Genomic DNA, 57,671 nt, shown 5'->3' with positions numbered 1-57,671 from the left:
CAACCGCTTCTACCGTTGTTCTTGCATCGGGTACTGGTCTTCCTATCTCAACCACGCAAACACTGGTGGGTGCGGTATTAGGGGTTGGCTTTGCTCGCGGTATTGCAGCTCTTAACCTTGGCGTAGTACGTAACATTGTTGCATCTTGGATTGTTACCTTGCCCGCGGGCGCGGTATTATCGATTGTATTCTTCTATGCAATCAAAGCAGCATTCGGCGCATAAGCTTGCAATTACCGACACTCTGTCAAAGCCGTGTCATAATTGATGCTTAGATGCACAAAGAGGGAGCTTTTGCTCCCTCTTTTGTTGCACGTTAAGTCGAAACTTCTTACTATTTCCTTAACAAATTTTATTTAATGCTTTTGCCGATGGGGATTTTTCCAAATCGTAAACACAGGCAAGCGCATATCACTAAAAAGGACAAAATGTGAAAAAGCTTTTTTGCTTAGTATTGCTAGCAACTTTTTTTGCTCCAATGACATACGCACGTGACTTCTATATCTCAGATAATCTTTTCACTTATCTGCATTCTGGCCCAGGTAATCAATACCGTATTATCGGTAGTGTTGATGCAGGTGAAGTGATCAAGATTTTAACCTCAAACAAATCAGCCGGATTCTCTCAGGTCGTCGATAGCAAAGGCCGTAAAGGTTGGGTTGAAAGTAAATACGTGACGGCGAATGTCAGTATGTCGATTCGCTTGCCACAACTTGAGAAAGAGCTTTCTAGCGTAAAAGATGCATTAGCTAATGCACGTAAAACATCGGATACAGAAAAAGCAGGTTTAGTCAGTTCACTAAAAGTGAGTAACAAACAGATTTCCGATCTTGAGACTAACTACCGTAACCTTAATCAACAGTTATCAGACTCTCAAGCTGAAGCTCGTGAACTGCGTGCAAAATTAGACACCCAAAAAGACGACTTATTGCTCCGTTACTTCATGTATGGCGGCGGTGTAGCTGGTTTAGGTTTACTATTTGGTTTATTGCTTCCTCATCTTATCCCACGTCGTAAAAAGAAAAACGGCGGCTGGGCATAAGTATACTTAGGTTAGAAGGTTTTGATTTAAGTTAAAATGCGTTATAAATAATAAAAGCCAGATTAAGGGAAACCTCAATCTGGCTTTTTTATCGCGTTGATAAAACTTAAATCAACTCATATATACCCTAGCCGAGAGTTGCTAATAGCTTTTCGACAATAGGTTGATTGGCTTCAGGAAATTGATAGTCCACTAGATCTTCAATCTTAACCCACTTACCCTCTTGCCCCTCCTTGCCATAAGGTTTGCCACTAAAAGCGGTGACACTAAAGAAATCAAATGTTAGTTTCTTTTCTGGGTAATCATGATCCAAGTGCTCAAACAAAGACAATGCTGTGACTTCAATGTCAATCTCTTCATACAGCTCTCGTATCAGCCCTTTTCCAGCCGTTTCACCAGATTCCACTTTACCACCTGGAAACTCCCAATAACCGCCTTTATGTAGCTTAGCAGGACGCTTAGTGATAAAAATCTGATCTTGTTGCTGGTTAAAAATAATCGCAGCCACAATATGTAACCGAGATGTTTGCGTTAAAGTCATGAGGCTCTCCTGTTGTGCTATTTTTGTATTCTTACGCTTTTAGGCTTTTAGGCTTTTAGGCTTTTAGGGATATTAAAAAAGGCCGCCGAAGCGACCTTTTGTTTTTATCTATAGCTCAAAAACACCTTACAATATCAATTAGGCAATTTTACCATGACATTGTTTATATTTTTTACCTGAACCACATGGGCAAGGTTCATTTCGACCCACTTTACGTTCTTCACGAACCATTGGTTGAGGTGCACCTTCTTGCTCATCATCGCTAATACCGTCAGCCGCTTGGTGTTGGTATTGTTGACGACGGGCAGCTTCTTCTGCTTGAATGCGGCGTTGCTCTTCCATACGGTCGACTTCTTCGCGCTCTTGCACGCGAACTCGACTTAAAGTTGAAATAACGTCAAATTTTAGGCTATCTAATAATTCACCAAACAATTCAAACGACTCACGTTTAAATTCTTGTTTTGGATCTTTTTGTGCATAGCCACGCAAGTGAATACCTTGACGAAGGTGATCCATTGCCGCTAAATGCTCTTTCCAAAGCGTATCCAACGTTTGCAGCATCACTTGACGTTCAAAGTTACGTAGAACCTCGGCGCCTACTACCTCTTCTTTTTCTTTATAGATAGTCGCCGCTTGTTCGATGATACGTTCGCATAACACTTCTTCGTACAATTTATCATCTTCATCTAACCAAGCTTGAATTGGGAATTCGAGATCAAAATCAGCCTGCAAGCGCGCTTCTAAGCCTGCCACATCCCACATATCATCAAGAGATTGCGGCGGAATATATTGGGCAAACATAGAGGTCAATACATCAACACGGTTTTGAGCTAGCATTTCGCTAATATCACCCGCGCCCATCAACTCATCACGTAATTCGTAAATCACTTTACGTTGGTCATTGGCGACATCATCGTAATCCAATAATTGTTTACGTACGTCAAAGTTACGACCTTCTACTTTACGCTGTGCTTTTTCAATTGAGCGAGACAAGACACGGCTTTCTATCGCTTCACCTTCATCCATACCACTTTGGATTAAACCAGCCATACGGTCGGAGGTAAAAATACGCAGCAATGAATCTTCCATTGATAGATAGAAACGAGAAGAACCCGCATCTCCTTGACGACCAGAACGACCACGTAACTGGTTATCGATACGGCGAGATTCGTGACGCTCAGTACCAATAATATGCAGACCACCAGAGGCGAGTACCGCATCATGTACTTGTTGCCATTTTGCTTTTATCTCAGCAACTTGCTCTTCAGTCGCAGCAGAGCCTTGTTTCGCAACCAGTTTTTCAACTTCGGCTTCCCAGCTACCGCCTAACTTAATATCAGTACCACGACCAGCCATGTTGGTTGCGATGGTCACCGCGCCAGGTGTACCGGCAAGTTCAACAATTTCAGCTTCTTTTTCGTGGAACTTCGCATTTAAGACGCTGTGCTTAATTTTAGCCGCTTTTAACGCATTCGATAACAATTCAGATTTTTCGATCGAAACCGTACCTACCAAGATAGGCTGGCCATTGCTGACACGTTCTTGGATATCATCTTTGATCGCGGCAAACTTGTCTTCTTCAGTGCGATAAACCACATCTGGCATATCATTACGGATCATTGGACGGTTAGTTGGAATAACCACGGTATCCAAACCGTAGATAGATTGGAATTCAAATGCCTCTGTATCAGCAGTACCTGTCATACCCGACAGTTTTTCATATAGACGGAAGTAGTTCTGGAAGGTGATTGATGCCAAGGTTTGGTTTTCGTTTTGAATCTTAACGCCTTCTTTGGCTTCTACTGCTTGATGCAAGCCTTCAGACCAACGACGACCAGGCATCGTACGGCCAGTATGCTCATCAACAATAATGACTTCATCATCTTTTACGATGTAATCGACGTCTTTTTCAAACAATACATGCGCGCGCAATGCCGCTGTCACATGGTGTAATAAGCTGATATTAGCGGGTGAATACAACGTATCCCCTTCTTCCATCATGCCCTTTTGGATCAGTAGCTCTTCCACAAACTCTTGACCGGTTTCCGTCATATGAACTTGTTTGGCTTTTTCATCAATAGTGTAGTGTTTGTCACCACGGTATTCTTCGGTATCTTCTTCGTCTTGACGCTCAAGAGAAGGGATAAGAAGGTTAATTTTGGTGTAAAGATCTGAGCTATCTTCAGCAGGGCCTGAGATGATAAGCGGTGTACGCGCTTCATCGATCAAGATTGAATCGACTTCATCGATCACGGCAAAGAAGCGTTCACGTTGTACACGGTCTTCCGGACGGAAAGCCATGTTGTCACGCAGATAATCAAAACCAAATTCGTTATTGGTTCCGTATAAAATATCGCATTGGTACGCCGCTTGTTTTTGTTGCGGCACCATATTAGGTACGTTGATACCAACGGTCATACCTAAAAATTCAAATAACGCACGGTTGGTTTCAGCATCACGCGCTGCTAAGTAATCATTGACGGTAACGATGTGAACACCTTTACCAGCTAAAGCATTAAGGTAGGCTGATAAGGTTGCGGTTAGGGTTTTACCTTCACCAGTACGCATCTCGGCAATTTTTCCGCCGTTTAATACCATGCCGCCAATAAGCTGCACGTCGAAGTGACGCATACCATAAATACGCTTTGAAGCTTCGCGCACAGTAGCAAACGCTTCCGGTAATAGCTGATCGATGGTCTCGCCATTTTGGTAGCGCTCACGGAATTCAACGGTTTTGTTTTGCAACTGCTCATCCGTCAAGGCATCAAAGTCAGGTTCAAAACTATTAATTTTATTTACGATTTTGTTTAGCTGTCGTAGAGTTCGATCATTACGACTACCAATGACACTGGTCAGTAACTTAGTTAACATTATTTATGAATCTCTCTTTCCGATCCTTGGGATCTCTGATTTCAGTCTCTTGCAGCCAATACTTCAACACTAAGAATACTGGTAAGGTTGTCTTATTATCATATGGTGCTGAAGTGCTGTATTTTCAAGGATAAATTTTAGTGGCTATATAGTATGGGATTCTGCCGCTATCTTCTATCTACAAACGCCTTTGTTTTAAGGGATTATCACTTTTTTTGATCACACATCGTTTTTTTTGAAATTCCTGACTTAAATTTATGCTCAATACGTTAAAATAAAGACTGTACCTGAGTCATATCAAGAGTTAACCCAGTATTATGCGTGACCATCGCCCAACATTGACCAAAGATTTATTCACTGATCCTCGTATGAATCAGTTTAATCAGCATGTCAGTGACATACTCGCCATCAATAAAACCTTGCAATCGATTTTAGCGCCCGCTTTTCGGCCTCATTGCCGTGCCGCCAATATCAAAAATAGTCAGTTATTAATCGAAGTGGCCAATGCCTCGCTGCAAATGAAATTAAATTATGACCGTATCCATATTCTGTCTCAATTGCGCGCCAATGGATTTTCTAAGTTAAGTGGGGTTGAGTTTAAAGTGAATCCCGATCTGTATCGAGCCGAACCTATCAACGAAAAATCGACGCCTCCATACCAGCCAACAGGATTAAGTGAAAGTGCAGCGCAATCTATATTAATGATTGCCGATCTGGCATCCCCAAAATTAAAGCGCCAAATTGAACGATTAGCTAAGCTTGGTAAAAAATAGCCGAGAAGCTTGATGTTAAATAACAGGCGAAAAAAAACCAGACTTGAGGTCTGGTTTTTTAAATTCTTAAATTAACTTAATTGATTAAGCTAACGCGGCATTGGTGATGTCACCAAATGCAACGGGAGATCCAGCAGCTTCTTCAAATGTTGCCCATTCCCAAGCTTCTTGGTTTGCAAGTAATGCGCGTAACAACTGATTATTCAGTGCGTGGCCGGTTTTATAAGCGCGGAGCTCACCGACAATGCTGTGGCCTGACATGTATAAGTCGCCAATCGCATCCAATACTTTATGGGTCACAAACTCATTACTAAAACGTAAACCATCTTCATTCAAGATGCGGTATTCATCTAAAACAATAGCGCAATCAAAACTGCCGCCTAAGCATAAGTTTTGTGATTGAAGATATTCAATATCACGCATAAAACCAAAGGTTCGTGCGCGAGAAATATCTCGAATAAACGCTTGCGAAGAAAAATCAAACAACATGTGCTGCTCATCTGATTCAATCGCTGGGTGGTTAAATTCGATCTCAAAATCCATGCGGAAACCGTCATAAGGAACTAATTCTGCCCACTTATCACCGTCTTCTACGCGTACGGGTTTTTTAATACGAATAAAACGTTTGGCTGCATTTAGTGTTTCAATACCTGCTGATTGCAGCAAGTAAACAAACGGACTGGCACTACCATCCATAATTGGAATTTCAGGTGCGTCAACTTCAATAATGATGTTGTCGATACCCATACCAGACAATGCTGCATTTAAATGCTCAACCGTTGAGATGCGTATACCATCGTCATTAACTAAAGCGGTACATAACACAGTGTCACGTACTGAGTTAGGATCAGATGGAAAATCCACTGGTGGATTCATATCTGTACGACGATAGATAATACCAGTATTTGCTGGCGCTGGACGTAGATTAAGCGTAACTTTACGCCCAGAGTGGAGACCCACACCAGTCGTTTTAACTTCTTGTTTTAAAGTACGTTGTCTAATCATCTAATCTGCCTTTTTCATGCTACACAAATACCAGCCATAAGAATGAGTGGTCAGATATGTTACCATATTTTCGATACGCATCAAGTTAATTGTTTGAATATCAATCAGCTTGATTGCGTAAAAATGCAGGAATATCTAGATAGCCACTGTCATTTTCATCTGGTTTTTTCGCTGTGTTTGTCTCTACACTCGACGAACTCGCTGGGCGACTTACTGGCGCTGAAGCCGTACGAACCATAGGTTCTGGTTTCTTTTCTTCTGGCGCTGGCGTTGTTGCTGCTGCTTGTGCCGGTTGCACATTCATGGCAGGTTGCTGTTGTACGCTACCGCCTTTGACTAAAGTGATCTCGGGTGGTTGAGATTTTCCAATGCCTGTCGCAACAACAGTAACACGGATTTCGTCAGTCATATCGGGATCAAGTGAAGTACCAATCACCACGGTTGCGTTATCAGATGCGAAAGCTTTTACTGTGTTACCCACAATTTCAAACTCTTCTAAACGCATATCGAAACCTGCGGTAATATTAACCAATACACCACGAGCACCCGCTAAGTCGATATCTTCTAATAATGGGCTAGAGATCGCCATTTCAGATGCTTCTTCAGCGCGGTCTTCGCCTTTCGCGTAACCACTACCCATCATCGCATGTCCCATTTCAGACATAACAGTACGAACATCGGCGAAATCGACGTTGATCATACCAGGGCGAGTAATCAGCTCGGCAATACCTTGAACCGCATTTTTCAATACATCGTTCGCTTTAGCAAAAGCTTCCAGCAAAGTGATACCACGACCGAGTACTTTCAGTAACTTTTCGTTTGGAATGGTAATTAATGAGTCAACGTGTTTAGACAGCTCTTCAATACCTTGATCAGCAAAAGCCATACGCTTCTTACCTTCAAAGCTAAATGGCTTAGTCACAACCGCAACCGTTAATATACCTAGTTCTTTCGCGATCTCAGCAATAACAGGTGCTGCACCAGTTCCTGTACCACCACCCATACCGGCAGCAATAAAGACCATATCCGCACCGGTTAATGAAGCTTTAATCGCTTCACGATCTTCTAATGCAGAATCACGCCCAACTTGTGGGTTAGCACCAGCCCCCAAACCTTTAGTGATATCACCACCGATTTGAATAACATTGCTAACACTGACTTTTCGTAGTGCTTGAGCATCGGTATTTACCGTAATGAATTCCACGCCTTCGATGGATTCACGGACCATATGCTCGACAGCGTTACCGCCGCCGCCACCTACTCCAACGACCTTAATTACTGCGTCATCAGACATTTCTACTGGTTCAAACATTGACATGTGTGCTCTCCGTCTCTCCCTGTTCGCCTCAGGTTAAAACTCTTTTTTTATCCAATTACGCAGCTTTTGAATGAGTTCAGCCAATGATGCACCGGAGCGTTGTTTCGGTGCAGACTGTTGATATTCATTCTCATCATAAAACTGGCTGTCTTTGGCGTAATGTAATAATCCAACCGCCGTTGAATGATGCGGCTCTTTAACATAGTCAGTTAACCCTCTGACCTCTAGGGGCTTACCAATTCTTACTTGGTTACGGAATACGCGCTCTGCGCACTCCACTAAACCTTCAATCTGTGAAGCGCCACCAGTTAATACTACACCAGCAGCTAAATGGTGCTTAAGACCATCTTCTCGTAATTTAGCTTGGGTCGAGTCAATGATTTGATTGGCCATACCCATTAATTCAGTATATCGGGGTTCTATCACTTCTGCCAAAGTTTGACGTTGCAAACTTCGCGAAGGACGACCACCAACGCTTGGAACGTTGACCGTATCGTCTTTGCTGACTAATTCACTCAATGCGCAACCGAATTTTATTTTGATTTCTTCCGCATCGCTGACCGGTGTACCAAAAGCAAAAGCAATATCACTGGTAACTGCATTACCTGCATAAGCAAAAACTTTAGTGTGACGCAGTGCACCACCGGTCCAGATAGAGACTTCCATAGTACCCGCACCGATATCGATCACACAAACACCAAGTTCTCTTTCGTCATCGGTGATCACAGCATTACTGGATGCTAGGCCAGAATAAATTAATTGTTCGACTTTTAAATTGCAGCGTTCAACCGCTTTAACGATATTTCGAGCCATATCATTATGACATGATATCAAATGAACGCTGGCTTCCATACGAACACCAGACAAACCAAGTGGATTTTTAATGTCTTTTTGGTAATCAATGGTAAATTCTTGTGGGATCACATGCAAAATACGTTGTTCTTCACCGATTTTAATCGATTTAGCGGTATGAATAACGCGATCTATATCTTCTTGTACCACTTCTTCATCAGAAATTGCGCCCATGCCTTTTTCTATTCGGCTGGCAATGTGTCGCCCAGACAATGAAAGATAAACATTGCTAATTTGGCATTCCGCCATTAATTCGGCTTGATTGATCGCGCGTTCAATCGATTTAACCACAGATTCAAGGTCATTAACGCCCCCTTTATCCATGCCACTCGACAGACCTTCACCCGAGCCAATAATATTAATTTGCCCGTCTGGTAGAACTTCGCCTACCAATGCCACGATATTTGAAGTGCCTACATCAAGACCAACGACAATATTTCCTTCTGACGCCTTCATTATTTATTACTCTCTTGTGCTGAATCATCATCTGAAATCCACCCAACGGCGGCACCAGTGTCGTATCGGAGATCGATGTAACTGACTTGATCGGCTTTGTCGCCTAAACGGCGGTATAATTGCACAAAGCGATGTAAGCGGTTATCACGAGCATCTTTGCCTAACTCTAATCGAATTCCATTATCTAAAATCATTTGCCATGCACGTCGGTCATTTAATACTACCGAAGTAATATTAAGCCCTAACGGTTTTAGCAATTTATTACTTTGTTTCCAAACCGATAATACTTTTTCGCTTTCTTCATCAGGACCATACAGATTAACGATATTTCCTTCAATATCTGCCGGTGTACCATTAAATACATGGCCTTCATCATTGAGTAATGAATTCCCATTCCATATGGCTTGAGCCTGGTATTCCACAATATAAACTTTAACCAAATCGGGCCATTGTTTACGAATCGAAACTTGTTTAACCCAAGGAATGGTTTTGACAGCAGCTTGTAGGGTATCAACATCTTGCGTCATAAATGTTCCCATATGAGGGATTTGAGATAACGCTTGTTGCACTTCACTGGGTTTAACGTGAGTTAATTTCCCTTCGACCATCACTTGAGATAATGGTAATCGCTCAGCATCAGTCATCCAACTGACAGTGGAATAGAGAACCGCAATAATAGACACCACCACCAACAATAAAAACACACCACCAAAGAAATGATCTTTAGTGGAAGTTGATGGGGTTGGTGGATTATCAAAATCCTCGACAGTCATGTTCACCATGCGCCGTAAAGCTTTATATTATTAATGCAAAACCTATCAATATTAATGCAACATTTATCAATTGAATGCTTATTGGTCATCATTGCCATTTAAAAAGCCTACTAGTCAGCGATTATACTGACCAATAGCTATTCGTCCACTACAACAATACAGTATTTTACGCACTCTTTACTTTCATTTTAGCAATATTCAACTTCAAGTCGGCTAATTTCTTGGCAACTTTACCCACATCACCGGCCCCTTGCGTAAGTACTAAGTCATTATCTTCAATTAAATTAGCTAATACTGACGGTAGAGTATCCACTTCAGATACAAAGATAGGATCAATTTTACCACGACTGCGAATGGTGCGACATAATGCACGACCATCTGCGCCTGCAATTGGTTTTTCACCAGCAGAATAAACGTCGAGCATAATGAGCACATCGACTTTTTCCAATACATTAGCAAAATCATCGTATAAATCACGGGTACGGCTATAACGATGCGGTTGGAAAATCATAACTAAACGTTTATCTTCCCAACCAGAGCGAGCCGCTTGAATGGTCACATCTACTTCACTTGGGTGATGACCATAATCATCAACTAACATAGCCTGACCATTACCGGTATCAAATTCGCCTAAATGATCAAAACGACGACCAGTCCCTTCTGTACTCACCAATGCGCGAACAATCGCTTCGTCACTGATTTCATCTTCAGTAGCAACCGCAATAGCCGCAGAAGCATTCAAGGCATTATGTTTACCTGGAATATTTAACGTAATATCTAGATCTTTACGACCTTGACGCAACACGGTAAATGTACCTTGTTGACCATTTTGACGATAATTGGTTAAGCGAACATCCGCATCTTCAGAGAAACCATAAGTGATCACTTGACGGCTAATACGCGGAATAAGTTCACGTACCACAGGATCGTCAATACACACTATCGCTTGGCCATAAAATGGCAGATTATGTAGAAAATCGATAAAGGTTTGCTTGAGCGTTTCAAAGTCACCGCCATAGGTTTCCATATGATCGGCTTCAATATTAGTAACGATACTCACCATCGGCTGCAAGTGTAGGAATGATGCATCACTTTCATCGGCTTCGGCAATCAAGTAACGGCTTGAACCTAAACGCGCATTAGTACCCGCGCTTTTCACCAAACCACCATTAACAAAAGTTGGATCGAGACCTGCTTCAAAATAAATCTGCGTTACTAAAGCGGTAGTGGTGGTTTTGCCATGGGTGCCAGACACCGCAATACCATGACGAAAACGCATCAGCTCCGCCAGCATTTCGGCGCGGCGCACCACTGGAATTCGCATTTCTTTAGCAGCAACTAATTCTGGATTCTCGGTTGAAATCGCAGTTGAGACCACTACCACACTGGCATGCTCAATATTACTGGCTTGATGACCAAAATAAATGGTGGCACCTTTTTCAGTTAAGCGTTGCGTGACTGGATTTTCGCCCAGATCTGAACCACTAATGTCGTAACCTTCGTTAAGTAATACTTCGGCAATACCACTCATACCAGCACCACCGATACCAACAAAGTGAATGCATTTTACTCGGCGCATTTCTGGCACCATGGCACGTAGTTCAGATAAATTTGTATTTTGTTTGGTTAACATGGCTTTAATCTCAATCTTTGCATACCGCGATAATGGCGGCAGCAACACGGGTATCGGCATCAAGGATCGCCGCTTGGCGGGCTTTTTGTGCCATGGTAAGTAACTGAGTCCGATCCAGTTGTTTTAATTGTTGTGCTAAGCCTTGTTCCGTAAGCTCAGGTTGTTCAATCATTAATGCTGCGCCACATTGTACTAGGTGATCAGCATTGAGTGCTTGTTGGCGGTCTTTATGCATAAAGGGAATAAAAATAGCCCCAACACCAGCAGCGGAAACCTCTGAAACGGTGAGAGCACCAGAGCGACACACTAACACATCCGCCCAACCATAAGCTTGCGCCACATCATCGATAAACTCGCTGACTTGATAGTCTTGTACTTGATTATCTTGATACAGTACTTCGACCATCTGTTGTTGGCCTTTGCCCGCTTGATGGCGAATCGTATAACCTTCACCAAGTGCTTTCATCACTGGTGGCAAGGTGGTATTTAAAATACGCGCCCCTTGGCTCCCTCCCATCACTAGAATGCGAATAGGACCCGTTCGTTCAGAAAAGCGGTCTTCAGGCGCAGATAAAGCAACCACATCTTGGCGCACCGGATTACCGACTACTTCGGCCTCAGGAAAGGCTCCAGGAAATGCTTGCATCACACGTTTGGCCAGTTTCGATAACCACTGGTTCGTCAGCCCTGCCACCGCGTTTTGTTCATGCAGCACCACAGGAATACCTGACATCCAAGCCGCAACACCGCCAGGACCACTCACATAGCCACCCATGCCAAGAACCACATCAGGTTGCCATGCTTTAATATGTTTACGCGCTTGGAAAATAGCATTGATAATTTGAAAAGGCGCTTTAATCAATTTAGCGACGCCTTGTCCACGTAAGCCTTTGACTTTTATAAAATCAATTTCAATACCATGTTGCGGAACTAAATCGGCTTCCATACGATCGGGAGTGCCTAACCAGCGAATTTCCCAACCTTGGCTTTGCAATTGTTTCGCCACTGCCAGCCCTGGGAATACATGCCCTCCAGTGCCACCAGCCATGACTAATAAGCGTTTATTCTTCTTCATGGTTATCAGATTCTTGTTGGTTATTCTTCGAAGATGGCATTTTTTTTGCCGGTTTATCACCACGTTGCAACGCCGCCACACGGCATTCGTAATCAATTCGCAGTAATAATGCTACCGCAACCGACATAATAATTAAACTGGAGCCACCATAACTGATCAAAGGTAAGGTTAAGCCTTTGGTTGGAACAATACCTGCCGCAGCACCAACATTAACCAAAGTTTGAAAGGCGAACCAAATACTAATACTCACCGCTAGGAATCCGCCAAAAATTTCGCCCGATTCTAATGCTTTACGTCCAATGTTTAACGCTTTATAGACTAGAGCAAAAATCATCAGCAACACACACACCACGCCAATAAAACCAAGCTCTTCACCAATAACGGCAAACACAAAATCGGTATGCGCTTCAGGTAGGTACTCTAACTTTTGAATTGAGTTACCCAAACCTTGACCAAACCAATCACCACGACCAAACGCCATTAACGATTGAGTGAGCTGATAACCATTACCAAACGGATCGGCAAATGGATGCCAGAACGAAGTCATGCGTCGCATACGGTAAGGCTCACTAATGATCAAACCAGCGACTGCAATAATGCCAGCCACCAATAGTGACAAAAATTGAGTTAGCTTGGCACCCGCTATAAATAGCATCGCAAACAAGGTGACCAGCATGACCACCACCGTCCCTAAGTCCGGTTGTAGCAATAATAAAAAGGCCAAACAGACAAACACGATAAGTGGCTTAATAAAACCACCAAAGAAGGAATCGCGTACTTCATCATTTTTACGTACCAAATAGCCTGACATAAAAATAAACAACGACAGTTTGGCCACTTCGGCCGGCTGTAAATTAAATAATCCTAATGGGATCCAGCGAGAGGCGCCGTTTACCGAGTGTCCAGCAACTAAAACAATTAATAATAAAAACATCGCTATTAGCAACAAATGCACACTGTGTCTCATCCAGCGAGCCAGAGGGATCTGTATCACCACAAAAGCAGCAATCAAAGATAAGCACAAAAAGATCGCGTGACGCACCATAAAATGAAATGGAGCACCAGTTAGGCGAGTACTGATCGGAAACGATGCCGAAGTCACCATCACTAAGCCAGTTAGCATTAAACCAAATGCCAACCAAACAATTTGTCGATCGTAAAGAACAGGTTGAGAAGGCTTACTAACCCAGCCTTTAACACCTTTACTTAAATTATGTACTTTGGTTTTAACCACAATGAGCCTTTGGAAAAATCGCTATAGGTTAACGCCATCAGCATTAACCAGAATCAAAATCAAAGCTTCGCGTAGTGCAAAGCTAACTGAGTAAAGGCATCGCCACGCGCCATAAAATTACGGTATTGATCAAAACTGGCACAAGCCGGAGATAACATAACCGCATCACCCGACTTTAAACTTGGCGCTATCGCCGCGATGGCTTGATCAATATTATCCCAGCGCAGAGCTGAAGGGTGAAGGGGCATAAACTGATCGCCATCTTGTCCAAAACAATGCAATTGAACATTAAGAGTCGCTAATACTGGCGCAAGGTCGGAGAAATCCGCCCCTTTTCCCACACCACCCACTAATAGATGTAAACAGCCATCAAGCTGTAAGCCAGACAAAGCGGCAAGCGTACTGGCAACATTAGTGGCTTTAGAATCATTGATCCATTTCACTCCGCCATTATCGGCAACTAACTGGCATCGATGTGTTAGCCCTGCGTAAGCTTTTAACACGGAAAATGTATCTTTTAATGTCACACCAACACAATCGAGCAACGCCAGTGCCACTAACGCATTACTGAGATTATGCCGACCGACTAAACTGAGTTCATCAACCGCCAATAATGCTTGGCCATTTTTAGCCAGAAATTCACAACTCTTTTCTTTTGATGAATCAATCATTTGGATTAAACCAAATTCAACATCATCAAAACCAAAGCTAATAGTGTCGATGTTTGGATTGACTGCAGATTCGGGATAAGTGGCTTTATCATCTCGATTCACAATCGCAGTTTGAGCATGCTTAAAAATACGTTGTTTGGCTAAGCCATAATCTGCCATGCCACCAGGATAGCGATCCATGTGATCTTCAGACAAGTTCAAATACGCTGCCGCTACTAACTCAAGGCTAGAGGTGGTTTCTAATTGAAAACTCGACAATTCGAGTACATACAGCTCGCAGTCTTGTTGCAACAGCTCTAATGCTGGCACGCCAATATTACCGCCCACACCGACATTGATACCGGCCGCTTTGGCTAATACACCGGTTAAATCGGTCACCGTGCTTTTACCATTGGAACCTGTGATCGCCACCACTGGGGCATTCACCGCCCAAGCAAATAGCTCAATATCACCTACCACCGGAATATCTTTGGCTAGCGCCGCTTGAATTTCAGCTGTGGCTAATGCGATACCAGGGTTAGTCACAATCAAATCAGCCTCAAGCAACCATTGTGCTTGCCAACTGCCAATATGAGTTGCAATCGAATCATCAAGCTCGTCTAAACCAGGAGGCGTAGTACGGGTATCAATCACTTTTATGGTGAGATTGTAAGGGAGTGCTTGTAGATGCTTAACCACCGATAAACCAGTGATACCAAGGCCAACCACAACCACTTGTTGTATACCTTGCCAGTGTGATGCTTGAGCATTCGACATCGCGCTTAATCCCTTAACTTAAAGTAATATAAAAATGATATTAACGAATTTTTAATGTCGCTAAACCAATCAATACCAAGATCATTGATATGATCCAAAAACGCACGATAACACGCGGCTCTGGCCAACCTTTTAATTCGTAGTGGTGATGGATCGGAGCCATACGGAAAATGCGTTGACCACGTAATTTATACGAACCCACTTGCAAAATAACCGACAAGGTTTCCATTACAAATACCCCGCCCATGATCACCAAGACAAATTCTTGACGAACCAAAACCGCAATCGTACCTAATGCGCCGCCTAATGCTAACGAACCAACATCGCCCATAAAGACTTGCGCAGGGTAAGTGTTAAACCATAAGAAACCTAAGCCCGCACCAACAATCGCAGTACACACCACCACGAGTTCACTGGCATGAGGAATATAAGGAATATGTAAATATTCAGAAAAGTTTACATTACCGGTCGCCCATGCAATAACCGCAAAGCCAGCCGCAACAAATACGGTTGGCATGATCGCAAGGCCATCTAAACCATCGGTTAAGTTCACCGCATTACTGGTTCCAACAATAACAAAATAGGTTAATACGATATACATTAAGCCAAGTTGTGGCATAACATCTTTAAAGAAAGGCACAACCAACAATGTCGCAGAGGTATCTTTACCAATGGCGTATAAAGCAAAGGCAACCCCAAGCGCGATCACTGACTGCCAAAAATATTTCCAACGGGCAATCAAACCATCAGTATTTTTATGTACTACTTTGCGATAATCATCAACAAAACCCACAATGCCATAACCAATCAACACAGCTAAAACCGCCCACACATAAGGGTTAGACAAGTCTGCCCATAATAATACCGTGATTGAAATGGATGCTAAGATCATCACCCCGCCCATGGTTGGGGTGCCGCGCTTACTAAAGTGAGATTCTGGCCCATCGTTACGCACCACTTGGCCAATCTGTAAAAGTTGTAAACGTCGGATAAGTTTAGGTCCCATCCATAGCGATAACACTAAGGCGGTAATAATGCTTAAAATTGCGCGAAATGAAAGATATTCAAATAAGCGAAAAAAAGAATAATATGGCTGCAATAACTCTGATAGCCAAATGATCATGCGTAGTTCTCCTTTAAAGCAGCGACAACCAAACTCATTTGAGAGCTATGTGCTCCCTTGATCAGTAAAGTATGTTTAGATTCTGCTTGTTCCTCTATTGATAGAGGGTTAGTTAATGGTTGTGTTGCTGCTGTTTGAATATCGCGTTTTTGAATATCCGTGTTTAAATGCTTAATAATAAACTCAATCATAGCGGTATGTGAGGTAAAATGCCGACTACAAGTGTACTCATTATGACAAACTTGGCTAATTATCGCGGTATCCTCTCCAAAAGTAAGGACATAGTCAAAATTAAATTGCGCCGCATGCTCGCCGACTTGACGATGCAGTGCAACACTTTCTTGCCCTAATTCCGCCATAAAACCCAAGATCAACCAGCGCTTACCAGAATAATTAGCCAGTAAGTCCACCGCCGCATTCATGGCTGGAACGCTGGCATTGTAGCTATCATCGATTAAGCGGATGTTATCAGTCAGTTCAATCGCTTCCACTCGTCCTGATACATTGGTTGAAGTTTGCAGACCCTGAACAATCTCATCTAAGCTCGCGCCAACTTGGGTCGCCATCGCTGCTGCGGCTAAGCCATTGGCAACATTATGCTGACCAATCATAGGTAATAAAACCTTGGCACGACCTTGTGGAGACACTAAAGTAAAGCTTGCTTGACCATTGTCTTGCATCTGAATATCTTGGGCAAAAAAGTCAGCTTGTGGGTTTTGTTCAGAAAAAGTCACCACGTTTTTATCGCTCAGCGTGGCTTGCCAATGTTCTAAACCATTGCTGTCGAGATTAATAATCGCAGTACCACCAGATGGCAAACCTTGGAAAATTTCACCTTTGGCTTTTGCCACCCCATCTATCGAGCCAAAGCCCTCCAAATGCGCCGCCGCAACATTATTGACTAACGCCACACTCGGTTTCACTAATTGGGTGGTGTAAGCAATTTCACCTAAATGATTCGCACCGAGCTCAATCACGGCATAATCGTCATTGGTTTGACTGCGTAATAAGGTTAATGGCACCCCAATTTCATTATTAAAATTACCATTGGTGGCCAGTACTTGCCCTTTTTGCTTTAAAATCGCCGCTAACATTTCTTTAACCGTGGTTTTACCGCAACTGCCCGTTAATGCCAGTGTTTGAGCGTGAGATTGCTGCTGCATCCAAGCGCCCAGTAAGCCCAGTGCGATTTGAGTATCTTCTACCACCACTTGTGCAATTGGCAGATCTAATGACTTTGAAGCCAATAGTCCAGCGGCTTGATTATCCAACGCTTGCTGACAGAAATCGTGTGCATCAAAACGCTCACCAATTAATGCCACAAATAAAGCACCAGCTTCCACCTGACGAGTATCGGTGGTGACAGAGGTAATTTGAATGCTCGCACTCGTTTGAGCATCATGCCCGATTAAGCGACCGCCAGTAATGTCTGCTAATTGTTGCAGAGAAAATGAAATCATAATGTCAGTCCTAATAACGCGCAGGCGGTTTCTCGGTCAGAATAATGAATGGTGTTATCACCAATGATTTGATAATCCTCATGCCCCTTGCCCGCCACTAAAATAATATCGCTATCACTTGCGTGTTGCAGCGCATATTCACACGCCTCAAAACGAGAATGGATAATGTTAATTACTTTAGGGTTAAGCGCACCTTGTAGCATATCACCCACAATAAGGCTTGGGGCTTCGCTGCGAGGGTTATCATCGGTAATAATCGAATGATCTGCTAAACGCTCAGCGATTTCAGTCATCATCGGGCGCTTGCCAGTATCACGATCGCCACCACAACCAAAAATACACCACAACTTACCAGTGCAATGTACTCGTAATGCCATTAAGGCTTTTTCAAGTGCATCCGGTGTATGAGCGTAATCAATCACGATTTTCGCTTTCGGTTTGCTCGGTGATACCGCTTGATCATGAGCGTCAGGCTGAGCTTGAAATAACTCCATTCGTCCCACTACAGGCACTAATCTTTCGGCAACTGAAACCAATTGATTAAGTTCAAAACCTAAGCTTAATAAAGTTGCCAATGCCACCATCACGTTGTTGGCATTAAAATCGCCAATCAAAGGGGTGTCGAGTTGCGCCTTACCCCAATGTCCATCGAGTTCGATATGAATACCGCGCTCAGAATAAGTTACACTATTGGCCCAAAGCGCACGATGAGATGTTTGTAGTTGCTCGATTGGTGATAAAGAAACCGCTACCGCATTGGGCAGTTGAGCCAACCATTGCTGGCCGACACTGTCATCGGCATTAATAATTTGATGTTGACAATCATGGCGGTCAAATAATTGAAATTTCGCACGCTCATATTCTTGCATGCTGCCATGGTAATCTAAGTGATCACGACTTAAATTGGTAAACACACCCGCCGCAAAGTTCAGTGCTTTGACTCGCCCTTGCACTAAGCCGTGCGATGACACTTCAAGTGCCGCGTAGTCTGCGCCTTGTTGTTGGAATTGTGCCAACATTTGTTGAATTTCAATCGCGTTGCCAGTGGTATTGATCACCGGTTGTAAATCATTTAAAAAACCATTACCAGTAGTGCCCATCACCGCCGCTTTTTTCCCAATTAAATCAACCCACTGGGCAATCAATTGAGAAATGGTGGTTTTGCCATTAGTACCGGTAATGCCGATCAATTGCATTGGCGCGTATTGATAAATTTGCGCCGCCAGAGCCGATAAACACTGACCAATATTGTCGAGGTAAATAACCGGAACTGTTTGTCGAAACTCAACCGTCGCATCAGGATATTGCTCGCTCGCATCGGCAATCACCGCCGCGCAGCCTAGTTCGATCGCTTTATCAATAAATCGACGTCCATCAACCGCATGGCCTTTGATCGCCACAAACACATCGCCATTAGTTACTTTTCGACTGTCTAATTGCAGTTGAGCTACCGCGACATCTTGCTCTGCGCTAAGTTCTAATTGCGCCCACGGTGCTAATAATGAGGTTAAAGTATGCGGCATGGTTATTCTCCTACCTCAGATTCGGGTGTAGCATCGGGGGTAACATTTAAGATCTGCAATGCGCCTTTCATAATTTCAGAGAATACAGGGCCGGCTACCGAACCGCCGTAGAATTGATCGCCTTGCGGTTCATTCACCACCACCACTAACGCCAAGCGTGGATTACTGATTGGGGCAATACCGGCGGTAAGCGCAACATATTGATCGCTATAACCACCTGCTTTCGCTTTACGAGAAGTACCAGTTTTAGCGCCCACACGATAACCTGGCACTTTGGCTTCAACTGCCGTACCGCCTTTATGCGTAACTTGCTCAAGCATATTGATCACGCGACGAGCCGCATCAGCATCGGCAGCGCGGAAAGATTTACCCGAACGATGACCGTCTTTTAAAATGTGCAATGGCATGTTGATACCCATATTGCCTAATGTGGCATAAGCATGCGCCAATTGCAGTGGCGTTACCGAGATACCATAACCAAACGCCAATGTGGCTTCTTCAAATGGTGACCAACGACGACGATCAGGGAAGATACCGGTCACTTCACCCGGCAATTGGGTGCCCGAAATATTACCAAAACCAACACCGCTATACATGCTGAGGACATCCCGTACATCCATGCGCAGCGCGATGGTCGCGATCCCGACGTTACTGGATTTTTTCAAAATAGTGGTGAGTGAGGCTTTACCGGCTTTTTCAGAATCTCGGACTCGGCTGCCACCAACTCGCATAATGCCATTACCAGTATCGATAATAGTATTTTTGTCGATAATGCCTTTATCCAAACCGGCCAGCATCACAAAAGGTTTCATGGTTGAGCCCGGTTCAATTGAATCGGTAATGGCGCGGTTTCTCATCCGAAAGCTTTGCAGTTGTTCTTTATTATTAGGGTTATAAGACGGTGCATTGACCATAGCAAGAATGTCGCCATTTTTGACATCGACTAATACCGCAGTTCCCGAAGTAGCACGGAAATCGGCTACTGCTTGTTTAATGGCGCGGTAAGCGATCGCTTGAACACGCTGATCTATCGTCAGTTGCAGCGGTTTACCCGGCTTTTGAGTTTGCAGTGAGATGTTTTCGACGACCCGACCAAAGCGGTCTTTACGAATAGTTCTTTTACCCGCTTCTCCAGTTAACCAATTATCATAACTTTTCTCTAAGCCTTCAAGACCGTGACCATCAATGCCAGTGACACCGATTATGTGTGCACTTACTTCGCCTGATGGGTAGAAACGGCGAGACTCATCTTTAAGCCCAATCCCCGGCAATTTTAGTTCACGCACATATTTAGACATCGCAGGGCTAACTTGGCGCTGTAAATAAATAAAGCGGCGGCGTTTGTTTTTTTCAATTTTGGCCACTAAACCTTTTTGATCTAGCCCTAAAACATTGGCTAACGCATACCAACGTTGTATTTCATCCAATCCATGCTCTTTAAAGATAGTGTAAGGATCTGCCCATACCGCTTGCACCGGAACACTTACCGCCAGCGGCTCACCATTGCGATCGGACACAATACCACGCGCAGTCGGGATCGCCTTAACTCGCACTGAGCGCATATTGGCCTGTTCAATTAATTGATCGGGTTGAATAACTTGAATATAAGCGGTACGGCCAATTAAAGTCAGTAGCGCTAAAACCACAAAACCCAGCACTAGGTTATAGCGCCAGGTAATCAGGATTGGAGTGTTTTTCTTCACAACACGTTTAGGTTGTTTTTTTTTCACTTTTTTGTTGGTTGGCTTTTTCATTTCAGGTTCACAATCACTTCTTTATCTGAATCCGGTCGTTTCATATCAAGATCTTTGATTGCGATCCGTTGAACTCGAGTATGCTCGGCAAGGGCGTTTTCTTCTAAGATCAGATTTCGCCATTGGCTGTCTAGTTTTTCTCGACTTTCGAGTAGGTTATCCCGTTGCGTAATTTGGCCTCGGGTTTGATAAGTAGTCAACACCACCCCAATTGACGTGGCAAAAATCAGCACCAACAACAATAATGGCAACTTACCGATCGACGATAAGTCATTCCATATTGCTCGAGGTAAACTAGGCGGAGTCTGAATAGTCATGTTTAATCTGTGCTGTCAGTGGCGGGTTTATCGAGCTTTTCAGCAATACGAAGCACTGAGCTGCGCGAGCGAGTATTCACATCGACTTCTGATTGAGTCGGTTTAATCGCTTTGCCTACGGTTTTCATATTGGCTGAGCCCAACAATTTAATTTGGTCTTCGGTCAGTGGTAGGCCATGCGGCACTTGTGGACCACGACTCTCACGGCGCATAAAGTGTTTTACCATGCGATCTTCTAACGAGTGAAAGCTGATCACCGATAAACGACCTTCTGGCGCTAGGATGGCCATCGCGCCTTTTAAGGCAAAATCAATTTCATCTAACTCACTATTAATAAAAATACGAATGGCTTGGAAACTGCGAGTGGCAGGGTGTTTCTTCTCTTTAAAATTCTTAGGCGCAACATCTGATATCAACTTAGCCAGTTGCCCAGTACGAGTTAATGGCGCTTTATCGGTATTTTCACGACATTCTTGTTGATAGGCCACAATCCCTTTAGCAATGCGACGCGCGTGTTTTTCTTCACCAAATTCACGAAGTACCCAAGTAATATCATCCAGATCGGCATCCGCTAACCATTGCGCAGCCGATTGTCCAGAGGTTGGATCCATACGCATATCAAGTGGGCCGTCTTTCATAAAGCTGAAACCGCGATCGGCATCATCAAGTTGCGGTGAAGACACACCAAGATCAAATAGCACACCATCAACCTTGCCGACTAAGTCATATTGCTCGGCGTAGCTTTCAATACCAGAAAATGGCCCATGCACAATGGTAAAACGAGGATCATCAATTTTGGCGGCTTCTGCAATCGCTTGTGGGTCGCGATCGATACTGTATAAGCGGCCGTTTTCACCCAAACGAGCTAAAATATTGCGGGTATGACCACCACGACCAAACGTACCATCAATGTAAATCCCATCTGGTTTAATGTTTAACCCATCGATGGATTCATTTAAAAGTACAGAAACGTGTTGAAAGGTATCGGTCATAGCAGTAATTAACTCAATTAATGATTAGTTGACTAGGATATTCATGTCACGCACTCAACGCAAGAAAAGAGCGGAGATATGACATGATTTACGCTAAGTTTATGTCAAATTAAATCAATTTGGTTAAACACAGGTAAAAACGGCCATTATTTTGGATGCAATATGCAATATTTCAATCAGGTAGAAAAGCCATTATATGACTTAGAAACTTAATTCAATTTAAGGTAAATGAACTTAATCAACAAAGCTGCGACTGCAATTTCGCAGGCTATATACCCAAAGTAATTGAAGTTGCAGTGAGGCGGCAAGCAAACGAAGCCCCATGAGCTTAGCTTGCCTAAGTGATTGGGGTGAGTTTGCGCAGCCAACAAAGCTGCAGCTTCAAGTAAGACGGCTATAGATAAAGAAAAACCCACCGCAGAGAGACTGCGGTGGGTTATCAATGAGTGGAGTTGACATCATAAGCCGGGTTCTGTTCCGCTTCCCTTCCTAAAAAGAAAAACGGTGATAGCCATTCGTCTAGGCCAGCAATCGCTCACTGGCTCGAGCAACCTACCCGCCCCCTTACGCGAGCAGCGCAATGTGAGGGCCTATTTGGTCTTGCTTCAGGTGGAGTTTACCCTGCTACGAACTGTTGCCAGACGCACGGTGCGCTCTTACCGCACCCTTTCACCCTTACCTGTGCTTATCTTCTCCCCGAAAGGATCGGAATTAAGCCATCGGCGGTCTTCTCTCTGCTGCACTTGTCGTGAGCTCACGCTCCCCAGGCGTTACCTGGCACCTTGCTCTATGAAGCCCGGACTTTCCTCCCCTCCGACAGTCTCCCTTGGTATTGCTACCAAAAAGGACATCAACGAAGCAGCGACTATCCAGTCAACTCCGCGGCGAATTATACGCAAACCACCTTCGAAGACAAGGCATTCCAGTATATTCTCATTACTATAATTTATTCTAGGTTCTCAAGCCCCCATTTATATAGAGCATTCTTCTTGAGATTATGGATTTCGGCCACTAATGCTGCTGCTTTTTTAAGCGGCAACTCTTTAACTAAAATGGTTAAAGTTCTTAATGCATCATCGGGGATCGCATCTTCTTGCTTCTCTTCACGGTAACCGTGAATAAGCAATACCATTTCGCCGCGCTTACGATTTGAGTCTTGCTCTATCCAGTCAATTAGCTCACCTAATGGCGCGCCATGAATAGTTTCAAAAGTCTTTGTTAACTCACGCGCAAGCACAACTTCACGCTCTGGACCTAAAATTTCGAGCATATCGGCCAAAGAATCAGTAATGCGATGTGGCGATTCATAGAAAATACAGGTACGTTCTGCTTTAATGATTTCTAATAATTTATCTTTTCGCCCTTTGCTTTTCGCTGGGAAAAAGCCTTCAAAACTAAAGCGATCAGACGGTAAACCCGAAGCACTTAACGCCGTGATCACTGCGCATGCGCCCGGTAATGGCACAACTTTAACCCCAGCTTGACGACATTTTGTCACTAAGTGATACCCTGGATCGCTGATCAAAGGGGTTCCCGCATCGGACACTAATGCGATAGAATCACCGGCGAGGACTTTTTCAACTAAAACTTGCGCTTTTTGCTGTTCGTTATGATCATGTAAAGCATAAGTTTTGGTTGCGATGCCAAAATGCGATAACAATCGACCTGTATGTCTTGTATCTTCTGCTGCAATCAGGTCAACTTGGTGTAAAATCTCTAATGACCGTTGGGTAATATCGCCAAGATTACCAATTGGCGTTGGGACAATGTATAAGGCAGGATGCTCTAAAAGAGCGGTTTTGTTATCTATCATTTGTTTACCATCACTTGAGCGATTAATATAGAGACTATCTTTCACATGACTATCTTACAAACTAAGAATAAGAACGCATGAAAATTATGAATCACAAGAGCTTCAGTGTATCACGCTTATTTACTTCAATTGTATTGATGTTCATTCTAGCGGCATGTTCTTCCAACCCGAACGAGGGAAAGGTTGATATCACCACAGCCCCAAGTCAGAGTTCAAAAGCCTACTTAACTCAAGCTCAATCGCTTGAAGTGGCGCAGCAAACCGACTGGTTGATCATGGCCTTAAAAGCCGATGTGATTGAACAAAACTACGACGCAGGTAAAGCCTTGGTAACTCGTTTAGGCAAACTGCCATTAAATGAAAGCCAACAAGCAGAATGGCAAATCGCCCGCGCACAAATGTTAGCGACCACCGATAGCTCTGATGCCGCATTGAAAATTTTAAATTTCAAACCACAGTGGAAACTGGCCGATAATCAATGGGCTCGCTACCATACTTTGCGTGCACAATGGCTTGAAGATGGCAAAGACTTCTTTAATGCCGATCGTGAATTAATTGCATTAAAAGCCTCTCAATCAATCGCCAGTCAAGCACCAGCTGATATCACTGCTATTAATCAACGTATTTGGGCCAACTTAAATCAATATTCTGCTGAAGAAGTTGTGCAACTTAACGCGCAAGATAACGAAGTTGAATTGCAAGGTTGGTTGTATGTTGCGGTTGAAATGAAAACCAAAATACACGATCCAATGAAACTGCAGAGTGACCTACAACAGTGGTTTGATGCCAACCCAAGCCAGGCAATTGTGTTAGATACGCCAGCTGATGTTCAAGCGATCCTTGATCTGAGTATTGTCGCGCCTAAAAATGTAGCACTATTACTACCATTAGGCGGAAAATATGAAAAGTCCGCTAAGCTTATTCGTGATGGTTTTATTCATGCGATGACGGATGATAGCAGCCGTGATCCTGCGTTTACTATGACGGTATATGATACGTCAAACACCGATATGGCGGCAATTTATCAACAAATGCAAACCGATAAAATTGATTTCATTGTCGGCCCATTAATTAAAGATAATGTTGAAAAACTACAAGATATCGATGATGGTGCGATTCCAATGCTGGCGCTTAACTTCCCTGATCAAGCGGAAGAAGGTATGCAAGTTTGTTACCTAACCTTATCGCCTGAACAAGAAGCTGCACAGGCAGCAAAACACTTATTTGAAAATGGTTTTAAATACCCATTAGTCCTTGCTCCGAAAGGAACATTAGGAACTCGTATCACCGATGCCTTTAATACCGCATGGGCGAAATACAGCAATACTCCAACCGCCACTCAAGCTTTTGGTGGCCGCGCTGAATTACAAGCCAATGTTAATAAAGCGTTTGGTTTAACTGAAAGCCAAGTGCGTATCAATCAAATCAAACAAATTGCTTATATGGACCTAGAGACGGAAGCTCGCAGCCGTCGTGATATCGACTCGGTTTACATTGCCGCGTCTCGTTCACAGTTAACGCTAATCAAACCATTTATTGAAGTGGCGATTAACCCCGATGCTAAACCGCCTAAATTGTTCTCCAATTCATTGAGCAACAACGGTAAAGTGCGTCAATATCAAGATATTTCTGGTATTGTTTACAGTGATATTCCAATGTTAATTAACAAAGACGATGCGGCCGCCAAACAATATGACCAATTATGGCCAAACAGCAGTAACACTGAAAAACGTTTGCATGCATTAGGCATGGATTCTTATAGCTTAATCAACGCTCTACCTAGCATGAAAGTGGTACCAGGTTACCAAGCTAACGGTGAAACGGGCAAATTGAGCATTGATAGCAACTGTGTGGTGCAACGTGAATTAAGCTGGTCTGAGCATGAAGCTTTTCAGTCAAAGCAAGACAACGACGACCAACAATAAGCGAGCCATTGGCTCACAATACGAAACCTTGGCGAAACAATATTTAACTCGCCAAGGTTATCGATTTATTGCTGCCAACTTCAACACTCGATTGGGCGAAATTGATCTCATCATGCAAGATGGTGATACTTTCGTGTTTATTGAAGTCAAATATCGCAAACACAGTCATTATGGTCACGCCGCTGAAATGGTGACCTATGCCAAAAGCCAAAAGCTGATCAAGACCGCCATGATTTGGTTAAAGCAACAACGTCTGTCAGCCGAAACCACCTCATTTCGTTTTGATGTCATCGCCATTCAGCAACAAGGGCAAGACATTAACTGGATCAAAAATGCCATTACTCAAGGATAAATGATGCTCGACAGCATTAGTGACAGTTTTAAAGAAAGCATTCAAATTCAAATCGCCGCCGCAGAATCACTGCCAGATGTGATCACTCATGCCGCACAAGCCATGGTGAGCAGTTTACTTAATGGCAATAAAATTCTTTGTTGTGGTAATGGTGGCTCAGCAGCCAATGCACAGCAATTTGTTTCTTGCCTGCTTAATCGCTTTGAAACGGAACGCCCTAGCCTACCAGCCATGGCTCTTACCGCCGATAACATCTCGCAAACCGCGATTGCGAATGACTACCAATATGAAGAAGTCTTCTCTAAGCAAGTACGAGCTTTTGGTCAAGTTGGTGATGTGTTAATTGCGATTTCGACCAGTGGTAACAGTGGCAATGTGATCAAAGCCGTTGAGGCCGCCGTCACCCGTGATATGACCATTATTGCCTTTACCGGTAAAGACGGTGGCGAACTGGCCGGCTTACTCGGTGAATCGGATGTTGAGATCCGTATTCCATCCCACCGCACCGCTCGTATTCATGAAGTCCACATGCTCACTCTGCATTGCTTGTGCGATTTAATTGATCAAGTGATTTTTCCTTCGCACGAAGGGTAAGTTTGACAATCTTACTAAACGAATAAAAAGCGATTGGCGTTCGAATCTTGTAAGCTCATTAGATAATTTCAAAAGGATATTGATATGTCTCATTCAGAATAAGTTCAAATACTTACGGTGCTATCTCGCTTGCATAGGGAAGTATTGAAACTCACAGATTATGATGAGATTTTACGCCAATCCTTAACGCTCATACTCGACGAATCTAAGTGGGATTTTGCTTGTGTGACCACCCTTTCAGAAGGAAAGGAAGTCGCAACGCCTTTGTGTTTTATCGGGCCTGACGGTGAAATCCCCGCAATTGAATTTGATGTATTTGGAACCCCTTGCCAGCGAGTCGTCAAGCAAGATGATGTGGTTTATTATTCCGATATGAGTGAGGTCTTTGTCGATGATAGCGCCATATTGTCACTCCAAGTGCAAAGCTATATTGGAATGGTTTATTACATCGGAGGTAAACCACTCGGTCATGTTTTTCTGATGTCAAAGAAGAATTATAACCGCCAAGCACAACAACAAATTGCGTGGATTTTACGTTGGCTAAGCCTGTTTATTGGCTCAAGAGTGGAACTCATCCAAAAAAGTTGTGAGTTAAGTGAAGAACGTCGAATGGCGACCACCGATCCCTATTGGGCTTGACCAGAATAGTTAAGTAAGGTTTACCGGAAAGAGAATATTGTTTGTTTGTCAGTAGCGTAGGCGAGGATGAACAAGTCATAGCTAATTACGTTAGACATCAGGGCGAAAAGGATTCAGGTCAACTCCGTATGGAGTTATAACAGTAAGTACCCCGTGCATGCACGGGGTACTTACGCTTGCGAGAAGTATGCTGAATTTGGGTGACTCAATTTGACTAAGTCACGACAAAGCATTCAAAGGTTGCGATGATCTCCATGCCATCTTCGTATTCAATTGTACGTAAATTTTCCGGAATACTTTCTTCTATACTTCGTAAGAACTGTTTTTCATGAGCGCAATAAAATTCCATATAACTCACTGGCGCATCCGGTGTGGTTCTTGCGATGACTAGTTGTCCTGATACTGGATTCTTATCCTTGTTAAAATAGATATGCCCTGAATGGTTTATTCTTCCCATTGGACGGTTTTGCCAAACAGTAAAAATGCCAGGCTCATTTCCCGATGGACACATCAACCGTGTAATTGAGTCACTTTCAGAAGCTTCGACAAGAAGCGGCTCAATACCACGTTCGGAAATATCGTTTAGAGAGAGCAATGGTGCACCTGACCGTTTCTGATTATCTACTTCATGCTCCCGATTTATGGGCCCCTTTCCAGTTAGAAGCCATTCCATACTGCAATCTAGGGTTTCGCTTAAAAGTAAAGCACTGTCCGACATTATCGATTTTTCTGGGTGCAACATAATATTAGTAATGACTGCTCGACTCACTCCTGACACCTTTGACAAAGCCAAATTTGATTTGATATTTAAGTCATTCATTCGTTGTTGAATGTTCTTTGCCAGAATTGACTGTTCCGACGTCATAAATTCCTCCAGAAGTATTTAGGTGTATTGAACGTTACACTTCACTGTTTATCTTACTCATTGTTTTAAAAAAAGTACTACAGTAATTGTAGTCCGCGGATCAAATTCTTATATCACGTTAAGATATAGATAAATAAGAATTCCTTTATAAAAGCGTATTTTTATTACCATGTCTAGGGCGTGTTGAACTTTGCTGTACATTTTGCGTTCAACAATACATCGGTAGCCACATCAACATGAATGTCAGCGATAACATGCTGGCATAATTCCTTTCTAACTTGTCATATCTGACTGAAATAGCTCGATAATGCTTAATTCTCCCAAAGGCATTTTCGACCAAGTGACGATACTTGTATAGACACTAATCCATACTGTCTTTGTCTATATCTTGTCCGTAATTACGTTTAGCAATGACCGTTTCTCCGCCACGTTCCTTAACAAGAGTACAGAAAGGTTCGCTGTCATATCCTTTATCACAAACGATGGTATTAACTTCATCGAGTTGTTCAACTAAGCTTTCGGCATGCACTATATCGTGGCGTTGGCCTTCTGATAAATTAAAGCAAATCGGCAGGCCACCACTATCCACAGCTAAGTGAACTTTGGTTGAGTTGTCCCCGCGACTTTTTCCTATTTGCTCTGAGCTTTCAGTAGCTGCACCTGTGCTATGCTGATGCGCTCGAGCTATAGAGCCATCAAGAAAGACCCATTCAAAATCAACCATGCTAGATAAGCTTCTGAAAAGATTATCTAAAACCCCTTTCTTTGACCAAAGATTAAATCGTCTGTAAACGGTACTCCACTCTCCGAACTCAGAGGGGAGATCTCGCCAAGGAATACCTGTTCTCATTCGATAAAGTATTCCTTCAAATGTCATTCGATGCTCAGCTTTATCGTAAATACGACTTGTACTTTTCATCACTTGGAGTAGCAGTTAGCATTGTTCTTGGCGTGGTATTGGTTATGGTTTTACTTTTGGCGAAGCAAATTATAACCCTTTACCATGCTGTTCAAAAAACACTCACGAAAGATCAACACGCCCTAGTCATAAATTTGTCTCTGCAATGTGTTTACCTGCATTTTAATAGGCTAACTATCTGTTTCTATGTTGGTAGCTGCAAAAAAATTAAATTTGGAAAATTAGTTTACAAACTTTATCTGATGAAAACTTACAATTAAATGATACATTCAAGTCAACTAGTGACCCAAAAGAGTCCAAATTGACTTTATTGAGCCACCCTTTAATTGGAACAGATGTTCTATATCGGTTATGTGAGGATTTATGAGAAAATTAACAATGATTGCTTCAGCAATCGCTATGGCAACTGTATTTACAGGTCAAGCAATGGCTCATCCAACAGCGTTGGTTGCACCGCAAAAAACACCGGAAGGCACATTGATACCAGTGTCTCATCCTCAACGTTTAGTTGCACCAGTAGCTTCTGGTAATGAAGTGCCGGTTGCTCATCCAACAGCGTTGGTTGCACCGCAAAAAACACCGGAAGGCACATTGATACCAGTGTCTCATCCTCAACGTTTAGTTGCACCAGTAGCTTCTGGTAATGAAGTGCCGGTTGCTCATCCAACAGCGTTGGTTGCACCGCAAAAAACACCGGAAGGAACATTGATACCAGTGGCTCATCCTCAACGTTTAGTTGCACCAGTAGCTTCTGGTAATGAAGTGCCGGTTGCTCATCCAACAGCGTTGGTTGCACCGCAAAAAACACCGGAAGGCACATTGATACCAGTGTCTCATCCTCAACGTTTAGTTGCACCAGTAGCTTCTGGTAATGAAGTGCCGGTTGCTCATCCAACAGCGTTGGTTGCACCGCAAAAAACACCGGAAGGCACATTGATACCAGTGGCTCATCCTCAACGTTTAGTTGCACCAGTAGCTTCTGGTAATGAAGTGCCGGTTGCTCATCCAACAGCGTTGGTTGCACCACAAAAAACACCGGAAGGCACATTGATACCAGTGGCTCATCCTCAACGTTTAGTTGCACCAGTAGCTTCTGGTAATGAAGTGCCGGTTGCTCATCCAACAGCGTTGGTTGCACCGCAAAAAACACCGGAAGGCACATTGATACCAGTGTCTCATCCTCAACGTTTAGTTGCACCAGTAGCTTCTGGTAATGAAGTGCCGGTTGCTCATCCAACAGCGTTGGTTGCACCGCAAAAAACACCGGAAGGCACATTGATACCAGTGGCTCATCCTCAACGTTTAGTTGCACCAGTAGCTTCTGGTAATGAAGTGCCGGTTGCTCATCCAACAGCGTTGGTTGCACCACAAAAAACACCGGAAGGCACATTGATACCAGTGGCTCATCCTCAACGTTTAGTTGCACCAGTAGCTTCTGGTAATGAAGTGCCGGTTGCTCATCCAACAGCGTTGGTTGCACCGCAAAAAACACCGGAAGGTACATTGATACCAGTGGCTCATCCTCAACGTTTAGTTGCACCAGTAGCTTCTGGTAATGAAGTGCCGGTTGCTCAGCATATAGTTACGGGTACGGAGGGGACGATTACAGGGCAGGCGTTACCACCTACTAAATTAGGGGAATACGCCATCGTTGTGAGAAAAGATGGTCAGCCAGATGTACGAGGTCCAGATCAACTTCAAAATGGTGACCGAATTCTTGGTCATGCGGATACTCGTAACAATGCAGATCTTCAAAAAGATGCTTTGACTAGTAAGTACAGCAAAGCTGATCTTTGGGCCATGTCTGGTGATGCCACTGATGATCAAAACGTGACTAGACAAAGTGCTCCAGCTCCAACATATGCACCTAGTACCGCACAAAACTATAGTTCAATTGAAACTATAACTTCTAGAGTTGCTAGTAATAGTGGTGCAATAGATAAAAATACTGCAAATATCGCTGACAACAAGAAAGAAATCGATGGTCTTAGATCTGACTTGGAAGCACAAGCGAAGAAAATTGATGGCTCAATGGCCCAAGCAGGTGCGTTCGCTGGTTTAGTTAGCCCATACGGTGTGGGTAAAATTAACATGACGGCTGCAGTAGGTCATTCTGGTGATGCAAATGCAATTGCAATCGGTTCTGGCTACCGTATCAATGAGTCACTAACAGTTAAATTAGGTGGCGCTTACGATACTGGTTCAGAGCAAGTAACTAGCTACGCCGGTGTAGGTTACGAGTTTTAAGACGAATTTTTGTTAGTCCTGCCACCATGGATGGTAGCTTTTTTGCCCCAAAAAAGTAACAGACCATAAGTAAATTGTTATTAGCTCTAAAGCGAGGTTGTCTGACGTTTTGCTATTAAGGAGTACGTCTGAACCAATGTATCCGCCCCATGAACCCACGGGGCGATATTATTAATGTTTGAAATTCCATGGCAGAATTGCATCGATATCTGGCTCAGCTTTCGCCAGTTCCTGCATGCATTTGACCAAGTAGTCATAGAGGATTAAACCGTTGGCTTTCGCTGTCTCGACGATGCTGTAAAGCATCGCACTTGCTTCCGCCCCGTTGGGATTAGTAGAGAAGAGCCAGTTTTTTCTGCCAATAACCAGCGATTTAATTGCCCGTTCAGCGCGATTATTGTCTATAGATAAGTGACCATCATCGATATAACGACTGAGTTTTGGCCATTGCCTAAGCGTGTATTTTATCGCTTTACCCAATGTGCTAGATTCGACTACTTTCTGAGTGGTCATCCATTCGTAAAACTCATCTAGTATGGGCTTGGCGACCGTTTGACGTTCTGCTTTTCGTTTTTCGGCATTCGCGCCTTTTAGGCGAGATTCAATCCCATAGAGCTTTTGGATTTTTGCCAGTGCTATATCCGCTTTGCCCGACTTACCTTTGCCTTGAAGCTTTTTCGCGTCCATGAATTTACGTCTGGCATGAGCCAGACAGCCCACATTCGTTACGCGATGAAGACCATCATAAGCCCTATATCCATCCGTTTGTAGATAACCATCATAGTGACCTAAAAAATTCATAGGGCATGCTTTCGCGCGACTATTTTGATAGTCGTATAAGGCAATATTGTTAACATGTGGGAGTGCCGCCTCTGGTGAGTCTGCCCCTGAACAGTAGAGCCACATATAACATTTTTTATCTTCTTTGAGCACGTTGAGCGGCGTTTCATCTGCCTGCACCACGACTTGTTTGAGTAAGTACAGTTTTAAGGCTTCATAAAGAGGGCTGAACTTCTCACTGACTTGGATAACCCACCTGCCATAGTTGTGCGCGATAACTCGATACCCGATTGGCTAAACAGTGATTCTTGGCGATAAAGTGGCATCGCATATCGGTATTTACCAAGGATAATATTGGCCAGCAAGCTTTCTGTGGCGAAGCTCTTAGGAATAATGCTCACCGGTGCCGGTTTTTGAATGATGTGGCAGTTGTCTTTCGTTTTTTCGCACTCGCGACAAGCATACTTAGGACGAACATATTCTAGCACTTTGAGTACCGCTGGCGTGAACTCCAGCTTTTCGCTGCGGTCTTCACCGATTTTATGCAGGCTATGCTGACAACATGGGCATTCTTTTTCATCATCGTCTAAATCGAGTTCGATAATATCTCGAGGTAGCGTTTTCGGTAGTGGTTTGCGTTTACCACGTTTTTTAGTCGTTGTGGTCGTTGTCGTTATTTCAACTTCTTCTTCCGCCGCCGCTTCACATTCCACTTCGTTGAAGAGATCGCCTTGAGCATCATCGTAAGGTTTTAATGCTTCTGAGCGTTTGGCGAACTGACGGTCGAAGGCAAGCTTGAGTTGTTCAAGCAACGATTGGCGTTCTTGTTTCCACTCACTTTTCTCAGATATCAGTGTTTTTACCATCGCTTGTAGCTCGGCAATATTTTGACTTTCCGGGTTGATATCTGGCGTCTTTTTCATGATATTTATTATACTAAATATCATGCCATTAATGCTTGGTGGATACGTCTTTATTATCGTTTAAGTCATTGTAAAGTCGTTCATTTCAATGGGTTTGCGGCCGATAATCGTGAAACCAGAAAGCAGTCTACCAAGCTCGAATTGAGTAAGCGTAAATACCGGATTTTTCTCTTTGTAAGGCCATTTGTATTTGGCTTTTTCGAGACGCTTATACCAAAGTGCAAAGCCTGTTTTATCCCAGTACAGCACTTTGATTTTATCGCGTTGTTTATTGGTAAATAGGAACAATGCACCGCTGCCAAGAGGCAAACTGGTATCACTTTCGATAATCGCGGCAAGGCCGTTAATGGACTTTCTAAAATCGATGCTTTCACGATATAAATAAATCTCAGGGGCGCAGAGCATGTGTTTCATGATAGTGCACCGATAAGTTCTGCAAGATAGGTTGCTGGTGTTCCTTGTGGGATGCTCAGCTCAACATTTTTTACCAGTAATGTCATGTTGGCAACGGCAGTGTGAGTGGCTTGATACTTTGTGGTCTTTTCAACGACTTCGGCTTTAACAAAACCTTGAGGCATGAGCGTTTCTGTGAATTGCTTGCGCTTAGCATAATACGTTGATGGGTTGAGGTCATTAAGCTTGCAAAATGCAAGCTTTGACAATGAACTTGATTGTGATTGTTCAATAAATATTTGCCATTCTTGATCAGTGTGTCGCTGTGCTATTTCAAATCTCCTTTGGGTTGGAGGTTTGATCTTATTATTCAGGCTAGACGATTAGAATGCGGGTTTTATGATGCGCTTACGAATTAACAGTTAAACAAGATATATTCAAGCGTTTAGACTTTGTTCAAGCAGAAGATGGGTTTCAAAAATCGCTCAATGAGCGAGTGCTTTACGATTACCAACTGAAATTAAATTACATTATGAGTGGCTATTATTCAAAATTATACAGTTGCAAGCGAACCAATAACGATCTGCAGGAGTATCGAATGAAGATCATCGAGAGTCATCATACCAAAGATGTGCCAATGTCGGTGTTCTACATTATGTTCATAAAATACGGCGCAAAATTGTTTGATGATATAGTTTTAAGCGAAGAAGAAAAAACCATAAACAATCGGTTATTGGCGTATGAATTAAACTTTATCGCAGGTATCAACAATCGTTAAATGCCATCAAACATAAAAAAACCGCTGAAATTTCAGCGGTTTTTGTTTTTAACATCTATAAGCCTTGTTGTATAAACATCGCGCTATAAACCTTGACCTCTAAGCGCCTTATGCTGGCTCTTGGAAAATCACAGTGTCGGCTTTTTTAGTGTAGCTTGCCATTTTATGGAAGTTCAAATAGCGATAAGTATCGGCTGCGGTGGCGTTAATTTGCTCGGCATATTGCATGTATTCCGCCATAGTAGGAATACGCCCTAAAATAGCACCAACGGCAGATAATTCAGCCGAGGCCAAATACACGTTGGCACCAGTACCCAAACGGTTCGGGAAGTTACGGGTTGAGGTCGACATCACCGTTGCGCTGTCTTCAACTCGAGCTTGGTTACCCATACACAATGAACAGCCCGGAGTTTCAATACGTACTCCAGCACGACCAAAGATGCCGTAATAGCCTTCTTCGGTGAGTTGGTCGCGGTCCATTTTCGTTGGCGGAGCAACCCAAAGACGCGTATCAAGCGAACCTTTGTGCTTCTCTAGCAGTTTACCTGCGGCGCGGAAATGACCGATGTTAGTCATGCAAGAACCAATAAACACTTCATCAATTTGAGTGCCCTGCACTTCCGACAATAACGCGCATCATCTGGATCGTTTGGCGCACAAAGAACCGGCTCTTTAATATCGGCCAGATCAATCTCAATCACATGAGCATATTCAGCGTCTTTATCTGCGCTCATTAGCTCAGGGTTGGCTAGCCACTCTCTTCCATTGCTTTAATACGGCGCTCGATAGTACGACGATCGCCGTAACCTTCCGAGATCATCCATTTAAGCATTACAACGTTCGAGTTTAAGTATTCAGCAATCGACTCTTCCGATAACTTAACCGTACAACCTGCTGCTGAACGCTCAGCCGATGCATCGGATAATTCAAACGCTTGCTCAATGGTTAAATGCTCAAGACCTTCGATCTCAAGAATACGACCAGAGAACTCATTCACTTTGCCCGCTTTAGCAACGGTTAATAGCCCTTTTTGGATCGCCACATAAGGAATGGCATGTACCAAATCACGCAAGGTGATACCCGGTTGCATGTCGCCTTTAAAGCGCACCAAAATAGATTCCGGCATATCCAATGGCATAACGCCAGTCGCAGCAGCAAAGGCTACTAAACCAGAACCAGCGGGGAATGAAATCCCTAATGGGAAACGTGTATGCGAATCCCCCCCCGTACCAACGGTATCAGGCAGAAGCATACGGTTTAACCAAGAGTGAATGATACCATCGCCAGGGCGCAGTGCGACGCCGCCACGGTTCATAATGAAATCAGGTAGCGTATGGTGAGTATTCACATCAATAGGTTTTGGGTAAGCCGAAGTATGACAGAACGACTGCATGGTTAAATCAGCTGAGAAACCAAGACAAGCTAAGTCTTTAAGTTCATCACGCGTCATAGGGCCAGTAGTATCTTGCGAGCCCACCGTCGTCATTTTCGGTTCACAGTAAGTACCTGGGCGAACACCGGCTACGCCACATGCTTTACCCACCATTTTTTGCGCTAAGGTAAAGCCTTTGCCTGAATCGGCTACTGGTACTGGGCGACGGAAGACTTTAGAAGGCTCTAGATCTAATGCGGTACGCGCACGATCGGTTAAGCCGCGGCCAATGATCAACGGAATACGTCCACCGGCACGCACTTCATCATAAAGCACATCGGTTTTTAGTTTAAAGGTTGAAATCACTTCATCAGTGCCATGTTTGCATACTTTTCCGTCGTGCGGATAAATATCAATCACATCACCCATGTCCATTTTAGACACATCAAGCTCAATCGGCAGCGCGCCAGCATCTTCCATGGTATTAAAGAAGATCGGTGCAATTTTACCGCCAAGACAGAAACCACCCGCACGTTTATTTGGCACATAAGGAATATCATCCCCCATTAACCAAAGCACTGAGTTAGTCGCCGATTTACGCGAAGAACCGGTACCGACAACATCACCAACGTAAACTAATTGGTGGCCTTTTTCTTTTAGCGCTTCAATTTGTTTGATTGGGCCAATTTCGCCCGCTTGATCAGGTTCGATACCTTCGCGGGCATTTTTCAGCATCGCAAGAGCATGTAATGGAATGTCTGGACGAGACCATGCATCCGGTGCAGGAGACAGATCATCGGTATTGGTTTCGCCAGTCACTTTAAATACGGTTAATGTCACTTTGTCAGCAGTTTGTGGTTTTTTCAAGAACCAATCTGCATCTGCCCAAGCTTGAAGAACTTGTTGCGCAGAAGCGTTACCCGCTTTGGCTTTTTCTTCAACATCATGGAAAGAATCGAACATCAGCAAAGTATGAGACAGGGCTTCAACCGCGATCGGCGCAAGCAAATCATCGTCTAAAAAGCTGATTAAGGGTTCAATGTTATAACCGCCTTGCATGGTGCCAAGCAGTTCGGCCGCTTTTTCACGGCTAATTAATGGCGATTGCGCTTCATCTTTGGCGACAGCGGTTAGAAAACCAGCTTTAACATAAGCCGCTTCATCTACCCCTGGTGGGATGCGGTTTTCAAGTAAATCGATAAGAACGCTTTCTTCACCTTGAGGTGGATTTTTTAGCAATTCTACCAGAGCAGCAACCTGCTCTGCGTCTAAAGGTTTTGCGACAATTCCTTCAGCAGCACGCTCTTCGACGTGTTTACGGTAAGCTTCAAGCACGACTTCTTCCTCTCATTGCGGTTCGCCCTTTCTCTAGAGTGTATTGAAGGGGAACATCCTTGGAAATTGACTTCCTATCGACTTAGTATGAATAAAATAAGATTAATTATGCATACTCAAATACGACATAGAGCCCATATTTTGTACAATATAATAACAAATTTAACGAAGCATTAAAATCCAGCGAGTTTGACCACGCTTGCAAAATCGGAACTAATTTACTGAAATTTAGCCAATATCGACTATGGCGATCTTAGTTGCCTATGTATACCCTTATGTATCCGCATGCATTCGCCTTTATCAAAAAGAAGAACCAACAATTAGATATACGGACTCGAACCCTTGCTCTGTTTGTCCATAAGCTAACATTATTGGCCCTACAGGCGAATCAATGCCAGTAAAGAGCGAGCCGGAAAAATACATAGAATCGGTATCAAGTTTTTTATTAGGATCGACCCAAACACCACCATATTCTAATGAAGCACCTAAATAAACTGGCGATTGGAATAAACCAAAATCATTCTCAAACCATTTATAGCGATAAACCAAACTGCTAAAGGCTTTATTGCTGCCCGTTAAACTGTCTTTAGGCAGGCCAGATAAATTAAGAAAACCACCGAGTTCACGCGGCGCAATAGGAACTATCGCATGACGGCTATCAATGGTCTCATATTCCACCTGAGCGACTAATGAATGCTTTTTATAATGTTCAGCCACCATCAATTTGGCTGAAATTTCTGATACGATATCTTTACTGGTATTCCCACTATCTTCGGTTTCATCTTGCGACAACAAATACTGCAAATCCGCGTAATAGCCTTTAGTTGGAAAATTGACATCATTTAAGGTGTCAAAACGATAACGTACATACGCGCCTTGGCGAGTATAATCAAAATCTCCAGCAGCAGGCAGGCCGGTAATCGATGTGTTGCCATCGGTGTAGCGGATCCCAACTCGAAACTCTTGCCATAAGGTTGGTTGAAAACCGAGTGCAATGTCCCCAACCCAACGAATGTAATCCACTGGTAATGAGTTTTCAGTATCAGACAAACTGGTCGACGTATCGATAGAATTAGAGTTGAGGGAGTTTTGAGGTATAAATATACTCGATTTTTCATCGAGATAACTGCCAGAAAACGAGGTGAAGAAATTCTGGTTATAAGACATCGGGACATACAACTCAAACACGATAAGCTTATCCGTTCCTATTTCAAAGTTGGTTCTGAGTTCCGCACCATCATCGGTAAGATCGGTAAAGTTGCTGGTTAAACCAATCGAATATTTACTCGAGTTTTTAAAGTTATCTTCTAATGAGAAACGAAAGTCTAAATAATTAGGCCCCCATTCTTTTTCATTAACATCAATCGTGAGGTCCGCTTTACCATCTTCCGTTTCGGTATATTGATACGAGATACGTTCAAACCGGTCTAAAGCATATAAATCCCGCACTTTGGTCTCTATCTCATCACTGGTATAGGTTTCACCTGCTTCAATATCTAAACGATGACGCAGTAATTTTTCATTATAGTGGCTGTTATTGATGATATTCACTTTCGCCAGTTGTAAATCCGAACCGCTATGGATTTTTTCTCGAATGGCATTTTTTTTATTTTGATAAGCAAGATAATCTAACTCTGGAATTGAGTAGGCTTGTAAGATTTTTTTATTTTGTTCGGCTACTTGATAGCCCTGCTTTAACGCCTCTGGCATTTCAGCAAAATCGGTGGTCGACATGTTACCCACATGAGGTTTAAGTAAAACATCCGTATCATGCAGTTTTTCACTTTGCTCTTGAGTGCTGCGACGGACCAAATAATTAGAAAGTTGATTGCCGACAGTCAAAAAAGTGGTTAATTGGTCGCCGGTGAGATAATCGGTACTAATATCGACCGCAATAATAATATCAGCGCCCATTTCTCGCGCAATATCGACTGGCATATTATTGGTCACACCGCCATCCACCAGCAGCATACCTCGATATTTATACGGAGGGAGTGCGCCTGGCACCGACATACTGGCCATCATGGCATCCACGATTTCACCATCTTTTAGTACCACAGGTTTAAGGGCGAGGATATCGGTGGCGACCGCTCGATAGTGAATAGGAAGATCGTCAAAAGATTGAAATGCAGGAATATTTTTGGTGCTTTGACGCAGGATGTGCAGCATATTTTGCCCTTGCACTACCCCTTTAGGCACTTGAACCCCAATCCAGCGCAAACCAAGATCGGTGTGCAGTTGGTAACGATCATCATACACTTTATCACGTATGCGCCGCTCACTACGCTCAACTCGGTCGTGGTAACCGGAGTTCCAGTCAATTTCATATAAGGTTTTTTCTATTTCATCCGCATCCATGCCTAGCGCATAAAGACCGCCTACATACGACCCCATACTGGTACCGGTAACAATATCAACCGGAATACGCATTTCCTCTAAGGCTTTCAACACCCCAATATGCGCTGCGCCTTTAGCTCCGCCTCCCGCCAACACCACTGCAATAGTAGGGCGAGACTGTCCATCTGCCATTATTTCTTCGGCATTCGATGCTGTGCTTATGCTAAATAACAACATAGGCAATAAACACCAGGCATAGTCAATAAGACGCTGTTTCAATCGATAATCCTTATCTTTGTAATTCAACCTTGAACATCTCATTAAATCATAACCGGATGTTTTTGCCTCTATTTAACTGACTTTAATTTGCTTTTTTTAGAGGCTAAACAAATCTTTAATCCAACGTTTCGGACTATTGTTACACTTATCTTTTATCTCACCATTTTTATCCCACATCGGCAAATCAATATTACCAGAACAATCTTGCTCATAACCCCCAGCGGAAGTGGCATCAAAGTGATCAGTGGCAATGTTTTTAGGCCACGGCAAGGTCAGTTTTTCTGGGGCACGTTGTGATAAGTAATCGGCATAAATACGCAGTGAACCACTGGCACCGGTTAATTTAGTCGGCTTGTTATCATCACGCCCGGTCCAAATGGTCACCACTTCTCGCCCATCAACCCCGACAAACCAACTGTCACGTAGATCGTTACTGGTGCCGGTTTTGGCCGCCAGCGTTGCCCAACCATATTTCGATTGCAGGTAACGACTGGTGCCTTCACTCACCACTCGCTTCATAATGTAGGTAGTGAGCCAAGCGGCTTGTTGCGGCACTTGTTGCGAGGCTTTAGGCACGCTTTGATACAACACATTGCCATCCACATCGGTCACATTACGCAACGCGGTTAAGCGCGCACGCTTGCCTGAGTTGGTAATGGTCTGGAACATTTGCGCCACTTGATATGGCGTAAGTGAATATGAACCTAAAAACATAGATGGAACCGGACGGATCTCTTGTCTATCTACGCCGAGTTTTTCTAAAGTATCCATCACAGCAGGAATACCAACTTGCATGCCTAAGTTCACGGTTGGCACATTTAACGATTTGGCCATCGCTTGATACAAAGGCACTTCACCACGGAATTTTCGGTCGTAGTTTTTCGGTGACCATTTTTTGCCTTGTTTATTGGTCAGCGTGATCGGCCTATCAGGCAAGGTGGTGGCTAAATTGTACTTATCGCTTTGCTCTAATGCGGTGAGGTAAACAGACGGTTTTGCCAACGAGCCAATTTGTCGGCTGGCACTTAATGCGCGGTTAAAGCCATCGTAACCCGCTTGACGTCCACCCACCATGGCGCGGATCTCTCCGGTTTGACGATCCACCGCGACTACGGCGGTTTCTAAACCTTTACCTGAACGTTTTTCCAGTTTTGGCAATGTGCGCTTCACCGACGCTTCTAGGTAGCTTTGCGAAACAGGATCAAGAGTGGTGAATAAACGCAAACCAGTATCAGCTTTAAATTTATCACCCACTTTATCTTTTAGCTCAATTTGCAGTTGCTCAAAATAGGCTGGCTGACGACGACCAAGATGCGGATTTTTTTGCAGATCCAACGGACGAGTGGCGGCGTCATTATATTGAGTTGGGCTTAAAATATTTTGACGCATCATCAATTCAAGCACCAAATCACGGCGTTCTTGAGTCAGTTCAGGGCGACGAACAGGATTGTAATACGATGGTCCTTTCACCATACCAACTAACATCGCCAGCTGATCGATGCGCAATTCTTGCAACGGTTGGCCAAAGTAATAGCGCGATGCTAACGCAAAACCGTGGATCGCTTCGCCGCCATTTTGCCCTAAATACACCTCATTCAAATAGGCTTCTAAAATGCGATCTTTGCTAAAACGATGATCTAAGATCATCGCAATATAGGCTTCTTTAAATTTACGCCAGAAGGTTTTTTCACTGCTGAGGAATAAGTTTTTAGCCAACTGTTGAGTTAAAGTACTTCCTCCTTGTACTGCGCGACCGGCTTTAAGATTCACCACAAACGCACGCGCAATCGCCACGGGTGAAACACCGCCGTGATGGTAAAAATTCCGGTCCTCAGTCGAAAGCAGTGCTTGCACCATCGCTTCAGGGAATTGCTCTCGCTTTAAAAATAAGCGTGTTTCAGATTTTTTTGCTTCGAGCATGCCCAGCATCTTAGGCTCGATACGTAAAAATCCTAGATCAGCTTTAGAGTCTAATGATTGAATACGGCTCAGTTCATTGCCTTTGAAATACAGCATCACATGACGCGCCGGCTCTGGGCCATTTTCAAAATCAAACGGACGGCGGATCAACTCAATTTTGGTTGATGAGGCCGAATACTCCCCTTCCCGCATTGGGTTGGCGACTTTGCGGTAATTCAATACATCCAATTCTTGGCGTAATTTGGCTACCGAAATTTCAGTGCCGGGCGCTAAATTTAAGACTCGCGCGTACACGACGGTAGGCAGTTCAAATAGCTGACCAGAAAAGCGTTGGGTCACCACATTATTAAAATAAAAACCGGCTGCCACCATAAATGCAATAAACACCAAACCGAGCTTCCAACCAATACTCCATAACTTTTTGAGTAAGGTTTTTTTCGGCTTCTTCGGCTTGGTTTTACGCCCACGCGCCGGCCCCGCTTTACGCGTTGAAGTCGTGGTTTTGCTTTTTCGCTTAGCGGTTGTGGTGGTGCTTTTTTTTGGAGTCGTCAATCTAATGCCTTTATTTTATTTGTTAAAATTGCGCTTGGTTTTCGCTGTCGCCTCATGTGTTGCAGGGTTATCTGGCCACACATGCTTTGGGTATCGACCTTTCATTTCTCTTTGCACTTCTTTGTAGGAGCCTTGCCAAAAACCGGCTAAATCTTGCGTGATTTGTAATGGCCTTTGCGCCGGTGAGAGTAACTCTAACACCAACTTTTTTTGCCCTTGGGCGATCAACGGTGAATCCGACTCACCAAACATTTCTTGCATTCGCACCGACAACACCGGCTGCGACTTATCTTGATAGCGGATCGCTTTACGATTTCCGGTTGGCAAAGTGTAATGGGTCGGCAACCATTCATCGATAGATTTATTTAATGGCCACGCTAAATAGGCCAACAAGGCTTGGGTTAGATTGACCTTTTTTAATTGCGCGACCGTTTCTATGTTTAGCATGTACGGTGCCAGCCAATGTTCGAGTTGTGCTAAAAGATCGCTATCGTCTAATAATGGCCATGCTTCATTGGGTAACCAATCTCGCCCATTGCGCATGCGGTGTAATAAATTATTACTGCTGTCATTCCAAGGCAGCGCCGACAACCCTTTGCGGCGAATATAATCCAATAATGCCGAGGTGATAAGTTCTGGCTCCGGTTTTGGCAAGCGGCGACGTTCTAATACCAGTTGACCGATCCGTTGCTGCTGTTCGGCAATGATTTTACCTTTACTATCATCCCATTGCACTTGAGTTTTCGCTTGAATCAAATGCGGTAACTCGTTTTGTATTTCGCGCACATCAATGCTAACCGCAGTAAAAATTTGGCTGTTAACCGCGCTGGCAGGCGAAAATTTATTTGCCACGGTACGCATCACATCTATCGCGACAATCATCGCTTCTGCTGCTAATCCATCATGCTCTGGCATGGAGGCGCCATGACCATTTGCCAGAATATACTCACCTAACGAGCCGGCGCGTTGCATCGCAATTCTATCGGGAAACGCGATGGCTGCACAGACGCCAAATAATCCTGCATCGACCGATGACACTGAAAACTGACTATTGAATGCACTTATGTTTAATTGCTTGATTTTATTCGCCAGTTGTTGGCTACGTTGGTTTAGACGCGCCGTTTTAGGGTGCGATTTTTGCTGCCAACGATGCAAACTGTGGCTGATATCAAGTACCGATTTTTCAGGCTCTTCTAATAACGCCACCAGCGCAATCGCTGCCGACACCGTTTTAGCGCCTAAAGCTTGCGCCTTTAATATCATCGCGGCAAGTCTTGGTTCAACACCTAACCCTTGGCTAAGTTTGGCCATTGAGGTCAACTGCCCGTTAACATCGAGTAAACCTAAGGTTTGCAGTAAATCTTTGGCTTGAGATAAATTGGATTGCGGCGGATTATCCAACCACATCAGCTCATCGGCTTGCAAGGCACCCCATTGAATAAGCTCCATTTGTAATGAGGTTAAGTCACTGCGCAGAATTTCGGGTAACGGCACTTTCACTTGTTGTTGCAACATTTCTTGGCTGTATAAGCGAATGCAGATCCCCGCTTCTAAACGCCCTGCTCGTCCGGCGCGCTGCTCGGCCGAAGATTGCGCGATCATGTGTTGATCGAGCTTGGTAATACCGGTTTTAGGATCAAACTTAGCACTGCGCTCAAGACCAGAGTCGATAACCATACGGATCCCTTCAATGGTTAAGCTGGTTTCGGCAATATTGGTGGCCAAACAGATCTTCCGTCGTCCTGTCATGCTCGGTTGGATCGCCATTTGCTGCGCTTGATGATCAAGTTGACCGTATAAAGGACAAATATCGATATTATTTAAATTGGCATGGTGTTGTTTTTGCTGCACTAAGGCTTGTTGCAACCGCACAATATCGCCCACACCGGGCAGAAATACCAACATAGAGCCCGATTGTTGCGCCATCCAACGCGGGATCAACTGAGCTAAACGTGGCACTAGGTATTCATTGGGTTTTAATGGCGAATAGTGGTATTCAATCGGGTAACCACGCCCTTGTGATTCAATATATTGCGCATCGGGCAATAAGGTACACAAAGCTTGTTGGTCGAGCGTGGCGGACATCACCAAGATCTTAAGATCGTCGCGCAATGCCTGTTGCACTTCCAAGCCAAAGGCCAAAGCGGTATCGGCGTGAATGCTACGCTCATGGAATTCATCAAAAATAATCAGATCAATGCCGCTTAGCTCGGGATCGGATTGGATCATCTTGGTCATCACCCCTTCGGTGACAATCTCAAGCCGAGTCTTGGCGCTGACTTTAGAATCGCCTTTAATGCGGTAACCGACCGTTTCACCAACACTTTCGCCAAGCTGTTTAGCCAAATAATGCGCAATATTACGCGCTGCTAATCGTCGCGGCTCCATCATAATGATTTTACCACTCAAGTGCGCCACATCACCGACTTGTTGCTGCAATAAGCACAGTGGCAGGTGAGTCGACTTCCCCGCTCCTGGCGCCGCTTTTAAGATCACTTGCTCGCTTGAACCGATCGCTTGTAATAGCGCAGGCATTACTTCAATGATCGGTAATGAAGCGCTCGGCAAGGTGGCATTTGATGGCGGATTAGCAGACAGCTGTGACAATGTAAAACCCTTATGTCATGATAAATCGCAGTGATTCTACCCAAATAATACTCTGGATGCCCGATGAAGTTTACTCCGCCGCTACAACCTGCGACATTAATTCAGCGTTATAAGCGTTTTTTAACCGATGTCACCTTACCCAATGGTGAACAAAGAACCATACATTGTGCCAATACCGGCGCCATGACCGGATGCGCAGAACCCGGCAATCAAGTTTGGTATTCAACCTCAAGTAACCTCAAACGCAAATATCCCAATAGTTGGGAGATCTCGGTCGATCCACAAGATCATCATATTTGTGTCAACACCATTCGCGCCAATGCATTAGTAGTTGAAGCGATAGAAAATGGCGTTATTGACGAGCTAAGCGGTTATAACGAACTCAAAACCGAAGTGAAATATGGCACAGAAAACAGCAGAATTGATGTGATGCTAACCGCTAGCGATCGGCCTAATTGCTATATTGAAGTCAAAAGCGTCACGCTATTAGATCAAACGGATACCGATTCAGGCCAAGGGTATTTTCCTGATGCAGTCACCACTCGCGGACAAAAACATTTACGCGAATTAATCCAAGTAGTGGGATCGGGTCAGCGAGCCATTCTGTTATTTGCGGTTTTGCATACTGGCATTGAAAAAGTCTCAGCCGCCTACCATATTGATGCCGACTATTCACAATTATTAACCCAAGCGAAAGCGTTAGGCGTTGAAGTACTGTGCTATAAAGCAGATATATCAGCCAATGCGATGAATTTAACATCTAAGATTGAATTCATTGATGTTTGATGAATATTGCATCAAACGGCTGCATTTCACTTAACACAATTCACATTCAATTAAAGATATGTTTGCCAAGCCGATCGCTTTCTGCTATATGTACCGCCCTAAATTAGTCAGCCATTGATTAATGAAGAGCAAGTAGGAGCGCTGTATGCCAGAATCAACTATTAAAAAATCGCTAGGCATTCTAGCTATTGCGGGTGTTGGACCATATCAAGAGCAAGCTGGTGAAGAGTACATGTCACCAGAGCAAATGGACCACTTCAGAAAAATTTTACGAGCATGGCGTGACCAACTTCATACCGAAGTGAACCGCACTATGACTCACATGAAAGATGAAGCTTCAAACTTTCCAGATCCTGTTGATCGTGCTTCTCAAGAAGAAGAGTTTAGCTTAGAACTTCGTAACCGAGATCGTGAACGTCGCCTAATCAAAAAAATCGAAAAAACTTTAATGAAAATTGAAGATGACGATTTTGGCTTCTGTGATTCTTGTGGCATCGAGATTGGTATTCGCCGTCTTGAAGCTCGTCCAACTGCCGATCTTTGTATCGACTGTAAGACACTCGCAGAGCTAAAAGAAAAGCAAATGCAAGGCTAATACCTGTTACTTTGATTGGTATAAGCTCACGCTGCATTTCGAGAACCGAGGGTTGAATTTATTCCCTCTCGGCTCTCGAAGCGTTTTAAGCTTTCGCCAATCAATCGTCACCCTTTAATAAGCCTCATCAAATAATCCTTAGACCAAATATCATCTCTATGACTCAGTATATCGGTCGCTTTGCCCCTTCCCCTTCTGGACCACTGCATTTTGGTTCTATGGTTGCCGCTCTTGGTAGCTATTTTCAAGCGAAATCACAACATGGCCAATGGTTGGTTCGTATCGAAGATCTCGATCCTCCACGTGAAATGGCGGGCGCAGCAAGTTTGATCTTAAAAACCTTGGAGAGTTATGGCCTGCATTGGGATCAAGATGTCATCTATCAAAGTCAACGCCACCCTATTTATCAGCAACAAATTGATGATTGGCTCGACAGCGGCTTAGGTTATTATTGCCAATGCAGTCGCAAACAAATTAAACAAGATGGCGGTTTCTATTTAGGTCATTGCCGAGATAAAAACTTACCCGCTACGGATTGCTCAGTGCGATTAGTGATTGATACCCCAGTCACTCAATTTGTCGATCAAAAACACGGCATCATTGATATTCCAACCGATCTGGCGCAAGAAGACTTTATTATTAAACGCCGAGATGGTTTGTTTGCTTATAATCTTGCGGTGGTGTTAGACGATATCGCGCAAGGGATCACTGAAGTGGTGCGTGGCGCTGATTTAATTGAGCCCACCGGACGCCAAATTAATCTGTATCGTTACCTCAATCACCCCGAAGTGAAATACTTACATTTACCGTTAGCAATCAATGCCCATGGCGATAAATTATCCAAACAAAATCATGCCCCTGCGGTGGATTTAGCCAACCCGAAACCTGTCATTATATTGGCAATGCAATTTCTTGGGTTTTCCCTGCCAGATGACTTTCAATCGGCTAATATAGAACAGATGTTAGCTTGGGGTTGCCAGCATTGGGCGTTAAGCCAGTTGCCAAGCACACTGTCTGCACCTTGCCCATTCTAAAATCATCCAAGCTGAGCTATTATATGGCAAAATTTTATCCTTAAATCGAAGCAAGAGTTTCAGCTTTAAGGGTTGTTGAATAGAATTGGTATCACAACAAATACAACCGAGGTGAGTTATCTTTACTCAAGCAGTTAAGTTATGTCGTAAGCTTTTTGCGTCAACCGAACACAACGAACATGACTCTAATGGAGAAATTAAGCTGAACATTATTACTCGCCCAGAGCACCCAATTTCTCGCTCACATATTAGCGACAGTGCACTTAAAGTACTGTATCGACTCAGTAATCATGGCTACGATGCCTTCTTGGTCGGCGGTGGTGTGCGTGATATTTTATTAGGCAAAGAGCCAAAAGATTTTGATATCGCCACCAATGCCACTCCAGAACAAATTAAAGACTTATTTCGCAACTGTCGCTTGATTGGTCGCCGCTTTCGTTTGGCTCATATCATGTTTGGTCGTGAGATCATTGAGGTTGCGACCTTCCGTGGCCACCATCAAGAGCCAGAAAAAAATCAATCTGCCCAATCAAAAGAAGGCATGTTGTTGCGCGATAACGTATACGGCACAGTGGTAGAAGACGCCGAACGTCGTGATTTCACCATTAATGCCATGTATTACAACATTGCCGATTTCAGTATTCACGATCACGCTAACGGCATCCAAGATTTAAACGACGGCATTATTCGTATGATTGGCGATCCGGAAACTCGTTATCGCGAAGATCCAGTTCGTATGATCCGCGCCATTCGCTTTGCGGCAAAACTGGATATGACCATTGCCGATAAAACCGCGCAACCTATTACCGAGTTAGCGCCGCTATTATCGGAAGTGCCTTCCGCGCGCTTATTTGAAGAGTCCTTAAAGCTGCTGCAAGCCGGACAAGGTTTAGCCACTTATAAACTGCTGCGTGAATATCAACTGTTTGGCACCTTATTCCCAAGTGTCGCGCGTCACTTTACTGACGATAATTCCTCGAAAGTAGAGCAAATGGTTGAAACCGTATTACGCTCGACCGATAAACGCATCAATAGTGGTAAACGGATCAATCCTGCTTTCATGTTTGCCGCTTTCTTATGGTATCCATTGCAAGCTGAAGCTGAAAAGCTGATGCATGAAAAATCGCTGAGCTATTACGATGCGATCATGGCCGCTGGCAATCATATTATGGATGAGCAAGTAAAAAGCTTAGCCATTCCACGTCGCCACACCGCAACGGTACGCGATATTTGGCAACTGCAATTACGCTTAACTCGTCGTACTGGTAAGCGTGCATTCCAGATGCTTGAGCTAAATAAGTTCCGCGCCGGCTTTGATATGCTAGAAATGCGTGGCGCGGTCGAAGGTGGTCAAGTCGAGGAACTCGCCCAATGGTGGCACGAATTCCAAGACGCGCCAGTGGTGCATCGCCAAAATATGGTGCAATCACTGGGTCATTCACAACCTTCTGGTCGTCGTAAAAAGCGCACTTACGCTAAGCGTAAACCAAGCGCCAAACCGGCTGCATCAGAATGATAACGTCAGGATCGGATGTTACGGTTTATATTGCCATTGGCAGCAACCTTGCCGATCCTGTCGCGCAAGCCAAACTGGCCATTGAAGCGCTAAAACAACACCCAGATCTCGAGTTAGTGGCCTGTTCATCGTTATATTCCAGCACGCCGATGGGGCCACAAAACCAACCAGACTACATTAACGCCGTCGCGCAAGTTCGTACTAGATTGTCGCCATTAGACTTGCTCGATTGCACCCAAGCTATCGAGCAACAACAAGGCCGAGTGCGTAAAGAAGAACGTTGGGGGCCTCGTAGTCTCGATCTCGATATACTCCTGTATGCTAATCAAACCATTGATACCCCACGTCTCACCGTGCCGCATTACGGTATAAAAATACGCGAGTTTGTACTTTATCCATTATTTGAAATTGCGCCCGACTTACACCTTCCTGATGGCACAGAGTTAGCAAAATTATTGCCACAAGTGGATCGTAATGGCTTGAATATTTGGCAAGGCTAACTATTTGAAAAGCGGATCTTTGATGCGACGAAATCTTGGATCAGGTTTGCGCTTGGTAAAACAAGAATAATTTGATAAAGCTTATATTGAGCTCAGGTAAACGGCTCAGCCAACTTCATGTAAGGATACAATAATGAAAAAAGTCTCCATTCATACTCTGATTAAGTGGAAGCAAGAAGGGATTAAATTTGCCACTTCAACCGCTTATGACGCCAGTTTTGCTCAACTTTTTGAACAACAACAAATGCCGTTATTATTAGTGGGTGATTCACTGGGAATGGTTTTACAAGGTGAAGATTCTACTTTGCCCGTCACCGTGGATGAGATTGCTTACCACACCCGCTGCGTGCGCGCCGGAAACAAACAAAGCTTACTGGTGGCGGATATGCCATTTATGAGTTACGCCACCCCAGAGCAAGCTTGCCAAGAAGCAGCCAAATTAATGCGCGCCGGTGCCAACATGGTCAAATTGGAAGGCGGTGAATGGTTGATTGATACCGTAAAACAGTTAACGGAACGTTCGGTTCCGGTGTGTGCTCACTTAGGGCTAACACCACAATCGGTCAATATTTTTGGTGGTTTCCGTATTCAAGGTCGCGATCACGATCAAGCTGAACAAATCGTAAAAGACGCATTATCATTACAAAATTCCGGTGCGCAGTTACTTGTGTTAGAATGCGTACCAACCGCCCTTGCTGAGCGTATCACTGCCGCATTACACATCCCCGTGATCGGTATTGGCGCTGGCAATAAAACCGATGGGCAAATCTTAGTCATGCACGATATGTTTGGTATTTCAGCCAACTATATGCCGAAATTCTCCAAGAATTTTTTAGCAGAAACCGGCAGCATGGCATTAGCGATTGATAAATATATTCAAGATGTTGCAGCAGGAACCTTTCCCGCTCAAGAACACAGTTTTGAATAAATCTCTATTTTAATAAATTTATTTTTAATCGTCGGATTTTAAATACGTATTTTTCATTAAGATATTGAGAATTAAGGAATTAACATGCAAACTTTTGCTGATGTAGCCTCGCTAAGAGACCAGCTAAAAAGTGCGCGCCGTGATGGCCGCCGTATCGCTTTCGTACCGACTATGGGCAACCTGCATGAAGGTCACCTGACTTTAGTGCGCAAGGCTCGCGAGCATGCAGACCTCGTTGTGGTCAGTATTTTTGTTAATCCAATGCAATTTGAACGTGAAGATGATCTCACCAATTATCCGCGTACTCTAGAAAACGATCTCAGTAAACTCAATACAGAGGCTGTGGACTTTGTCTTCACCCCAACACCAGACATCATGTACCCACAAGGATTAGATAAACAAACCTTTGTCGAAGTTCCTGGTTTGTCTCACATGTTAGAAGGCGCAGCGCGTCCGGGCCACTTTCGTGGTGTCAGCACTATCGTGACTAAGTTGTTCAATATTGTGCAACCGGATGTGGCGTGTTTTGGTGAGAAAGATTTTCAGCAACTCGCCATGATCCGAAAAATGGTGATTGATTTAGCGTTAGACATTGACATCGTTGGCGTGCCGACAGTGCGTGAATTAGATGGCTTAGCGATGAGTTCACGTAATTCTCGTCTAACATTAAGTGAGCGTCAGCGTGCCCCCGTATTAGCCCGTACTATGCGTTGGATTGGCAGCCAAATGCGCGGTGGTCGTAAAGATTATCCATCACTGGTGGAAGATGCGGTCGATCAACTGCGCGCCGCCGATCTAGAACCCGATGAAATATTTATTCGTGATGCCAGTACCTTACAACTGGCGACAGAGGAAACGACACAAGCAGTCGTATTGATGTCGGCACATTTAGGTAATGTGCGTTTGATTGACAACATCAGTGTTGAACTATCAAGCACCGCCCCAAGCGATAGCGAAGAAGAATAACCTCCTGATACACTCAACTCCCTCTAAAAGCTGCCAATTTGGCAGCTTTTTTACTATCCAACCTTCCAACAAAACATCACTCAAACTAATCAATCGCTGTTATCTTGGTCTTTTTTATTATAAATTGATCTAGATCAATAAAATGAACCTAAAAATGAGACATTATTCACACAACAAATAAAACAGTGTTTTTTACGCCATATTGAACTGCGTCACGTAGTATCTGACCATGATCTGGCTTGTGCCCAAGTAGAAATGGGTATCACTTATTAATTAATTGAGAGACTTATTATGAAAAAATTACTTGTCGCAACAGCCGTTATCGCCCTTTTAGCCGGTTGTGATTCTGAAGATGTAGAAAAAGCATTTGATAAAACAACTGACTTTTCAGTACTAGAAGCAAAACAAGAAGCTAACATCATAAAAAATGCTACAGGCTATGTGTCTGAATATATTATAGATAATTGCGCCGCTGCCGGTACAACAGAGTGTGATATTGATAAAGCTAATAACGGTATTTCTAGTGATGAAAAATTAGAAATTAAAATCGTTGGCAGCATGATCACTGCAACATTTAAAGATTCTGGTGATTACATTAATTATAAAAATAGTGGCGATGAAATTCAGATGAACTTCTCTAGTAATGAAAGTCATTACTTAAAAATTGATACTTCTTTCACTAACCCTCGCGTTAGTTTTGACGGTCACTATATTAGTGGTCATGATTCATACTCAGCTGTTAGTGATGGTTTAGATCTGGTTAATTCAGATCAACTCGAAAATGGTAAGATAAAAATTGAAGCAAAAGATGACTATTCTTTTGATTATTAATTATTAAAAAAACCCCGCAACTTCACAGTGAAGTTGCGGGGTTTTGTCGTTTAAACTAGGCGAACATTAAAAGCGAGATCCCGTATCTTCTTCGCTTAGGGTCATGGTCGAGATGACGAGACTGTAGCGCTCTTGGTAGTCTGCCACCGATTTTCAGCTCTCAAGCGTAACGTCCTCGTTTCTCAGCTACTCCCCCTTAAAGCTTTAGCTTCTCAGACCAATTCCTTTCGAAATCAAACCGTAGGCTACTGCATATAAAGCGGCAATAAATACAAACAGTACGCTAAATGAGGTCACGATACCCACATCCGATACGCCCAAAAAACCATAACGGAAGGCATTCACCATATAGACAATCGGATTAATTTTAGACACATGCTGCCAAAATTCCGGCAGTAAATTAATCGAGTAAAACACCCCACCTAAATAAGTTAATGGCGTTAATACAAACGTTGGAATAATCGAAATATCATCAAAGGTAGTCGCAAATACCGCATTAATTAAGCCACCAAGAGAAAACACAATCGAGGTCAAAAACACGGTTGAAATAATGATAAACCAATGGTGAATTTGCAAATCAACGAAGAATAACGACACACAGGTCACCAATGCGCCAACCAATAAACCGCGAACCACGCCGCCCATCACAAAGCCTAAGATCAAAATATGATGAGGCACCGGCGCGACCAACAACTCTTCAATATTTTTTTGAAATTTTGAGCTGAAAAATGATGAAGCAACATTGGAATAAGAGTTAGTGATCACCGACATCATAATCAAACCCGGTACGATATATTCCATATAAGAAAAACCGTTCATCTGACCAATACGCGAACCAATCAAATTACCAAAGATAATAAAGTACAACGTCATGGTGATCGCTGGCGGGACAATAGTTTGCACCCAAATACGCATAAAGCGACGGATCTCTTTGGTGACTAAACTTTTAAATGCGGTCCAATATAATTCAGCCATTATTTATTACCTCTTTGCGCTGCTTGTTTTTTATTTTCACTGATATTTTTACCGTTACGTACGATCGTAACAAACAGCTCTTCTAAGCGGTTCGCTTTATTGCGCATCGATAACACTTCAATCCCCTGCGCACTTAACTGTTGAAACACCTGACTTAACCCTTGTTGCTTATCAATTTCGACTTCCAAACTGGTTGAATCAAAGTTGGTGATCTTGGCTTGCTCAAGTTGTGGTTGCTGATTGGTCGGTGCGATATCCAAAATAAAAGTTTCAACCGTCAACTTATTCAGTAATGCTTTCATTGAAGTATCTTCAATCACTTCACCACTATTGATGATGCCGATATTGCGACACAACATCTCAGCTTCTTCCAAGTAGTGAGTGGTCAGAATGATCGTCACCCCTTCTTCTTGGTTAATTTGCTTTAGAAACTCCCACATTGAACGACGTAATTCAATATCAACGCCTGCGGTCGGTTCATCTAAAATCAGCAATTTTGGTTGATGCATTAATGCGCGTGCAATCATCAGGCGACGCTTCATCCCCCCCGATAAATTACGCGCACGTTCATCTCGTTTCTCCCACAAATCGAGTTGAGTAAGGTATTTTTGCGCGCGAACTTTCGCTTGTGCGACCGAAACGCCATAATAACCCGCTTGCTGCATCACAATTTGTTGTACCGTTTCAAATGGGTTGAAGTTAAATTCTTGCGGTACTAAACCAAGTTCGAGTTTCGCTTTAACCAAATCAGTGTCAATATCATGACCAAAGACTTTTACTGAGCCTGAAGTTTTATTGACCAGTGAGCTTATAACACCAATAGTTGTCGATTTGCCTGCGCCATTTGGCCCAAGCAAAGCGTAAAAATCACCTTGCTCTACATTGAGTGATACCCCTTTCAAGGCTTCGACGCCACCGGCATAAACTTTGCGTAAATTTTTTATCTCTAATGCGAACATAATTATCTTTTTTATCCATTTGGTAAATTGATCACAGATCGGATTTGATTTTTGGTGATTTTGTGTATAGTAAAGCAGGTTAACGAGGAATGTAACATGCCAGATATTAAACAGTTATTCAAAAATAACTCGACATGGGCTGAGTCTATCAAATCAGAACGCCCTGAATTCTTCACAAAACTTGAAGAATCACAGGAACCTGAATACCTATGGATAGGTTGTTCAGATAGTCGAGTCCCTGCTGAGCGCCTTACTGGCCTGTATTCAGGGGAGTTATTTGTTCACCGCAACGTGGCTAACCAAGTCATTCATACCGACTTAAATTGTCTTTCTGTTGTGCAATATGCGGTTGACGTTTTAAAGGTCAAGCACATTATTATTTGTGGTCACTACGGCTGTGGTGGGGTCAATGCGGCAATTGATAATCCAAATCTTGGACTGATCAATAACTGGTTGCTCCACATTCGCGACCTGTATCTTAAACACCGAAATTGGCTTTCTCAATTTCCCAAAGATCAATGGGCTGATAAGCTGTGCGAAATAAACGTCGCAGAGCAAACCTATAACTTAGGTAATTCAACCATTCTTCAGCAAGCTTGGGAACGTGGCCAAAAAGTACAAATTCATGGCTGGTGCTACGGTATTGGCGACGGTGTATTGAAAGATTTAGGTGTTCGCTGCCATAGTAACGAAAGCTTAGAGATTTCCCACCAAGCTTCAATTGCGAAGATTTTAAATGAAGAAACCCCTGAGAAAATTATTGGGTAATCTGCATTATTGTAATAGAACACTATCAAATACACAGCCAAAGTCATTGACGTTACAGTAAGGCGACAAGTAAACGAAACCCCATAGGCTTAGCTTGCCTAAGTGATTAGGGTGAGTGAACGTAGTCAACAAAGCTGTAGCTTCAAGTACGACGGGTATAAAAAGAGCGATAATCATATCGCTCTTTTTTATTCCTTCAGCTCAATAATCATACTGAATAGACCACTGTGATTCTAATGATCATCAGTCATATTGAGTATCACAAGTAAGAATACCGTATTCGGCATACTGACCGCTTCATGAGGAAGCTTACTCTTGTGGTACCACTTTACCGATGTATGGTAAATGACGGTAGTTCTGAGCGTAGTCAATACCCACACCAACCACGAACTCATCTGGAATTTCAAAACCAATCCACTTCGCATCTACTTCAATTTCACGACGTGATGGCTTATCAAGTAGCGTACAGATCTCAATTGAGTTTGGTTCGCGGATTTTTAAAATATCGCATACTTTGCTTAGAGTATTACCGGTATCGATAATATCTTCTACCAGCAACACATCCATACCTTTAATATCATCATCAAGGTCTTTTAAGATACGTACATCACGGGTGCTGGTCATGCTGTTACCGTAGCTTGAAGCTGTCATAAAATCGATCTTATGATTCATGCCAATCGCGCGTGATAAGTCAGCCATAAACACGAAAGATCCACGTAATAGACCTACTACAACAAGCTTTTCAGATCCTTGATAATGTTCGGCAATTGCTTTACCTAAAACTTTTACTCGATCTTGTACATCCTGTTCCGAGATCATTACTTCAACTGTATGTTTCATATCTTTCTCAATAGTTAGATTTTTTTGTTATTAACCATAACTGAAATAATATCAGCTATCGTGTCATAGCACGCATTCTACCACCACTGCACGTATTCGTTAACTTTTTCCAAGCACTCGACTTAAGTTGTATGTTTTTTATTCAGATTGACACTAAACTAGGCATAGGTAGACTTATTCACATAATAACTATAACAGTGATTTACTATTTTGTTTTTTTATCATTCTTAAATAATTGAAGCCATTACGCTATGAATTTCAAGCATAAAAGAATATAAGCTAGGATTATGATATGGATATATTAACTCGACGCCCAAGGACTCGGCTGTCCCCTGAAAAGCGAAAATTACAGCTTTTAGAAATCGCCATCGAAGTATTTGCTAAGCGCGGCATTGGCCGTGGTGGCCACGCAGATATCGCGGATATCGCTCAAGTCTCGGTTGCCACTGTGTTTAATTACTTTCCAACCCGTGAGGATTTAGTTGATGAAGTGCTCACCAATGTAGAACAACATTTCTCCGCCTTTTTATTGGAAAATATAAATTTAGATCTGCCGGTTAAACAAAATTTATCTACCCTTTCTAACCAGCTAGTCGATTTAGTTTTAGACGATATTCAGTGGACTAAGATTTGGTTTGAATGGAGCACCTCAACTCGCGAAGAAGTATGGCCATTATTTGTTTCAACTCACAGTCAGCATCAAAAGTATTTCCGTGAGATGTTTGTGAAAGGCATTGAAAATGGTGAGATTTGTGACGAACAAAACCCAAGTAATATAGCTAAGTTATTCCATGGTATTTGTTATTCAATATTCGTGCAGGCTAATCGTCGTCCAGATAAAGAAAGCCTCACTAAGTTAGTTGCCAGCTTTTTAGATATGTTGTGTATTTATAAAGAAAAGGATTAACAGCCGATTTTAACGTGCAACACCCACGATTTTAATACTAAAAAGGCCGTATGATCTTTTAATCATACGGCCTTTTAATGCAGATTCGTCACCAATACTGCCAGTGACGAAATCGCTTTATTACTTCTTACGTTTTACTGCTTTTGGATTTGGAAGATCGGTAATCGACCCTTCAAAAATCTCAGCGGCCATACCAACAGACTCATGCAACGTTGGGTGAGCGTGAATGGTTAGAGCGATATCTTCTGCATCACAACCCATTTCGATTGCAAGACCGATTTCACCCAGCAATTCACCACCGTTAGTCCCGACAATCGCGCCACCAATAACACGGTGAGTTTCTTTATCGAAGATAAGCTTAGTCATGCCTTCTGCACAATCAGATGCGATTGCACGGCCAGATGCAGCCCAAGGGAAAGTCGCCGTTTCGTATTTAATGCCTTCGGCTTTCGCTTCTTTCTCTGTTTTACCTACCCACGCCACTTCTGGCTCCGTGTAGGCAATTGAAGGGATAACTTTAGGATCGAAGTAGTGCTTCTTACCAGAAATAACTTCTGCTGCAACGTGGCCTTCATGCACACCTTTGTGAGCCAACATAGGTTGACCAACGATATCACCGATAGCGTGGATGTGTGGAACGTTGGTGCGCATTTGCTTATCAACGTTGATAAAGCCACGCTCGTCAACTTCAATACCTGCTTTTTCTGCATCCATCAATGAACCGTTTGGCACACGACCGATCGCCACAAGAACCGCATCATAACGTTCAGCTTCTGCTGGCGCTTTTTTGCCTTCCATTGAAACGTAGATACCATCTTCTTTCGCTTCAACTGCGGTTACTTTAGTTTCAAGCATTAGGTTGAATTTGTTTTTAATTTGCTTAGTGAATACCTTAACAACGTCTTTATCTGCTGCTGGGATCACTTGGTCAAACATTTCAACTACATCGATTTGAGACCCTAGAGAGTGATACACAGTACCCATCTCAAGACCGATGATACCGCCACCCATCACGAGCATTTTCTTCGGCACTTCTTTGAGCTCTAGTGCGTCAGTTGAATCCCAAATACGTGGATCTTCATGTGGAATGAAAGGCAGTTTGATTGGGCGAGAGCCCGCAGCAATAATGGCGTTGTCGAAGGTTACTGTAGTGCTTTCTTCGCCTTCAACTTGCAATGTGTTAGGGCCAGTAAATTTACCGAAACCATTCACTACCGTCACTTTACGCATTTTTGCCATACCAGCTAGACCGCCAGTAAGTTGAGTAA

Annotated in this window: 47 protein-coding genes, 1 other RNA gene and 3 pseudogenes (2 of these 51 running past the window's edge); 19 read left to right on the top strand and 32 right to left on the bottom strand. The window is 43.4% G+C overall.

Features of this window, described 5'->3' with window-relative positions; genetic code table 11:
- Both GFB47_RS01775 and GFB47_RS01770 read left to right on the top strand, forming a co-directional pair.
- Nucleotides 1-224 carry the 3' end of an inorganic phosphate transporter gene (locus GFB47_RS01775; protein WP_153446093.1) on the top strand. The gene continues 1,039 nt to the left of window position 1, outside the view, so only the last 224 of its 1,263 coding nucleotides appear in the window; its start codon lies off the left edge, out of view; it ends in the stop codon at nt 222-224.
- A 205-nt stretch (nt 225-429) separates the two neighbouring features.
- On the top strand, nt 430-1,041 hold the full coding sequence (locus GFB47_RS01770; protein WP_153446092.1) for a TIGR04211 family SH3 domain-containing protein: 612 nt from the start codon (nt 430-432) through the stop codon (nt 1,039-1,041).
- Between the two features lie 127 nt (nt 1,042-1,168).
- Here GFB47_RS01770 and mutT read toward each other — a convergent pair whose 3' ends face one another.
- Together mutT and secA are read right to left on the bottom strand one after the other, a co-directional pair.
- On the bottom strand, nt 1,169-1,582 hold the full coding sequence (gene mutT, locus GFB47_RS01765) for an 8-oxo-dGTP diphosphatase MutT (protein WP_153446090.1): 414 nt from the start codon (nt 1,580-1,582) through the stop codon (nt 1,169-1,171).
- 138 nt (nt 1,583-1,720) lie between these two features.
- Nucleotides 1,721-4,453 (bottom strand): preprotein translocase subunit SecA, encoded by a 2,733-nt coding sequence (secA, locus tag GFB47_RS01760; protein WP_153446088.1) that lies wholly within the window; start codon nt 4,451-4,453, stop codon nt 1,721-1,723.
- Nucleotides 4,454-4,821: 368 nt separating this feature from the next.
- On the opposite strand from secA, the gene GFB47_RS01755 reads away from it, so the two are divergent.
- A complete protein-coding gene (locus GFB47_RS01755) occupies nt 4,822-5,226 on the top strand; it encodes a DUF721 domain-containing protein (RefSeq protein ID WP_225874279.1) in 405 nt (134 codons plus the stop codon).
- A gap of 84 nt (nt 5,227-5,310) precedes the next feature.
- On the opposite strand, the gene lpxC is transcribed toward GFB47_RS01755, so the two are convergent.
- The 16 genes from lpxC to rsmI form a co-directional block, all read right to left on the bottom strand.
- Complete coding sequence (gene lpxC / locus GFB47_RS01750) at nt 5,311-6,231, bottom strand: UDP-3-O-acyl-N-acetylglucosamine deacetylase (protein WP_153446084.1); 921 nt, start codon at nt 6,229-6,231, stop codon at nt 5,311-5,313.
- Between the two features lie 100 nt (nt 6,232-6,331).
- Entirely contained in the window at nt 6,332-7,543 is a 1,212-nt protein-coding gene (gene ftsZ, locus GFB47_RS01745; protein WP_153448105.1) for a cell division protein FtsZ, read from the bottom strand.
- Between the two features lie 39 nt (nt 7,544-7,582).
- Nucleotides 7,583-8,857 carry a cell division protein FtsA gene (gene ftsA, locus GFB47_RS01740; protein WP_194704536.1) on the bottom strand — a complete coding sequence of 425 codons (1,275 nt, stop codon included), beginning with the start codon at nt 8,855-8,857 and terminating at the stop codon, nt 7,583-7,585.
- Nucleotides 8,857-9,630 carry a cell division protein FtsQ/DivIB gene (locus tag GFB47_RS01735; protein ID WP_153446080.1) on the bottom strand — a complete coding sequence of 258 codons (774 nt, stop codon included), beginning with the start codon at nt 9,628-9,630 and terminating at the stop codon, nt 8,857-8,859. Before GFB47_RS01735 ends, ftsA begins: the two co-directional genes overlap by 1 nt.
- 166 nt (nt 9,631-9,796) lie before the next feature.
- Nucleotides 9,797-11,263 (bottom strand): UDP-N-acetylmuramate--L-alanine ligase, encoded by a 1,467-nt coding sequence (murC, locus tag GFB47_RS01730; RefSeq protein ID WP_153446078.1) that lies wholly within the window; start codon nt 11,261-11,263, stop codon nt 9,797-9,799.
- Nucleotides 11,264-11,273: 10 nt separating this feature from the next.
- Nucleotides 11,274-12,338 (bottom strand): undecaprenyldiphospho-muramoylpentapeptide beta-N-acetylglucosaminyltransferase, encoded by a 1,065-nt coding sequence (gene murG, locus GFB47_RS01725; RefSeq protein ID WP_153446076.1) that lies wholly within the window; start codon nt 12,336-12,338, stop codon nt 11,274-11,276.
- A complete protein-coding gene (ftsW, locus tag GFB47_RS01720; RefSeq protein WP_153446074.1) occupies nt 12,325-13,572 on the bottom strand; it encodes a cell division protein FtsW in 1,248 nt (415 codons plus the stop codon). Before ftsW ends, murG begins: the two co-directional genes overlap by 14 nt.
- A gap of 59 nt (nt 13,573-13,631) precedes the next feature.
- Nucleotides 13,632-14,999 (bottom strand): UDP-N-acetylmuramoyl-L-alanine--D-glutamate ligase, encoded by a 1,368-nt coding sequence (murD, locus tag GFB47_RS01715; RefSeq protein ID WP_153446072.1) that lies wholly within the window; start codon nt 14,997-14,999, stop codon nt 13,632-13,634.
- A 40-nt stretch (nt 15,000-15,039) separates the two neighbouring features.
- Nucleotides 15,040-16,122, bottom strand: a complete 1,083-nt coding sequence (mraY, locus tag GFB47_RS01710) for a phospho-N-acetylmuramoyl-pentapeptide-transferase (protein WP_153446071.1) — start codon at nt 16,120-16,122, stop codon at nt 15,040-15,042.
- Nucleotides 16,119-17,582, bottom strand: a complete 1,464-nt coding sequence (locus GFB47_RS01705; RefSeq protein ID WP_153446069.1) for a UDP-N-acetylmuramoyl-tripeptide--D-alanyl-D-alanine ligase — start codon at nt 17,580-17,582, stop codon at nt 16,119-16,121. Before GFB47_RS01705 ends, mraY begins: the two co-directional genes overlap by 4 nt.
- Entirely contained in the window at nt 17,579-19,105 is a 1,527-nt protein-coding gene (gene murE / locus GFB47_RS01700) for a UDP-N-acetylmuramoyl-L-alanyl-D-glutamate--2,6-diaminopimelate ligase (protein ID WP_407701682.1), read from the bottom strand. Before murE ends, GFB47_RS01705 begins: the two co-directional genes overlap by 4 nt.
- A gap of 2 nt (nt 19,106-19,107) precedes the next feature.
- Nucleotides 19,108-20,859, bottom strand: coding sequence for a penicillin-binding transpeptidase domain-containing protein (locus tag GFB47_RS01695; protein WP_153446066.1), 1,752 nt, complete (start codon nt 20,857-20,859; stop codon nt 19,108-19,110).
- Nucleotides 20,856-21,176, bottom strand: a complete 321-nt coding sequence (ftsL, locus tag GFB47_RS01690; protein WP_153446064.1) for a cell division protein FtsL — start codon at nt 21,174-21,176, stop codon at nt 20,856-20,858. Before ftsL ends, GFB47_RS01695 begins: the two co-directional genes overlap by 4 nt.
- Nucleotides 21,177-21,178: 2 nt before the next feature.
- The gene (gene rsmH, locus GFB47_RS01685) at nt 21,179-22,168 is read right to left on the bottom strand and encodes a 16S rRNA (cytosine(1402)-N(4))-methyltransferase RsmH (protein WP_153446062.1); all 990 of its coding nucleotides are present in this window, start codon (nt 22,166-22,168) and stop codon (nt 21,179-21,181) included.
- Nucleotides 22,169-22,612: 444 nt separating this feature from the next.
- Nucleotides 22,613-23,049, bottom strand: an RNA gene (gene rnpB, locus GFB47_RS01680) — RNase P RNA component class A.
- Between the two features lie 65 nt (nt 23,050-23,114).
- Nucleotides 23,115-23,981 carry a 16S rRNA (cytidine(1402)-2'-O)-methyltransferase gene (rsmI, locus tag GFB47_RS01675; protein WP_153446060.1) on the bottom strand — a complete coding sequence of 289 codons (867 nt, stop codon included), beginning with the start codon at nt 23,979-23,981 and terminating at the stop codon, nt 23,115-23,117.
- Between the two features lie 77 nt (nt 23,982-24,058).
- Between rsmI and GFB47_RS01670 the strand changes: the two genes are divergently transcribed.
- The 4 genes from GFB47_RS01670 (at nt 24,059) to GFB47_RS01655 (ending at nt 27,491) form a co-directional block, all read left to right on the top strand.
- The gene (locus GFB47_RS01670; RefSeq protein WP_153446058.1) at nt 24,059-25,906 is read left to right on the top strand and encodes a penicillin-binding protein activator; all 1,848 of its coding nucleotides are present in this window, start codon (nt 24,059-24,061) and stop codon (nt 25,904-25,906) included.
- On the top strand, nt 25,863-26,258 hold the full coding sequence (locus GFB47_RS01665; RefSeq protein ID WP_153446057.1) for a YraN family protein: 396 nt from the start codon (nt 25,863-25,865) through the stop codon (nt 26,256-26,258). The genes GFB47_RS01670 and GFB47_RS01665 overlap by 44 nt, the downstream gene beginning before the upstream one ends.
- A gap of 3 nt (nt 26,259-26,261) precedes the next feature.
- Nucleotides 26,262-26,852, top strand: a complete 591-nt coding sequence (locus tag GFB47_RS01660; RefSeq protein WP_153448104.1) for a phosphoheptose isomerase — start codon at nt 26,262-26,264, stop codon at nt 26,850-26,852.
- Between the two features lie 144 nt (nt 26,853-26,996).
- A complete protein-coding gene (locus GFB47_RS01655) occupies nt 26,997-27,491 on the top strand; it encodes a hypothetical protein (RefSeq protein ID WP_153446055.1) in 495 nt (164 codons plus the stop codon).
- Nucleotides 27,492-27,705: 214 nt separating this feature from the next.
- Here GFB47_RS01655 and GFB47_RS01650 read toward each other — a convergent pair whose 3' ends face one another.
- On the bottom strand, nt 27,706-28,356 hold the full coding sequence (locus GFB47_RS01650; protein WP_153446053.1) for a helix-turn-helix domain-containing protein: 651 nt from the start codon (nt 28,354-28,356) through the stop codon (nt 27,706-27,708).
- Between the two features lie 208 nt (nt 28,357-28,564).
- Nucleotides 28,565-29,275: pseudogene (locus tag GFB47_RS01645) on the bottom strand (IS5 family transposase).
- 363 nt (nt 29,276-29,638) lie between these two features.
- On the opposite strand from GFB47_RS01645, the gene GFB47_RS01640 reads away from it, so the two are divergent.
- Nucleotides 29,639-31,522, top strand: a complete 1,884-nt coding sequence (locus tag GFB47_RS01640; RefSeq protein WP_153446052.1) for a YadA C-terminal domain-containing protein — start codon at nt 29,639-29,641, stop codon at nt 31,520-31,522.
- Nucleotides 31,523-31,693: 171 nt separating this feature from the next.
- On the opposite strand, the gene GFB47_RS16660 is transcribed toward GFB47_RS01640, so the two are convergent.
- From GFB47_RS16660 to tnpA, 4 genes and pseudogenes are all read right to left on the bottom strand, one after another.
- Nucleotides 31,694-31,828 (bottom strand): transposase domain-containing protein, encoded by a 135-nt coding sequence (locus GFB47_RS16660; RefSeq protein WP_233282232.1) that lies wholly within the window; start codon nt 31,826-31,828, stop codon nt 31,694-31,696.
- Nucleotides 31,811-33,168 (bottom strand): annotated as a pseudogene (tnpC, locus tag GFB47_RS01635) (IS66 family transposase); the annotation flags it as partial. The gene GFB47_RS16660 and the pseudogene tnpC, both read right to left, overlap by 18 nt.
- 117 nt (nt 33,169-33,285) lie before the next feature.
- Nucleotides 33,286-33,639 carry an IS66 family insertion sequence element accessory protein TnpB gene (gene tnpB / locus GFB47_RS01630; RefSeq protein ID WP_153446050.1) on the bottom strand — a complete coding sequence of 118 codons (354 nt, stop codon included), beginning with the start codon at nt 33,637-33,639 and terminating at the stop codon, nt 33,286-33,288.
- Complete coding sequence (gene tnpA, locus GFB47_RS01625; protein ID WP_153446048.1) at nt 33,636-33,950, bottom strand: IS66 family insertion sequence element accessory protein TnpA; 315 nt, start codon at nt 33,948-33,950, stop codon at nt 33,636-33,638. Before tnpA ends, tnpB begins: the two co-directional genes overlap by 4 nt.
- Nucleotides 33,951-34,216: 266 nt before the next feature.
- Here tnpA and GFB47_RS01620 point away from each other — a divergent pair, with 266 nt between their 5' ends.
- Complete coding sequence (locus tag GFB47_RS01620) at nt 34,217-34,396, top strand: hypothetical protein (RefSeq protein WP_153446047.1); 180 nt, start codon at nt 34,217-34,219, stop codon at nt 34,394-34,396.
- Nucleotides 34,397-34,504: 108 nt separating this feature from the next.
- On the opposite strand, the pseudogene acnB reads toward GFB47_RS01620, so the two are convergent.
- From acnB to hrpB, 4 genes and pseudogenes are all read right to left on the bottom strand, one after another.
- A pseudogene (gene acnB / locus GFB47_RS01615) lies at nt 34,505-37,103 on the bottom strand (bifunctional aconitate hydratase 2/2-methylisocitrate dehydratase).
- Between the two features lie 300 nt (nt 37,104-37,403).
- Nucleotides 37,404-39,677, bottom strand: a complete 2,274-nt coding sequence (locus GFB47_RS01610) for a patatin-like phospholipase family protein (protein ID WP_153448103.1) — start codon at nt 39,675-39,677, stop codon at nt 37,404-37,406.
- Between the two features lie 138 nt (nt 39,678-39,815).
- On the bottom strand, nt 39,816-42,197 hold the full coding sequence (gene mrcB, locus GFB47_RS01605; protein ID WP_178306479.1) for a penicillin-binding protein 1B: 2,382 nt from the start codon (nt 42,195-42,197) through the stop codon (nt 39,816-39,818).
- 9 nt (nt 42,198-42,206) lie between these two features.
- Nucleotides 42,207-44,759 (bottom strand): ATP-dependent helicase HrpB, encoded by a 2,553-nt coding sequence (gene hrpB, locus GFB47_RS01600; RefSeq protein ID WP_267904242.1) that lies wholly within the window; start codon nt 44,757-44,759, stop codon nt 42,207-42,209.
- Nucleotides 44,760-44,861: 102 nt separating this feature from the next.
- Between hrpB and sfsA the strand changes: the two genes are divergently transcribed.
- From sfsA to GFB47_RS01560, 8 genes are all read left to right on the top strand, one after another.
- Complete coding sequence (gene sfsA, locus GFB47_RS01595) at nt 44,862-45,584, top strand: DNA/RNA nuclease SfsA (protein WP_153446043.1); 723 nt, start codon at nt 44,862-44,864, stop codon at nt 45,582-45,584.
- Between the two features lie 145 nt (nt 45,585-45,729).
- A complete protein-coding gene (gene dksA, locus GFB47_RS01590) occupies nt 45,730-46,179 on the top strand; it encodes an RNA polymerase-binding protein DksA (RefSeq protein ID WP_153446041.1) in 450 nt (149 codons plus the stop codon).
- A gap of 158 nt (nt 46,180-46,337) precedes the next feature.
- On the top strand, nt 46,338-47,213 hold the full coding sequence (gene gluQRS / locus GFB47_RS01585) for a tRNA glutamyl-Q(34) synthetase GluQRS (RefSeq protein ID WP_153446039.1): 876 nt from the start codon (nt 46,338-46,340) through the stop codon (nt 47,211-47,213).
- Nucleotides 47,214-47,409: 196 nt separating this feature from the next.
- The gene (pcnB, locus tag GFB47_RS01580; RefSeq protein WP_225874301.1) at nt 47,410-48,729 is read left to right on the top strand and encodes a polynucleotide adenylyltransferase PcnB; all 1,320 of its coding nucleotides are present in this window, start codon (nt 47,410-47,412) and stop codon (nt 48,727-48,729) included.
- The gene (gene folK / locus GFB47_RS01575; RefSeq protein ID WP_153446035.1) at nt 48,726-49,229 is read left to right on the top strand and encodes a 2-amino-4-hydroxy-6-hydroxymethyldihydropteridine diphosphokinase; all 504 of its coding nucleotides are present in this window, start codon (nt 48,726-48,728) and stop codon (nt 49,227-49,229) included. The genes pcnB and folK overlap by 4 nt, the downstream gene beginning before the upstream one ends.
- A gap of 133 nt (nt 49,230-49,362) precedes the next feature.
- The gene (gene panB, locus GFB47_RS01570) at nt 49,363-50,157 is read left to right on the top strand and encodes a 3-methyl-2-oxobutanoate hydroxymethyltransferase (RefSeq protein ID WP_153446033.1); all 795 of its coding nucleotides are present in this window, start codon (nt 49,363-49,365) and stop codon (nt 50,155-50,157) included.
- A gap of 84 nt (nt 50,158-50,241) precedes the next feature.
- Nucleotides 50,242-51,123: a pantoate--beta-alanine ligase gene (gene panC / locus GFB47_RS01565; RefSeq protein ID WP_153446031.1), complete on the top strand. Its 882-nt coding sequence runs from the start codon at nt 50,242-50,244 to the stop codon at nt 51,121-51,123.
- A 291-nt stretch (nt 51,124-51,414) separates the two neighbouring features.
- A complete protein-coding gene (locus GFB47_RS01560; RefSeq protein WP_153446029.1) occupies nt 51,415-51,954 on the top strand; it encodes a hypothetical protein in 540 nt (179 codons plus the stop codon).
- 204 nt (nt 51,955-52,158) lie between these two features.
- On the opposite strand, the gene GFB47_RS01555 is transcribed toward GFB47_RS01560, so the two are convergent.
- On the bottom strand, nt 52,159-52,929 hold the full coding sequence (locus GFB47_RS01555; RefSeq protein ID WP_153446027.1) for an ABC transporter permease: 771 nt from the start codon (nt 52,927-52,929) through the stop codon (nt 52,159-52,161).
- Nucleotides 52,929-53,888 carry an ABC transporter ATP-binding protein gene (locus tag GFB47_RS01550; RefSeq protein ID WP_153446026.1) on the bottom strand — a complete coding sequence of 320 codons (960 nt, stop codon included), beginning with the start codon at nt 53,886-53,888 and terminating at the stop codon, nt 52,929-52,931. Before GFB47_RS01550 ends, GFB47_RS01555 begins: the two co-directional genes overlap by 1 nt.
- 96 nt (nt 53,889-53,984) lie before the next feature.
- Here GFB47_RS01550 and can point away from each other — a divergent pair, with 96 nt between their 5' ends.
- Entirely contained in the window at nt 53,985-54,656 is a 672-nt protein-coding gene (gene can, locus GFB47_RS01545) for a carbonate dehydratase (protein WP_153446024.1), read from the top strand.
- Nucleotides 54,657-54,965: 309 nt separating this feature from the next.
- Here the strand turns inward: can and hpt are convergent, their stop codons facing one another.
- Nucleotides 54,966-55,496 carry a hypoxanthine phosphoribosyltransferase gene (hpt, locus tag GFB47_RS01540; protein ID WP_153446022.1) on the bottom strand — a complete coding sequence of 177 codons (531 nt, stop codon included), beginning with the start codon at nt 55,494-55,496 and terminating at the stop codon, nt 54,966-54,968.
- 292 nt (nt 55,497-55,788) lie between these two features.
- Between hpt and GFB47_RS01535 the strand changes: the two genes are divergently transcribed.
- Nucleotides 55,789-56,403 carry a TetR/AcrR family transcriptional regulator gene (locus GFB47_RS01535; protein ID WP_153446021.1) on the top strand — a complete coding sequence of 205 codons (615 nt, stop codon included), beginning with the start codon at nt 55,789-55,791 and terminating at the stop codon, nt 56,401-56,403.
- A 120-nt stretch (nt 56,404-56,523) separates the two neighbouring features.
- Here GFB47_RS01535 and lpdA read toward each other — a convergent pair whose 3' ends face one another.
- Nucleotides 56,524-57,671, bottom strand: partial view of a dihydrolipoyl dehydrogenase gene (gene lpdA / locus GFB47_RS01530; RefSeq protein WP_153446019.1) — the 3' portion only. The gene runs 280 nt beyond the window's last position; 1,148 of the gene's 1,428 nt are visible here — the last part of the coding sequence; the start codon falls outside the window, past its right edge — the gene reads right to left on this strand; the stop codon is at nt 56,524-56,526.

This window comes from Vibrio algicola (genome assembly GCF_009601765.2).
In the GTDB taxonomy this organism is placed as follows: Bacteria; Pseudomonadota; Gammaproteobacteria; order Enterobacterales; family Vibrionaceae; genus Vibrio; species Vibrio algicola.
The sequence above is the reverse complement of the archived record's forward strand: the minus strand, read 5'-3'. Positions and strand labels throughout refer to the sequence as shown.

What these genes read in the sequence shown, in the direction of transcription:
- murC (WP_153446078.1), bottom strand. Translation starts at nt 11,263, where the DNA reads ATGTTAACCAAACAAAATACAAATTTATCTGAACTACGTGCCATGGTG.
- GFB47_RS01695 (WP_153446066.1), bottom strand. Translation starts at nt 20,859, where the DNA reads ATGAAAAAGCCAACCAACAAAAAAGTGAAAAAAAAACAACCTAAACGT.
- murG (WP_153446076.1), bottom strand. Translation starts at nt 12,338, where the DNA reads ATGAAGAAGAATAAACGCTTATTAGTCATGGCTGGTGGCACTGGAGGG.
- GFB47_RS01670 (WP_153446058.1), top strand. Translation starts at nt 24,059, where the DNA reads ATGAAAATTATGAATCACAAGAGCTTCAGTGTATCACGCTTATTTACT.
- murD (WP_153446072.1), bottom strand. Translation starts at nt 14,999, where the DNA reads ATGTCGAATGCTCAAGCATCACACTGGCAAGGTATACAACAAGTGGTT.
- rsmH (WP_153446062.1), bottom strand. Translation starts at nt 22,168, where the DNA reads ATGACCGATACCTTTCAACACGTTTCTGTACTTTTAAATGAATCCATC.
- ftsL (WP_153446064.1), bottom strand. Translation starts at nt 21,176, where the DNA reads ATGACTATTCAGACTCCGCCTAGTTTACCTCGAGCAATATGGAATGAC.
- rsmI (WP_153446060.1), bottom strand. Translation starts at nt 23,981, where the DNA reads ATGATAGATAACAAAACCGCTCTTTTAGAGCATCCTGCCTTATACATT.
- GFB47_RS01620 (WP_153446047.1), top strand. Translation starts at nt 34,217, where the DNA reads ATGAAGATCATCGAGAGTCATCATACCAAAGATGTGCCAATGTCGGTG.
- GFB47_RS16660 (WP_233282232.1), bottom strand. Translation starts at nt 31,828, where the DNA reads ATGCTTTACAGCATCGTCGAGACAGCGAAAGCCAACGGTTTAATCCTC.
- GFB47_RS01705 (WP_153446069.1), bottom strand. Translation starts at nt 17,582, where the DNA reads ATGATTTCATTTTCTCTGCAACAATTAGCAGACATTACTGGCGGTCGC.
- GFB47_RS01560 (WP_153446029.1), top strand. Translation starts at nt 51,415, where the DNA reads ATGAAAAAATTACTTGTCGCAACAGCCGTTATCGCCCTTTTAGCCGGT.
- GFB47_RS01650 (WP_153446053.1), bottom strand. Translation starts at nt 28,356, where the DNA reads ATGACGTCGGAACAGTCAATTCTGGCAAAGAACATTCAACAACGAATG.
- dksA (WP_153446041.1), top strand. Translation starts at nt 45,730, where the DNA reads ATGCCAGAATCAACTATTAAAAAATCGCTAGGCATTCTAGCTATTGCG.
- mutT (WP_153446090.1), bottom strand. Translation starts at nt 1,582, where the DNA reads ATGACTTTAACGCAAACATCTCGGTTACATATTGTGGCTGCGATTATT.
- hpt (WP_153446022.1), bottom strand. Translation starts at nt 55,496, where the DNA reads ATGAAACATACAGTTGAAGTAATGATCTCGGAACAGGATGTACAAGAT.
- GFB47_RS01755 (WP_225874279.1), top strand. Translation starts at nt 4,822, where the DNA reads ATGAATCAGTTTAATCAGCATGTCAGTGACATACTCGCCATCAATAAA.
- ftsZ (WP_153448105.1), bottom strand. Translation starts at nt 7,543, where the DNA reads ATGTTTGAACCAGTAGAAATGTCTGATGACGCAGTAATTAAGGTCGTT.
- can (WP_153446024.1), top strand. Translation starts at nt 53,985, where the DNA reads ATGCCAGATATTAAACAGTTATTCAAAAATAACTCGACATGGGCTGAG.
- GFB47_RS01735 (WP_153446080.1), bottom strand. Translation starts at nt 9,630, where the DNA reads ATGACTGTCGAGGATTTTGATAATCCACCAACCCCATCAACTTCCACT.
- GFB47_RS01660 (WP_153448104.1), top strand. Translation starts at nt 26,262, where the DNA reads ATGCTCGACAGCATTAGTGACAGTTTTAAAGAAAGCATTCAAATTCAA.
- mraY (WP_153446071.1), bottom strand. Translation starts at nt 16,122, where the DNA reads ATGATCATTTGGCTATCAGAGTTATTGCAGCCATATTATTCTTTTTTT.
- GFB47_RS01610 (WP_153448103.1), bottom strand. Translation starts at nt 39,677, where the DNA reads ATGTTGTTATTTAGCATAAGCACAGCATCGAATGCCGAAGAAATAATG.
- GFB47_RS01550 (WP_153446026.1), bottom strand. Translation starts at nt 53,888, where the DNA reads ATGTTCGCATTAGAGATAAAAAATTTACGCAAAGTTTATGCCGGTGGC.
- tnpB (WP_153446050.1), bottom strand. Translation starts at nt 33,639, where the DNA reads ATGAAACACATGCTCTGCGCCCCTGAGATTTATTTATATCGTGAAAGC.
- GFB47_RS01640 (WP_153446052.1), top strand. Translation starts at nt 29,639, where the DNA reads ATGAGAAAATTAACAATGATTGCTTCAGCAATCGCTATGGCAACTGTA.
- GFB47_RS01555 (WP_153446027.1), bottom strand. Translation starts at nt 52,929, where the DNA reads ATGGCTGAATTATATTGGACCGCATTTAAAAGTTTAGTCACCAAAGAG.
- lpxC (WP_153446084.1), bottom strand. Translation starts at nt 6,231, where the DNA reads ATGATTAGACAACGTACTTTAAAACAAGAAGTTAAAACGACTGGTGTG.
- panC (WP_153446031.1), top strand. Translation starts at nt 50,242, where the DNA reads ATGCAAACTTTTGCTGATGTAGCCTCGCTAAGAGACCAGCTAAAAAGT.
- secA (WP_153446088.1), bottom strand. Translation starts at nt 4,453, where the DNA reads ATGTTAACTAAGTTACTGACCAGTGTCATTGGTAGTCGTAATGATCGA.
- murE (WP_407701682.1), bottom strand. Translation starts at nt 19,105, where the DNA reads ATGCCGCATACTTTAACCTCATTATTAGCACCGTGGGCGCAATTAGAA.
- folK (WP_153446035.1), top strand. Translation starts at nt 48,726, where the DNA reads ATGATAACGTCAGGATCGGATGTTACGGTTTATATTGCCATTGGCAGC.
- panB (WP_153446033.1), top strand. Translation starts at nt 49,363, where the DNA reads ATGAAAAAAGTCTCCATTCATACTCTGATTAAGTGGAAGCAAGAAGGG.
- GFB47_RS01665 (WP_153446057.1), top strand. Translation starts at nt 25,863, where the DNA reads ATGAAGCTTTTCAGTCAAAGCAAGACAACGACGACCAACAATAAGCGA.
- sfsA (WP_153446043.1), top strand. Translation starts at nt 44,862, where the DNA reads ATGAAGTTTACTCCGCCGCTACAACCTGCGACATTAATTCAGCGTTAT.
- gluQRS (WP_153446039.1), top strand. Translation starts at nt 46,338, where the DNA reads ATGACTCAGTATATCGGTCGCTTTGCCCCTTCCCCTTCTGGACCACTG.
- ftsA (WP_194704536.1), bottom strand. Translation starts at nt 8,857, where the DNA reads ATGAAGGCGTCAGAAGGAAATATTGTCGTTGGTCTTGATGTAGGCACT.
- GFB47_RS01535 (WP_153446021.1), top strand. Translation starts at nt 55,789, where the DNA reads ATGGATATATTAACTCGACGCCCAAGGACTCGGCTGTCCCCTGAAAAG.